The 41,102-nt window shown below is 72.7% G+C and carries 22 protein-coding genes and 2 pseudogenes; 9 read left to right on the plus strand and 15 right to left on the minus strand.

Annotated elements, in window-relative coordinates:
* Positions 1 to 112 (minus strand): annotated as a pseudogene (locus ACWGIS_RS32975) (cytochrome c biogenesis protein ResB); the annotation flags it as partial.
* A gap of 292 nt (positions 113 to 404) precedes the next feature.
* Here ACWGIS_RS32975 and ACWGIS_RS32980 point away from each other — a divergent pair.
* Positions 405 to 1,190, plus strand: coding sequence for an AfsR/SARP family transcriptional regulator (locus ACWGIS_RS32980; protein WP_453366173.1), 786 nt, complete (start codon positions 405 to 407; stop codon positions 1,188 to 1,190).
* A gap of 155 nt (positions 1,191 to 1,345) precedes the next feature.
* Here the strand turns inward: ACWGIS_RS32980 and ACWGIS_RS32985 are convergent.
* The 6 genes and pseudogenes from ACWGIS_RS32985 to ACWGIS_RS33010 form a co-directional block, all read right to left on the minus strand.
* A pseudogene (locus tag ACWGIS_RS32985) lies at positions 1,346 to 1,756 on the minus strand (hypothetical protein); the annotation flags it as partial.
* A gap of 172 nt (positions 1,757 to 1,928) precedes the next feature.
* A complete protein-coding gene (locus tag ACWGIS_RS32990) occupies positions 1,929 to 2,963 on the minus strand; it encodes a histidinol-phosphate transaminase (protein ID WP_453366174.1) in 1,035 nt (344 codons plus the stop codon).
* A 3-nt stretch (positions 2,964 to 2,966) separates the two neighbouring features.
* Positions 2,967 to 3,986 carry a 3-oxoacyl-ACP synthase III family protein gene (locus ACWGIS_RS32995; RefSeq protein WP_453366175.1) on the minus strand — a complete coding sequence of 340 codons (1,020 nt, stop codon included), beginning with the start codon at positions 3,984 to 3,986 and terminating at the stop codon, positions 2,967 to 2,969.
* Entirely contained in the window at positions 3,983 to 4,636 is a 654-nt protein-coding gene (locus tag ACWGIS_RS33000; protein WP_453366176.1) for an SRPBCC family protein, read from the minus strand. Before ACWGIS_RS33000 ends, ACWGIS_RS32995 begins: the two co-directional genes overlap by 4 nt.
* Positions 4,608 to 6,407 (minus strand): thiamine pyrophosphate-binding protein, encoded by a 1,800-nt coding sequence (locus tag ACWGIS_RS33005; protein WP_453366177.1) that lies wholly within the window; start codon positions 6,405 to 6,407, stop codon positions 4,608 to 4,610. Before ACWGIS_RS33005 ends, ACWGIS_RS33000 begins: the two co-directional genes overlap by 29 nt.
* Complete coding sequence (locus ACWGIS_RS33010; RefSeq protein ID WP_453366193.1) at positions 6,404 to 7,447, minus strand: GlxA family transcriptional regulator; 1,044 nt, start codon at positions 7,445 to 7,447, stop codon at positions 6,404 to 6,406. Before ACWGIS_RS33010 ends, ACWGIS_RS33005 begins: the two co-directional genes overlap by 4 nt.
* A gap of 529 nt (positions 7,448 to 7,976) precedes the next feature.
* Between ACWGIS_RS33010 and ribB the strand changes: the two genes are divergently transcribed.
* From ribB to ACWGIS_RS33025, 3 genes are all read left to right on the plus strand, one after another.
* Positions 7,977 to 8,627 carry a 3,4-dihydroxy-2-butanone-4-phosphate synthase gene (gene ribB, locus ACWGIS_RS33015; RefSeq protein ID WP_453366178.1) on the plus strand — a complete coding sequence of 217 codons (651 nt, stop codon included), beginning with the start codon at positions 7,977 to 7,979 and terminating at the stop codon, positions 8,625 to 8,627.
* Positions 8,624 to 9,328, plus strand: coding sequence for an HAD family hydrolase (locus tag ACWGIS_RS33020; protein WP_453366179.1), 705 nt, complete (start codon positions 8,624 to 8,626; stop codon positions 9,326 to 9,328). The genes ribB and ACWGIS_RS33020 overlap by 4 nt, the downstream gene beginning before the upstream one ends.
* A gap of 585 nt (positions 9,329 to 9,913) precedes the next feature.
* Positions 9,914 to 10,255 (plus strand): hypothetical protein, encoded by a 342-nt coding sequence (locus ACWGIS_RS33025; RefSeq protein ID WP_453366180.1) that lies wholly within the window; start codon positions 9,914 to 9,916, stop codon positions 10,253 to 10,255.
* Positions 10,256 to 10,434: 179 nt separating this feature from the next.
* On the opposite strand, the gene ACWGIS_RS33030 is transcribed toward ACWGIS_RS33025, so the two are convergent.
* The 5 genes from ACWGIS_RS33030 to ACWGIS_RS33050 all read right to left on the minus strand — a co-directional run bounded on the left by ACWGIS_RS33030 (position 10,435) and on the right by ACWGIS_RS33050 (position 16,854).
* Positions 10,435 to 11,928 (minus strand): alpha/beta hydrolase family protein, encoded by a 1,494-nt coding sequence (locus tag ACWGIS_RS33030; protein ID WP_453366194.1) that lies wholly within the window; start codon positions 11,926 to 11,928, stop codon positions 10,435 to 10,437.
* A gap of 356 nt (positions 11,929 to 12,284) precedes the next feature.
* Entirely contained in the window at positions 12,285 to 13,460 is a 1,176-nt protein-coding gene (locus ACWGIS_RS33035) for a glutathione-independent formaldehyde dehydrogenase (RefSeq protein ID WP_453366181.1), read from the minus strand.
* 303 nt (positions 13,461 to 13,763) lie between these two features.
* Positions 13,764 to 14,852: a hypothetical protein gene (locus ACWGIS_RS33040; protein WP_453366182.1), complete on the minus strand. Its 1,089-nt coding sequence runs from the start codon at positions 14,850 to 14,852 to the stop codon at positions 13,764 to 13,766.
* Between the two features lie 481 nt (positions 14,853 to 15,333).
* On the minus strand, positions 15,334 to 15,981 hold the full coding sequence (locus ACWGIS_RS33045; protein WP_453366183.1) for an FMN-binding negative transcriptional regulator: 648 nt from the start codon (positions 15,979 to 15,981) through the stop codon (positions 15,334 to 15,336).
* Positions 15,982 to 16,017: 36 nt separating this feature from the next.
* Positions 16,018 to 16,854 (minus strand): EamA family transporter, encoded by an 837-nt coding sequence (locus ACWGIS_RS33050; RefSeq protein WP_453366184.1) that lies wholly within the window; start codon positions 16,852 to 16,854, stop codon positions 16,018 to 16,020.
* 117 nt (positions 16,855 to 16,971) lie between these two features.
* Here ACWGIS_RS33050 and ACWGIS_RS33055 point away from each other — a divergent pair, with 117 nt between their 5' ends.
* The 5 genes from ACWGIS_RS33055 to ACWGIS_RS33075 all read left to right on the plus strand — a co-directional run bounded on the left by ACWGIS_RS33055 (position 16,972) and on the right by ACWGIS_RS33075 (position 34,290).
* Positions 16,972 to 17,556 carry a helix-turn-helix domain-containing protein gene (locus ACWGIS_RS33055; protein ID WP_453366185.1) on the plus strand — a complete coding sequence of 195 codons (585 nt, stop codon included), beginning with the start codon at positions 16,972 to 16,974 and terminating at the stop codon, positions 17,554 to 17,556.
* A gap of 498 nt (positions 17,557 to 18,054) precedes the next feature.
* Entirely contained in the window at positions 18,055 to 24,342 is a 6,288-nt protein-coding gene (locus ACWGIS_RS33060; protein ID WP_453366186.1) for an amino acid adenylation domain-containing protein, read from the plus strand.
* Between the two features lie 166 nt (positions 24,343 to 24,508).
* The gene (locus ACWGIS_RS33065) at positions 24,509 to 31,774 is read left to right on the plus strand and encodes an amino acid adenylation domain-containing protein (protein WP_453366187.1); all 7,266 of its coding nucleotides are present in this window, start codon (positions 24,509 to 24,511) and stop codon (positions 31,772 to 31,774) included.
* Entirely contained in the window at positions 31,771 to 33,000 is a 1,230-nt protein-coding gene (locus tag ACWGIS_RS33070) for a cytochrome P450 (RefSeq protein ID WP_453366188.1), read from the plus strand. The genes ACWGIS_RS33065 and ACWGIS_RS33070 overlap by 4 nt, the downstream gene beginning before the upstream one ends.
* Before the next feature lie 39 nt (positions 33,001 to 33,039).
* Complete coding sequence (locus ACWGIS_RS33075; RefSeq protein ID WP_453366189.1) at positions 33,040 to 34,290, plus strand: MFS transporter; 1,251 nt, start codon at positions 33,040 to 33,042, stop codon at positions 34,288 to 34,290.
* A gap of 58 nt (positions 34,291 to 34,348) precedes the next feature.
* Here ACWGIS_RS33075 and ACWGIS_RS33080 read toward each other — a convergent pair whose 3' ends face one another.
* The 3 genes from ACWGIS_RS33080 to ACWGIS_RS33090 form a co-directional block, all read right to left on the minus strand.
* Positions 34,349 to 37,264, minus strand: a complete 2,916-nt coding sequence (locus ACWGIS_RS33080; RefSeq protein WP_453366190.1) for an AAA family ATPase — start codon at positions 37,262 to 37,264, stop codon at positions 34,349 to 34,351.
* A 155-nt stretch (positions 37,265 to 37,419) separates the two neighbouring features.
* A complete protein-coding gene (locus tag ACWGIS_RS33085; protein WP_453366191.1) occupies positions 37,420 to 37,617 on the minus strand; it encodes a hypothetical protein in 198 nt (65 codons plus the stop codon).
* A 91-nt stretch (positions 37,618 to 37,708) separates the two neighbouring features.
* Entirely contained in the window at positions 37,709 to 41,011 is a 3,303-nt protein-coding gene (locus ACWGIS_RS33090) for a type 2 lanthipeptide synthetase LanM family protein (protein WP_453366192.1), read from the minus strand.
* Positions 41,012 to 41,102: the final 91 nt, after the last annotated feature.

Here is a 41,102-nt window from a genome sequence, read left to right on the forward strand (position 1 = left end):
CCCGCACCCAGACCCTGCGGCGCCGGATGAACAGGCAACCGGCGAGGCCGAGGATGGCGATGCCGGCACCGCCGAGCGCCCAGCCGCTGCCGGGCTGCTGCGTGACCTGGAAGCGGCCCGGTCCGCCCCGGCGGACGGGCCGTCCAGGCCGAATGGCATTCATGGCCCGATTCAAGGCGGCTTAATTGCCGCACCCGGGACCGGCTATTATTCTCTTAATGACCGCGTAACGGAACGGACTGCTATCGTGCAACGACCTCGCATAAGCTGCACTTCATAGCAGTGAACTGCTGTCCTTATGGGACCTCAATCCTGGGGTCGGATGGGGGAACCAGAATTTAGTTGAATGCACTCGTTGCATTCGGGGGGTTGTTGTGTCCCTGTCCCATGTAGAGCCAGACCACATGCTCCGCTATGAACTACTGGGTCGGCTGCGGGTGGCACGCGACGGCGTCGACCTGACACCCGACCAGCCCAAACTGGCCAAACTGCTCGCCCTGTTGCTGATCAGGGCGGGTGAGACCGTACCGGGGGAAAAGCTGGTCGCCGAACTCTGGGAACACGGTCCGCCGCGTTGCGCCTTCGCCAGTCTGCGCGTGTACGTGTCGCAGTTGCGGAAAGGTCTGAACGGTTCCGGAGGAGCCTCTCCGATCATCACGAGCTCGCCCGGGTACATCCTGGACTTGCGTGGCGGAACCACCGATGTCCAGGATTTCGAGGCCTGCTACAACCGTGGCCGAGAACGATTCGGCGCGGCCGATTTCCAGCGTGCGTCCGCATTGCTCCGCCAGGCGCTTTCACTGTGGCGAGGCCATGTCCTGGACGGAATCCCGCGGTCCCTCGAAATCGAGTCCTTCCTCGCGGTGCAGGAGGAGAAGCGGCTGAACTGCACGGAGCTGAGCATCGACTCCGCCCTGGCGCTCGGTCGTCACCACGAGGTGATCGAAGACCTCAAAGGTCTCCTCGTCCGGCACCCCCTGCGGGAGACGTTCCACCGCCAGTTGATGGTCGCCCTCTACCGGGCGGGCCGCCAGGGGGACGCGCTGGGCAGCTACCGCAACGCCCGCCGGATCATCAGAGAGGAACTGGGGGTCGAGCCGGGCCCGACCCTGCGCCTGGCCCACGAGGCAATCCTCCGGGCCGACCCGGCCCGCCTGGAGGCCGCCGGCGTCGTCCCCGCAGTCCGCTGACAGCATCAGGCGAATATCCCCGCACGGTCTATCGGAAGACTGCCGGCGTACTGCCGCTGGACCCGACCGTGCGGGTGTCCTTCAGCCCATGCCGCAGCGAACGCCTCCCGCCAGCGGCCGGATCCAGGCTGTGACCTGCGGCCACCGTCTCCTCGTCAGTCCACACGACTCACGGTGAGCAACGGTGGCCGCACCCGTCTCTGCACCGGCCCCGCCCAGCAGGATCGGACCCAGCCGGTGGCGGCCACCACATCGCGCGCGATGTCCACGACAGGCCGCCCGTCAGTCACCACTCGCACAGTGCCCGCAGGGATCCGCCGGTCCTGGAGCCGTGCCTTGCGGACACTGCCCTCCCACTCCCGCTCCAGCTCCGAGCCGAGTTCCCGGCCCGTCAGACGCTCGCGGGCGGTGGCGTCAGAGGCGGTGAGCAAGACCCGCACGATTCGTACGCCGGTCCCGATGGCACGCTCGAACATGCCCGTCGCCTCGGGCAGCACGCTCACGGTGTTCGTATAGATCAGACGGCAGTAACCGCGCTGGGCGAAGTTCGCCCACACCGCTGTCAGGAATCGTGCCTACGCGCGCGGCCGCCACCCGGTTCCGGCGGATACCGGTCACCGGGTGGCGGCCACATGTCCTGTGCTGGGCCGGGTCAGGTCCGAACGGCCTGTCGGACCAGGGCCGCGCGTGAGGCCAACGGAGGCCGGAGGAAGGGGAGATGGGCGCAGCCGTGTTCGGTCAGGCAGCGCTCACCTCGTCGTCGGCCCGCAGCCCTTGTCGGCCCAGCGCCGCCAGAGCCGAGCGCACGGCGTCATTGGCTTCCCGGCTGCCGACGGTCAGCCGGATGCCCTCGTCGGGGTAGTGACGTGCCTGGATCCCGGCGGCGGCAAGCGCGGCGGCGCCGTCGTCCACGGGGTCGGGCGCGGCCAGCCAGAGCGAGTTGGTGTGGCTCGGCGGCAGATGCCAGCCCAGGTCGGCGAGGTGGCGCCGTAGCCGTTCGCGTTCCGCCACCACGCTCTCCACCCGCTGCTGAAGTTCGTCGCCGGCCTGCAAGGACGCCTTCACCGCGGCGCTCGCCACCGCGTTGATGCCGAAGGGGAGTTGCTGATGGCGGACGCGCGCCACCAGGGCAGGTGAGCCGAGGCCGTACCCGACCCGCAGGGCCGCGAGGCCGTAGGCCTTGGAGAAGGTGCGCAGGACCAGCAGGCCGGGATGTGCGTCCAGGAGCGCGATCGAGTCCGGCAGGCGGGGGTCGCGGGCGAACTCCACGTATGCCTCGTCGAGGAGCACGGTCACGTGCTCGGGGACGCGACGCAGGAATGCGAGCAGGTCGACCGAAGTGATCAGGCTTCCGGTGGGGTTGTGGGGATTGCAGAGCACCACGACGCGTGTGCGGTGGTCGATCGCCGTGAGCAGGGCGCGCACATCCTGGTGTCCGTCCGGGGTGAGGGGCACCGCGACGGGCCGGGCGCCGGCCATCGAGGCCAGCAAGGGATACGCGTCGAAGGTGCGCCAGGCGTAGACCATGGAGTCTCCGCGCTCGACGACCGCGTGGAGCAACTGCAGTGCCACGCCCACCGATCCGCTGCCGACCGCGACGTGGGCCGCCGGCACCCCGCACCAGGCGGCGATGCGCTCGGTGAGGTCGTCGGGATGGAACTGCGGGTACCGGTGGGCGTCGGCGACGGCTTCCCGCATCGCCTCGCGCACCGAGGGCAGCGGGGGGTGGGGGCTCTCGTTGAGGGACAGCCGGTGCAGTACGGGGATGTCCATCGGTCAGCCCCGCCCGCCGCGCCAGCGGATCGCGGCCGCGCCGGCGAAGTCGCCCGCGTGGGCGAAGCCCCCGAGCACCACCAGGTCACCGTCCTCGACCTGTCCTGAGCGGACCGCGCGGTCCAGGGTGACCGGGATCGCCGCGCCGAACAGGTTCCCGCAGTCGTCGAAGGTGTTCAGATGCCGTTCGGCGGGGAGTCGCAGTGCCTCGCGCCAGTTGCGCAGGAACGTCCGGTTGGGCTGGTTGGTGATGAGGGCGCCGATGTCGGTGGTGGCGACGCCAAGGCGCCGGCACAGGTCCGTGACGACTTCGGGCACCAGGCGGTTCCCACGGGCCAGCACCTTGGCGACACTCGCGTCGGTGAAGCCGATCCGGAGCTGGGACTCGCCCGGCTCCCAGTACTTGCGGCCGTCGTCGACCGCCACCGTCATGTCCCCGGCGTACGCGGCGATGTGCTGTGTCTCCACGTCGAGGATCGGGCTGGCCGCGGACGTCGTCACGTACCCCACCCCGCAGCCGTCGCCCGGTATCGCGGCCTGGGCGAGCTTGCGCACCTGTGACTGCGTGAAGCACTGGCCCGCCGCGCTCTGCGCGTTGCAGACGAGAGCGGTCTTCGCGTCGGTGGTGGCGAGGATCTGCCGGGCCAGCTTCAGCATGTACACGAACGAGGCGCAGCCCGCGTTGGCCACGTCGACCAACCACTCCGGATTCAGGCCCAGTCGGCGCGCGACCTCCGTGCCGGAGCCCACGAACGGCAGGTCCGGCAACTGGCTGTGGACCAGCAGCACGTCGACCCCGCGGATCTCGTCTCCGCCCTGCCGGTCGATCAGGGGCTGTACGGCCCGCTCGACCATGTCCGCGTTGGTCTCGTCGGCGGCGACGTGGTGCCGGGCCGGCGGCACCTTGAACATGGGGTGGTCGCGGAGCTTGTCCTCTGCTCCGGGGTAGTCGGTGTAGTACGTGGCGGGGACCGGCTCGCCGGGCAGGTAGCTCGCGACGTCGGTGAGGCTGACCGTCGTCACCGGGCCACCGCCTTCGCCGGTGCCGCGCTGACGGGCAGACCGTTGCGGTGGCGGTACTCCAGGATCGCCTTGAGGTTGTTCATCTCCACGGTGTGTCCCGCGTAGAAGAGGCCCCAGAAGTCGCCGACCCAGGCGCGGTCCGGGCGCGGAGCCTTCTCGGGGTGCGGGTTGTCGTCGTAGTAGGGGTGGCGGCAGTTGGTCCAGGTGATCACCGATCCCGGTTTGCCCAGGACCAGGGCGGCCGGCACGACCCGCATGAGGTAGATCATCCAGAGCTTGTCGCCCTGGTCCCACGAGCAGTGGTAGTCCACGGTCAGAGCTTCCGGGTTGGCGACAACTCGGCAGTAGATCTCCGTGTCGTCCTCGAGCCGGTCGCGGCCCACCCACAGGCCGGGCGTGCCGGAGGGCGCGAAGTCGCGCAGGCTGCAGGTCCATTCCTCCAGGTGGTGCCCCTGGCGCAGGTAGTCGTAGACCTGGTCCGGTGGGCAGTCGACATGGGCGTGGATCGTGCAGTACTGCCCGTAGACCTGGTCATGCGGGTAGACGGCGTGGGTGAGCTCCACGCAGTGGGCGGTCAGCTCGTCCTTGCCGGGGTTCTCGATCCGCATCAGGCCGGGGATGTCAGCCAACGTGGATGACGCCTCGCTCATGGGGGCACTCCTTGCTCTCGGTCGTGGGTACGGGAGTGTCGGCGGTAGGCCGCAGCGGGGGTGCCGCCCGGGCCGGGGTGCGTGGCCGGAACGACTGGAAGGGGAGGAACGGCGGTATCTCGTGGGGGTCGCAGTCCACGACGACGAACGCCGGCCCCGTGCCCGCGTTGCCGCGCAGCAGTGCCTCGCGCAGGTGGGCGGCGTCCGTGGCGCCGGTGACCGCCAGGGACGGGAAGGCGGCGGCGACCGCGGCGGCGATGTCGGTGGGGGCGAACAGGTCGTCGTCGCGGCCGCCGCCCTGGAGGAACTCCTCACGCACCGCGCACATGGCGTGCGCGTTGTTGTTGAAGATCACGAAGGTGACGGGTGCGGAGTGCTCGACGGCGGTGTGCACCTCCATGCCGTGCATGAAGAAGGCTCCGTCGCCGGCAAGGACGTAGGTGCGCCGGCCGGTGGCGAGCGCGGCGCCGATGCCGGCGCCGAAGGTGTATCCCATGCCTCCCATGCCGAGCGCCACCACGAAGCGGCCGTCGCGCGGTGCGGGCAGGAGATGGACCGCGCTGGCCCCCGTGTTGCCGGCGTCGACGAAGACGTGTGCGCTGTGGGGGAGGGCGGCCTCCACCGCGGCGACCACCTCGGCGTAGGGGAGAGTACGTCCGGCACTTGCCGACGCCGGGCCCGGTGTGGACGAGGGCAGCGGGCCGGCGTGCGGCGGGCAGCGCCGGGGAAGCGGTGAGAGCCGTTCCTTCACCGCGCTCAGTGCCTCGCGCAGGTCACCGGTCAGTGTGAGGGCCTCCACGAACGGCGGCTCGGGTCCCAGGGATACGACGTCGGTGCCTGCCAGCGCCTGTTCCAGTCCGCCGCTGGCCAGCAGTGGCAGCCGGGTGCCGGCCAGTACGCACACGTCGGCCCGGCGCAGGCACTCCTCGACGTTGGCGTGACCCATCACTCCCGAGACGCCGGCGAACCGGGGATCGCGGTTGTCGAAGACGTCCTTCGCGTCGGGGGTCACCGCCACCCACGCTCCGAGCCGCCGGGCGATCTCGGCCAGTTCGGCGCGCGCGTCGGCGGCGGCGACGTCCTCACCGGCGATGACCAGGACCCGTCCGGATGCGTTCAGGGTGTTCGCCACGGCGGTGAGGGCTGCGCGGTCAAGTCCTGCCGTCGACGCCTGTGTGTCCCGTACCGGTACCCGGGGGCCGGGCTGGTGGAGTGGCGCCTGCTGTACGTCCTTGGGCAGCAGCAGCACGGCGGGCCCGCGGGGGTGCGCCTGGGCGGCCTCCAGAGCGCGGGACAACAGCTCCGGTAACGCGTCCGCGCTGTCCACGCGGGCGCAGAACCGGGAGACCGAGGCGAAGACATCCCTGGCGTCCAGGGAGCCCGCCCTGCCGCTGGAGTCCTGGAACGCCCCGTGTCCCTCCTGGTCTGTCGGCGGCTGTCCGACCAGGGCCAGCAGGGGTATCCGCGAGGCATGGGCTTCGGCCAGGCCCGGGACGAGATTCATGGCGCCGCCGCCCGAGGTGGCGGCGACCACACCCGGTCGCCTGGTGGTGCGGGCGTAGCCGTCGGCCATCGTGACGGCGGCGAACTCGTGCTTGGCGACGACTCCGCGGACGTCGCCATGGCGGTGGACGGCGTCGTACAGGTCCTCGATGTTCGCGCCGCCGACGCCGAACATGTGGGTGACACCCCGCTGAGCGAGTTCCCTCACCAGGTAGTCGACCGTGCGTGGCGCCCCGGACTTGGGGACGTCGGAGATCGTAGGGCTCATGAGAAGCTCCTGTCCGTCTCGTGGTGCCGGTCAGTGAGGCCGGACGGTGAGGAGAGCTGGAAGCGGTGCCGGTACTGCTTCGGGGTGAGGCCCAGAGTCCGGCCGAAGGAGCGGAAGAAGGTCTCGGGGGCCGCGAACCCGCAGCGGCGCGCGACCTGACTGATGGTGAGGTCTGTCGTCTCCAGCAGTTCACGGGCGCGGGCGATGCGCTCGCGTTCGATGTACTGCCCCGGGGTCGCGCCCACCTCGCGCCGGAACACCCGGGCGAAGTTGCGCAGACTCATGTTCGCGCGCCGGGCGATGTCGGCCACCGGCAGTGGGCTGTGCAGGTTGTTGAGGATCCACTCCTGGGCGGCCCGGATCGGCGGATGGTCGGCCAGCTGCGCGTCGAGGGAGGCACTCAACTGTGTATGGGTAGCAGGCCGTTTGAGGGCGAGTACCAAGAAGCGTGCCGCCTCCAGCGCGAGCGGGGCACCGTGGTCCGCTTCCACCAGGGCAAGCGCCATGTCGATTCCGGTGGACACGCCCGCCGAGGTGACGTAGGGGCCGTCCCAGACGAAGATCGGTTCCGCGTCCACCGTGACGTCGGGATAGCGGCAGGCCATCGCTTCCGCGTAGGCCCAGTGAGTCGTCGCGTGTCTACCATCGAGCAGACCGGCCTCGGCCAGCAGGAAGGACCCGCCGCACACGGAGGTGACCCGGCGCGAGCGGGCCGCCGCCCGGCGGATCCAGGACAACAACGCCCGGTCCTGGAGGGCACTGTTGAGGCTCCATCCGCCCGGCACCAGGAGCGTGTCGATCGGTCCGTCGGCCGCTGCCAGCGGGAGGGCTTCCACGACGACACGGGAACTCGTGCGCACCTGGGGGCCATCGGCGGACACGAGGTCTATTCGGTAGGGCACGGCCGGGGAGGCGAGGAGCCGGTTGGCGGTATCGAACACTTCGATCGGTCCGGTGATGTCCAGGGCCATTGCGCCCGTGTACACCACCACAACAACGCGTCGCTCAAACACGATCACAGCCTGTATCGAAGGCGGCACCGGCTGCAATGCCAGATCATTGACGCATCCGGCCAACGGCAGGACGACACCTTCCCCAGATCGAACTGACCAGGGAGTTCAACTCCCGTACGGCGGAGGCCGGGTGAGGCGGCTCACAAGAGGCTGGCCGGTATTCCCGGTCGGCCTGTGGCCTGATCCGGAGAAAGCAGAGGCCCGTCCGGCACGGTGCGAGGTGGCCCGCGCTGCGAAGTGACCCGCTGAAGGATGGTGGGCGTCGGATCTGGGGGGTTTTCGGCTTGCGATCAGCCTTGCCGCGTCAGAGTCTCCACACGGCTCCTGGGAGGCGCCGTGCCACTGCGCCTCGCCGGGCTTGCAGGGTCCTGTCTCGCTGTGGTGGGCAGTCGGCCGTCGGCCGGGCAGCGATGGCGGTGTGCACGGCGGCGGTGGCGATCACTGTCCAGCCGACCACGCTTGCTCCGTCGGAGTGCAGGGGGCTCAAGTCCTCCCGCTTCGCGACCGATGTCCTCCCGGGAAGATCGTTTGCAGCAGTAAGGAAAGGCTGGAAACTATGACGTCAGCATCGGTGCGGCGGAAGCTCGACTTGCTCGCACTCGCCGTCGACGATCTGCGGGCCGGGCGGCCGGTCATCGTGGTCGACGACGAGGAGCGGGAGAACGAAGGGGACCTGGTCATGGCGGCCGAGTTCGCGACGGCTGAGGCGATGGGCTTCTTCGTGCGCTGGACCGGCGGTCTGATCTGCGCACCCCTGGCGCCGGAGGTGGCCGACCGGCTCGAGCTGCCACTGATGGTTCCGCCCCTTGCGGGCGCCGACCCTGTCGAGGCGACAGCGTTCACCCTGTCCGTGGACGCGGCCGGCGCCGGCTCGGGAATCTCCGCCGCCGACCGGGCGCGCACTGTACGGGCGCTGGCCGACCCGCACACCCTTCCCGATCAACTGGTGCGGCCCGGGCACGTGTTCCCTCTACGGGCCCGTCCGGGCGGGATCGCCGAACGGCGCGGGCACACCGAGGCCACCGTCGACCTGCTGCGGCTGGCCGGACTCGCACCGGTCGGGGTGATCAGCGAGGTGTGCCAGGACGATGGCTCGGTCGCCCGATTCGAGCAGTTGCGTGTCTTCGCCGATACCCACAGCCTCGCACTCGTCTCCATCGAGCAGATCGCCGACCGGCTGCACCATCCGCAGACGGTGGTCTCGTGACGACGACTCGGGCCACGATCTTCGATCTCGACGACACTCTCCTCGACACTCGGCACCTGTGGCCACAGGTCTGCGCCGCCTTCACCGCCCGCCACGGACACCGCTGGCGCGCTGAAGACACCCTCGCGCTGCACGGAAACGGGGCTTGGGCCTCCTACGTGGCTGACTTGTGCGCCGAGGGGGCGGGGCCCGGCGAGGTGATCGAGACGTGCGCCGGCGCGATGATCGAGGAAGTCGACGCCGGACACGTGCGCGCGCTTCCCGGAGCGGTGGACCTGCTCCTTGAGGCTGCACGGCACGGGCTGATCGGCATCGCCACAGCCAGCCCCCGCCGCTTCGTCCACGCGGCGCTCGACCGGCTCGGGCTGGCAGCATGCCTGCACACCGTCGTGTGTGGCGAGGATGTCAACCGGGCCAAACCCGCGCCGGACGCGTATGTGCGGGCGGCAAGCGAGCTCGGCGTCCCGCCTTCCGATTGCCTGGCAGTGGAGGACTCCCCGAGTGGCATCCGCTCGGCCGTCACCGCGGGCATGCGTGTCCTCGCCATTCCGCGCAGCGGCACAAAGCTGCCGGCAGACGTCGCGCAGCTGACCACGGCACACGCCCGCAGCGCTGTCGAGGCTCTTCCCTTCCTGACCCGCATGCTCACACCTGACACCACAGCGCGGGCCCCTCAAGGAGCCATCGGTCGCGTGCCGTGATCAGGCGGCAACGCCGGGTCCCACGCCGCCCCGCTCCCGGGAAGGCCTGGATGCACGCCTCGGCTTCGGGCGGGTCGAACTCACTGCGGATCCCTTCTCCCACGTGCGGGCTGCGGTCCGACTCTCCCGGCACCCGGGTGAGGCGGCCGCTGATGTGCCCCGGCGCGGTGCGCGAACCAGACACCTGCAGATTCCGAAGGTCGTCGCGTCACGTGATTTCTGACGCGTTTCACAGATGAGTTGAGCAGTCGCTCGGTCGTGAAGACGCGGCCGGGCCGCTGCGTTCACGCAGGGGCCGGACTGGTGGCCTCAAGCCTGCGTAGGCTCGCTCGCCTCAACGTTGCTTCAGAGAGGCTGAGAGGGGTGGCGTGTGCTGAGACTGCTCGGCTTCTTCGATGACTTCGGTTATTCAGGCGAGTTGGCTGCGGGACCACTGGGGGCTCAGGTGCGAGCGTCCGGCGAACCGGACGAAGCTGAGATCGTCGAGTATCTCGACGTAGGCCATGGCCTCACGTACTTCATGGAGGCGGGGGTCGATCTCGTAACGGAGAGGCTCACCGGCACACGTCCGGCTGCTCTTCGCTGGTGACCGATGGCATGTGGGTGTGGCGCGCGGACTTCGCGCACTACCTGGAGGCGTATCACGTGCCGTTGTCCGCAAGCTTCCTTGCCCGGGTTCGAGGGCTGCGCTACCAGATGCCGGACCTGGTCGGTGCGGACTTCGCACCGGTCTTTGACGAGATCGTCCGCGGGTTCGGATGGACGCATGTCGAGCCGTGGGACGCAGAGTCAGTCCTGCACCCGCAGCCGCGAACCGTTTCGACCCGCGCCGAGTTTGTGGCCAGAGCTCGGCAGGAACGGCCTGCCGGACCCTGGGGCAAGTCGCCACGTAAGCCGCGCAGGGGCAAAGAGCGCGGTGTTCAGTGATTGAAGCTGTACGTGACGGGTCTGATCAGGTGGCGAGTATGTTGCGCGGGCCATCGGCTGTGCGAATCCGGTGCGCGGGCGGCTTCTGTCCCGGCCACCGCTCCAGCCCTTGAAGCAGCGCGCAGGCCGGGCGGTTGCTCCCCGCACCGTAGTCCCCGCCACCCCGACGCGCGAGGTGCTCAGTCGCCGTCGCTGCCCGGCTGATGGGCCGTCAGGTCGCCGTAGGCCGACAGAACGCCGGGCAGATCGCCCGGTGCGTCCCGCAGGGTGGCGTCCAGGAAGGCGCGAGTGGTCGCGGCGACGATCCGCGGGCTCTGGGTGCGCCCCAGGGACCCGACCAGCGAGGGCATCGGCGGCAGGTACAGGGGGGCGTCCATGAAGGTGAGGTGGGCGGCGCCGGGGACGGTGAGCCGGTAGCTCGTCGCGGTGCTGCGCTTGAGGGCCTTGGTGAGGCGGGGCAGGTAGCGCGGGTCGGTGTCCGCGGTGACGGCCTGGGTGAGAGCGAGCGTCGGCTGGTGGAGGGAGGGGGAGAGGGGGCCGTGCGGGTAGCCGTCCAGATCGACGACGGCGTCGAACCGGCGGTCCTGGCGGGCGGCCTGCAGGGCGGCAGCACCACCCATGGAGTGTCCGGTCACCGCGACCCGGCCGGTGTCCAGACGTCCGGTGAGCGGTCCGTTGGGCTCGCCCCGGTCCATCCGGTCCAGTTGGCTGAGGGCGAAGCGGAGGTCGGCGGCCCGGACAGCCGTCCAACCGGCCCCCAGCCGGGCGTCCTTGTCCCGGTCGCCGGTGGAGGTGAGCGTGGTGGTGATCGTCCGGCCGTCGGCCAGGACGACGGCGGCCGAGTCGTAGGGATGGTCCAGGGCGGCAACCACATAGCCGTGGCTGGCCAGTTCCTCCGCCCAGGCAGTGTTCTGGGTGCGCACGCCGCCAGCCCCGGGAGAAAACAGCACGACGGGGAACCGTCCGCCCCGGCCGGCCACCGGGGCGTTGAAGACCGCCTGGGTGCGGGCCCGCGGGACGCCGTCGAGGAGGAAGCCGGGCAGCCCTGCATAGCGGGCGAGGGCGTCGGAGACGATGCGCGCCTCGCGCGGCGTGCGTCCCAGGTACGGGGCCCGCTGCGATCCTGCGGGACTTGGCTGCGCGGGATACCAGAGCTGGACCACGACCGTACGCCGGTCGTGCGGGTCGGCGGTGAAGCGCTCGGGACGGTGCGGGTCGGTCCACTGCATCACGCGGGTGCCGACCGCGAAGGTGCCCGACGGCTCGGGGAACACAGGCACAGGAAAGGCCCAGGCGCTCGCCGGGCCCGCAGCGATCAGGGCGACGCAGGCAGCCGATCCCGGCAACGCCAGCCACCATCGGGCCCGCCGGGCCGGCCGGCCGCCACGGACACGCAGCACCGCGGATATCGCGAAAGGCAGCGCAAGCACAGCACCGCCCAGTACCGGCAGCATCTGCCAGCGCAACCCCGCCACTGCCAGCGCGATCGCGGACAGCACGAAAGCCGTTCCGGCCGCGACAGTGACGCGCGGGCGGGCGACGGCGGGAAGCCAGCGCGCCACCACCAGCACGACAGCACTCAGTACGGCACACAATTCCAGGGGGGACAGGTACAGCCCCATGATGATCTCGGTCACCCGGCCATCCTCGGCTCCGGGCACGCGCCGCCACATCGCCCTGCGGTCGCCTACGGTGTCCACCCGAAGTCGCATCCGGGCATGCGCCCGGTACGGCTGCGGTCGCACCTGGGCGGGTTGCCGGTGCGGCCGCAGTCACCGTCGAGGGCGACTGCGGCCCGCGGTTGCGGTTGTGACCGCGGTGGCGGCAGGACTCATCCTGCGGTCGTATCTCCCCTCTCCGTCCTCAGACGGTGGACTCTGTGTGCCTCTGGACCGTTGCCTGCGGTGGCAGGACCGCTGTACGAACGCGGCACACGCACGCGGGACTTGTCACTCACATACCCGACCCGGCTCCGGCTCCGGCCGCGACGGTGGTGGCGCCCGCCGCCGGGCCTGGCCTGGCGGGTTCGCTATCGCTTGTGGCCGTTGCCGTGTCCGTTGGGATGCAGGACCACCTTCGTCCAGCCATCGTCGCGGGCGTCGAAGTGCTCGTAGGCGACGGGTGCTTCGTCCAGGCTCAGTTCGTGGGAGACGACGAAGCCGGGCTTTGCCTTCTCGCCTGCGATCAGGTCACGCAGCGCGCGGTTGTACCGCTTCACCGGCGCCTGCCCGGTGCCCATGTGCTGGCCCTTGAACCACATCATGCCGAAGTCGATCGGGACCTTGCCCTGCGCCTCCAGCTTGCCCTGGGCCTCCGTGCCGCCGGGGTCCTCGGGCAGGAACACGCCCACCACACCGAGGTGGCCCGTGAACCTGACCGAGTCGATCAGGCCGTTGAGGGTGAGGCTGGCGTCCTCGCGTCCCTCGGCATCGTGTGCCTGGTAGCCGACGCATTCACAGCCGTTGTCGGCGCCCAGGCCCAGGGTGGCCTCCTTGACGACCTCCGCCGGGTTCTGTTCGGCGGTGTTGATCGGGATGGCACCGATCTCCTCCGCCTTGCGCAGGCGGTCGGGCTGGTGGTCGGCGACCCAGACGCGTCCGGCGCCCTTGAGGAGGGCTGAGTATGCCGCCATCAGCCCGACGGGACCGGCGCCGAACACGATGGTCTGGTCGCCTGGTTTGACGTGGGCCATCTCTGTGGCGTGATAGCCGGTGGGGAAGATGTCGGCGAGCATCACGTAGTCGGTCTGCCGCTCGGCGGCGTCCTCGCCCAGACGCAGCGCGTTGAAGTCGCCATAGGGTACGCGCAGGAGTTCCGCCTGGCCGCCCTGGTAGGGGCCCATGTCGGCGAAGCCGTAGGCGGCTCCGGCGAGGGCCGGTTCCGGCTGCATGGTCAGGCAGTAGTTGGTCAGGCCCTGCTCACACTGCTTGCAGAAGCCACAGGCGATGTTGAAGGGCAGGACCACGTACTCGCCGACCTGGACCTTGCGGACCGCCGAGCCGACCTCGACAACCTGGCCCATGTTCTCGTGTCCGAGCGTACGGCCGGACTCGAACGAGGTGCGGCCCTCGTACATGTGCAGGTCCGAGCCGCAGATGTTGGTGGTGGTGATCTTGACGATGATGTCGCAGGGGTGTTCGATCTTCGCGTCCGGTACGTCCTTCACCGTGACCGCACGCGGGCCTTCGTATACCGCTGCTTTCATGATCGCTTCTTTCGGTGCCGCGGCTCTACCGCAGCACGTCTGCTATGGAGGCGGAGCACGCAGCCTGACTCACCACGTTGCTGCAACGGGGTCCGCGGCTCCGGCACGCCTCGGCGGGCCGTTCACCCGGTTCAGGCGGACGGTGACGCTGTCGCCGACTCGCCAGCGGCTTTCAGCGCTGCGGCGGCGTCCCTTTCGAGTCCCCGCCGACTATTGACGCGAAACGCCCCACGGGGACCGATGTGTGAAATTCTCAGACCAAGTCGGTCACCGTCAGTGGCGCGTCTTGTCGAAACGGATGAGTCAGTCGCCGTCGCCCTGCAGCGTGCTGCGGCGTTCCTGTTCGCGTTTGGAGTAGGCGGCTGCGCGGATCGCCTCGTCGCTCTCCAAGCCTGATCCCAGCGCGCCGCCCGCCGTGGCGACCGAGGCGACGAACCAGGACAATGTCCAGTACTCCGTGCCATGCAGCGGCATCCGTGTCATGGAGGAGAACACCTGCTCGTTCAGGATGAACAGGGCCCACACCAGGTTGACGACCATCAACCCCACGTAGCAGGTAAGCACTCCGATTCCCACGGTCAACACCGTCGAGGCGTTGTAGAGAGCCGTTCTCTTCCGTGCTTCCGGCGAGTCCGCTGTCCCTCGATGCCAGAGGTTCGCGTCCACGATCAGCCAGCCGATCATGAGCACGACGGACCCGACCATGGCGATCACGAGACGCGGCGCGCTCAGGGACGCGGCCAGGCTCCACACGGTGGAATTCACCGTGGCGACCGCTCCCGTGGCGAGCGCGGCCGCCAGAGCTTTCGACAGGCCCGGCACCAACCGCCACGGCCGATTGGCGCGGACCATACCGAGGAGCACCCGAAGGTAACCGCGTGGCCCGCTGACGACGTACCGAACGTCAGGGGTCTCCTCCTCGGCGATCTCCCCTGGGTGCACAGGCGCGAAACGACTGGCGAAGGACCTTCGCAGCGGCTGGTTCTGCCGAGGTTCCTCAGCGTCGGCAGTCCTTGTGCTCGCCAAGCTGAGGACAGCTTCCTCCATGGCTTGCCCGGTCCTCGCGTGCAGGCGAAAACCACCCAGTGAAGGAAGGGAAAGCAGCGCCACGCCGTGTTCGTGACTGAGATCCATTGCGAGCTTGCGCCCGTGAGAATGCAGCGGAAGGTCGGTGAGGGCCACGGTGATTGCCCAGTTCTCCTCACTTCCGCGGTCCACGATTCGGCGCATCAAGGTGGACGGATCCTCGGTTCCTGCGGTGAAGGGCTCACTGATCACTTCGACTTCGAACCGCCGCCCCTGACCTCCTTTGTCCGCGAGCCGGGCGGGAAGCTCCCGGGCCACGCGCCGGGCGATGTCCGTCGGCGCATCCGGATCCGCCAGGAGAGCCACGACCGTAACTCCCTCATGTGCCGTCTGCATGACTGCGCCTCTTCTTGTCGACTAACCCCGCGATCGCACGTGCCAACAGGATGTCCCTGATGTGAGGCCGACGCTGGGCGACACGCTGGCCCCCGCGGGCAGGCAGGCGGCACGGAGACCTCCTCGCTCTTGCCTTGCGGACTGCTCTCAGTGGCGGGCGACTGTTGCGTGCGCCTCGGCGACGCCGACCACCTCGTGCTGGGCCGGGTCGAAGGTGATGTCGGTCTCCGGATGCCGCGGCAGGCCGAGCGGTTTGAGGGCGTTCACCGTCCTGGTCGCGGACTGCCCGGGACACCCTCCACGATTCCGCCATTCCGGATCAGGCAGGGGCAGGGGGAGTTCGGGCTGTCCAGGACGGAAAGGAACGCGGCCGCCGTACGAGAAGTTCGACCGTGAACTCTCGCATTCGGGCCAACTCGCGGAGGTTTGGGTGAGCACGGTGGCGGCCCGGTCAAACCTTCCAGGTGCCCACGCGGTCCAGACGGCGGCGCTGCTGTGCCGCGGTGGACGCGTCCAGGCCGGTGCCGCGTTCGGTGAGCCGGCGGGCGGTGTCGGTGCGCTGGTCGAGGGGTTTGTGGTCGTCGTACTTGAACTTCGCCCGTACGTCGGTGACGGTCAGGCGCAGGCCGCGGATGCCGGGCAGCATCCGCCCGTAGGGCGGCTGGTCGACGGAGATGGAGGCGTGGTCGCCGTCGGGCTGGAAGTGGGCCATCTGGTGACGCAGCAGTTCGGCCTTGGCTTCGGGTTCGTCGATGATCGTGGCGTGGCCCGTGAACTGGACGGCCGCGTAGTAGCTGGTGGGGACGCCGTCGGTGGGCGGGCCGTCGGGCTTGGCGCGCCACGGGCCGGGGATGAAGGCGTAGTCGCCGGTGACGGTGAAGGTGACGTTGCGGTCGGCCTCGATCGCTTTCCAGATGGGGTTGGGGCGGGCGAGGTGGATGAGCAGGGTGCTGCCGTCGACCGTGAAGTGGGTGGGTACGACGACCGGTGCCCGGCCGGGCAGGCCGTTGGCGGCGAGGATGCCGAAGTCGTGGCCCTCGGCGATCCAGGTCTGCCATTCGGCGTCGTCCAGGGCGGCGTCCCAGGGCTGGATGAACATCGTGCAAGTCCCTTCCGGGTCGTGTCGTGCAGGGGGTCAGGCGAGGGCGAGGAGGCTCACGGCGACGGCCGCGGTGCCCAGGCCGATCAGCTGGCCACGGTGGATGCGTTCGGCCAGGACGCTGCGGGCGAGCAGGACGGTGCCGGCCGGGTACAGAGCGGTGATCACGGCGACAACCGCCAGGTCGCCGTCGCGGGCGGCGAGCAGGAACAGCAGGTTGGCCACCGAGTCCAGCACACCGGCCGTCGCCGCCATCGCGTACGCGGGCTTCTGTGAACCCAGTCGCCGGTACATCACGCCGGCTGCCGCCATGGTGACCGCGGAAGAGACGGCTCGGCCGATGATGAGCGGACCGACGCCGCTGTCGGCCGGTGCCTGGTGCAAGAAGATCAGCTGCAGGGCGATGGCGGCCCCGGCACCGAAGGCCAGGAGGAGGGCCGTGCGCGAGGGGCGGGCCGACTTCGCGCCGTGTCCGGCACTGACCAGCACCACCGCCGCCAACGCCAGCGGCAGGCCGATCAGTCCGGCCGGGCCCAGCCGCTCGCCCTGCGACAGGCCGACGCCGACCGGCAGCATCGCCGAGATCAGCGCGGTGACGGGCGAGAGCACGTTCATCGGGCCGATCGCGAGCGTGCGGTAGAGCAGCGCGAACGCTGCGGCCGAGGCCACGCCGGACGCCGCACCCCAGCCGAGGGTGGCGGGAGCGAAGGAAGCGCCGAGGAAGGGCCACAGCAGCAGCTCGACGACGAGTGAAGCCGGCGCGGCGATCATCACGGTCCGCAGGACGTGGGCCTTGCGGGAGCCGAGGCCGCCGAGGAAGTCGGCGCAGCCGTAGGCCAGGGAGCTGCCCAGGGCCAGCAGCAGAGCGATCACGGGTACATCCCTTACTATCGATGGAACGACCACACCGTACAACGCACCGACCGGAACGAGTCAACCGAACGACCATGCGGTGCGCTGGACTGACCGCTTGCTGGAGACTGAGAGGCCATGACCGAGACCGAGGCGGCACTGCGGACGCTCGCGCACAACGTCCGGGCGGCTCGTACCCGCGCCGGGCTGTCCCTGGATGAACTCGGCCGCCGGGCCAAGGTCAGCAAAGGCGCCCTGGTCGCCCTGGAGAAAGCCCAGGGCAACCCCAACTTCGCCACCCTCGTCCGCCTGGCCGACACCCTCGGCATCTCGGTGTCCGCGCTGATGGAAGGGCCGGCGGAAGGTCGCGTGAGGGTTGTGTCCGCGGATTCCGTCATGCCCCTGTGGACGGGAGAGAAGGGCGGCGAAGCCCGGCTCATGCTCACCACGGGCGGGGCGGCCCCGGTCGAGGTCTGGCGCTGGACACTCGAACCGGGGGAGGAGTACCCCAGCCACCCGCACCAGGCCGGCGTCGTGGAGACCGTCAGCGTCACAGCCGGCCGGATGACGCTCGTCGTCGACGGCACCGAGCATCGCGTGGAGGCAGGGCAGACCGCCACGTTCGACGGCGACGCCCCTCACACCTACCGCGGCGCGGGCACCGCGGCCTGCCACCTGATCATGACTGTTCACCTCCCGCCCGGCCCGGGCTCCGGGGTCTGAATTCGAGCCGTGTCACCGCCGACGCGTGAGAGGTGTCCGGGCGGTGTGCGCGATGGCAGGGTGCTGCGAAAACGTACCCCCGTCGCCGGCCACCACAGGCCTGAGCACGGGCCGCGCGACCAGCGTTCCAGGCTGCTTGGCCGCGGCGGCGAGGGCACTTCCGGAAACGTCACGCCGCCCGGCGCTCACGCCGCTCCGGCTCCTGACATAGCCGTCGGCGCAATCGTTCCCCGTGGGCCGAGGGCTCCTCCCCGGCAGGACCGGCGTCATGCGAGGGCGGCTCGGCCGCCGCTGTGCGAGGGCGGCGTGGCCGCGAAGGGGTCGGACCGGCGCCGAAACAGGGCCACTTGCTGCGACGTCATGAACCGGACGGCGGGCGACTCCCGCGCCGTACCACCGACACGGCAGCGCGGTCTGCTCGCGGGACTGCGTCTTCTTCCCTATGGGCGTCCTCCGACCGGCGGCAGTCTGCTGGAAAACACGGCTTGGAGGCTCACAGTGACAGCAGGCCCGGCCCCCGAAGGGGCACCGTACGACGTCGACACCCGCACGGCATCCTTCGCGCAGCGCCGGCTGTGGTTCCTGGACCAGCTGGCCGGATCCTCCGTCGGTTCGATGCTCCCGCTGGTCCTGCGGCTGCGGGGCGCCCTCGACGCGGGCCGGCTCGAACGGTCGCTGGCGGGGATCGTGACCCGGCACGAGGTGCTGCGCACCCGCTTCACCGCCGTCGACGGGGAACCGGTGCCGGTCGTGGACGCCCCCGCTCGCTTCGTCCTGGAACGCACCGAGGCGGCCGGTCCGGACGAGCTGTTCGCCCGGTGCCTCGGCCGCCCCGTCGACCTGTCAGCCCAGCACCCGGTCCGTGCCACGCTCGCCCGGGTGGCGCCCGCTGAGCACCTGCTTCTGGTCGAGGTGCACCACATCGCCGTCGACGGCTGGTCGTGGGGCGTGCTGCTGGACGAACTGGCCGCCGGCTACCGCGGTGAGACGGTCACCGAGCCCGCCGTGCGGTACGCCGACCTCGCCCGCGCCCAGCGGGAACGCCTCACCGGCGAACGGCTGGAACGCCTGCTCGGCCACTGGCGTGAGCGGCTCACCGGCCTCACCCCGCTCGACCTGCCCACCGACCGGCCGCGCCCCCACGTCTGGGACGGGTCCGGAGACGTCGTGCGCTTCGACCTGCCAGCCGATCTCGTCGCCTCGGTCGACGCCCTCGCCCGGTCCCGGCGCGCCACCCGCTACATGCTCCTGCTCACCGCCTACCAGGCACTCCTCGGTCACTGGTCGGGCCGTACCGACGTCGCCGTGTGCAGCACCCTCGCCGACCGCGCCCAGCGCGGCGCCGGAGCGCTGATCGGCCCGCTGGTCAACACGGTCGTCCTGCGTACGGACCTGGCCGGCCGGCCCGGCTTCGGCGAACTGCTGGACCGGGTGCGGGACCGGGCGCTGGCCGACCTCTCCCACGCGGAGGCGCCCTTCGACCTGGTCGTCGGCGCGCTCGGCGGCACCCGGGACCTGTCCCGGCACCCGCTGGCCCAGGCGTCGTTCACGCTCCTCAACGCACCGATCCGGCCGGTGGAGATGCCCGGCCTGGACGTGTCGCTCGTCGAACCGCCGCTCACCGGCACGCCGCTCGACGTCTTCCTCGACCTCACCCTGCGCACCGACGGCAGCATCGCGGCCATCCTCCAGTACGCCACCGCGCTGTTCGACCCCGCCACCATGCGCGCCTTCGCCCGGGCGTATGTCGCGCTGCTGCGTGCCGTCCTGGCGGACCCCGTCACCCCGGTGCAGGACCTGGCCCGTGCCCTGCCCGCCGGACCGCGCGTGCCCGCCCGTCCTCGCCCCGAGTGGCATCACGCTCCCGACCGCCCGGCCCTGCCGGTGCCGCCGCTCGCCTTCGCCGGGGACCCGGACGCCACCGCGCTGCTGTGCGGCGAGGACAGCGTCACCTACGCGGAACTGGACGCCATGACCGGCTCCCTCGCCGCCGCGCTGCGGGCCGCCGGGGTGGACTCCGGCAGCCCGGTGGGAGTCCTGCTGCGCCGCGGCCTGTGGTCGGTCGCCGCCATCGAGGGGATCTGGCGGGCAGGAGGCGTCTACGTACCCCTGGACCCCGAACTCCCCGAGGAGCGACTGCGGTTCATGGCCGAGGAGGCCGGCCTCACATGCGTGGTCACCGCCCCGGCGACGGCGGACACCGCCACCGCACTCGCGCCGGTCACGGTCGACGTCACCACCCTCGTCCCAGTCACCGACGGCCCCCGCCACCAGCCGCACCCGCGCGAACTGGCCCACGTCATCTTCACCTCGGGATCCACCGGCCGCCCCAAGGCCGTGGGCGTCGAACACGCGGCGCTGGCCTCGCACGTGGCCGCCGCCCGCGAGCGGCTCGGCATCGATGCCGACGACCGCGTCCTGGCCTTCGCGTCCTTCTCCTTCGACGCCTCGCTCGACCAGGTGCTGCCCGCCCTCACCTCGGGTGCCACCGTCGTCATGCGTCCCGACGAGCCGTGGCTGCCCACCCAGGTGCCGGAGATCGTCCAGCGGCACGCCCTGACGGTCGTCAACGTTCCTCCGACGTACTGGTCGGAGCTGGCGCTCTCCCTCGACCGGCGGATGGCCGGGGCCCTGCGCTCCCTGCGGCTGCTCGTCCTCGGCGGCGAGGCCGTCCCGCCCGACACCCTCGCGGTCTGGCGCGCCGCCGTGCCGTGGGTGCGCGTGTGCAACGCCTACGGGCCCACCGAGACGACGGTCACCGCCACCACCTACGACGCCGACGACCCGCCCGCCGACACGGTGCCCATCGGCCGTCCCCTCGGCGGCCGGCGGGTGTACGTGGTCGACACGGACGACGAGCCGGTGCCCGTCGGCGTCTCCGGCGAACTCCTCATCGGCGGCCCGGAGTTGGCCCGCGGCTACCTGGGACGGCAGGCCCACACCGCCGACCGTTTCGTACCCGACCCGTACGGGCCGCCCGGCGCACGCCTCTACCGCACGGGCGACCTCGTCCGCTGGACGCAGGGCGGAGAGCTGGAGTTCGTCGGCCGCCGCGACGACCAGGTCAAGATCCGCGGCTTCCGGATCGAACTCGGCGAGGTGGAGGCGGTGTTGCGGGCCTGCCCACTGGTCGCCGCGGCAGCCGCCCGCCCCGACCGCGCCACCGGACGCAGCCTCACCGGGTACGTCGTACCGGTTCCGGACGCGCCCCGCCCGCCGGACCGGGCGGACCTGCGTGAATGGTGCGCGCGGTTCCTGCCGCAGCATGCCGTCCCCTCCGAGTTCGTGGTCCTGGACGCCCTTCCGGTCGGGGTCTCCGGCAAACTCGACCGCTCGGCACTGCCCGACCCGGCCCGCCCGGCCGCCGGCCCGGCCACGGTCGAGCCACGCGACGAGACGGAGCGCATCGTCGCCGAGGTGTGGGCCGACGTCCTCGGGCTGGACCGGATCGGCATCGACGACAGCTTCTTCGACCTCGGCGGCCACTCCTTGCTCGCCACCATGGCGGTCTCACGGATCGCCCAGCGCCTGGGCCGCGACATCGAGTTGCGCACCGTCTTCGAGAACCCGACCGTGCGGACCTTCGCGCCCCGCGTGGCCGCCGCCCGCGCGTCCGGCGCGAGCGAGGTGGTGCCGGTGGACCGGGGCCGGCCGCTGCCGCTGTCGTTCGCCCAGGAGCGACTGTGGTTCCTGGACCGCACCTCCGAGCGCGGCGACTCCTACCTGCTGTGGTACTGCTGGCGAGCCCGCGGCGGCCTGGACCGCACGGCCTGGCAGCAGGCCCTGGACGACCTGGTGGAACGGCACGAGGTGCTCCGCACCGCACTCGTCGAGTCCGACGGCCGCCCCGTGCAGCGGATCGGCGGCCCGGTGACGGTACCGGTGCGGTGGGAGCGGGCGCCCGGGGCCGCGGACGAGGAGACCCGGCTGGCCGCGGTGCGGGAGCGGGCCGTGGCCCTCGCCACGCACCCCTTCGACCTCACCCGGCCGCCTCTGCTGCGGGCCGGAGTGTGGGAGCTGGCCGATGACGACCACGTCGTGCTCCTCGCGCTGCACCACGCCGTCACCGACGGCTGGTCCAAGGGTGTCCTCCTGGATGAACTGGCCCGGCACTACGAGGCCCGGTGCGCGGGCCGCCGCGCCCAGCTGCCGCCGCTCACCGTGCAGTACGGCGACTTCGCCGTCTGGCAGCGCGACCGCGCCGACAGCGGCGCTCTGGAACCGCAACTCGCTTTCTGGGAGAGCGCCTTGGAGGACGCGCCCGCGCTGGAGCTGCCCACCGACCGGCCCCGGCCGGCCGCGTTCACCGGCCGGGGCGGCGCCGTCGAGGTCGACCTGCCGGCCGAGCTCGTCGACCACGTGGACGCCTGCGCCCGCGAGCACGGCGCCACCCGGTTCATGGTGCTGCTGGCCGCCGCCCAGGCCGTCCTGGCCCGCTGGGCGGGGCAGACCGACGTGTCGGTGGGCACGCCCGTCGCCGGACGCGGACGGCTCGAACTGGAGCCGCTCGTCGGCTTCTTCGTGAACACCGTCGTGCTGCGCACCGACCTGTCCGGGCAGCCGACCTTCACCCGGCTCGTGGAGCGCGTGCGGGACGTCGTCCTGGGCGCCTTCGACCACCAGGAGGTGCCGTTCGAGCGGGTCGTCGAGCGGCTGCGCCCGGAACGCGACCTGTCCCGCAACCCCCTGTTCCAGGTCATGGTGGACGTCCAGGACGCCTCCACCGGCGGCGCGGACCTCCCCGGGCCCGCCGCCACCGACTTCCCGCTGCCCTGGGGCTCGGCCAAGTTCGACCTGACCGCCACCTTCGTGGTCCGGCCGGACCGGTTCGCCCTCAACGTGGAGTACGCCGCCGACCTGTTCGAGCCGGCCACCGCCACCCGGTTCGCCCGGCACGTCGGGCGGCTGCTGGAGACCCTCGTCGCCGACCCGGCGGCCCGCGTCGACGAGGCCCCGCTGCTCACCCCGGAGGAGCGGGAACACCTGGTGGCGAGTGCCGGGCGCGACGCGGCCCCCGCGCCGAGGTTCCGGGTGCGGGGCCGCGCCGACGCCCCGGCCGTCGTCTGCGAGGGCACGACCCTCGACCACGCCGCGCTGGACGCTCTGACCGGCGGCCTGGCCGCCGCCCTGGCCGGCGCGGGCGTGGTCCCGGGCGACGCCGTGGGCGTGTGCGTGGGCCGGGGCGTGTGGCCGGTCGCCGCGATGCTCGCCGTCTGGCGGGCCGGCGGCGTGTACGTCCCCCTCGACACCCGCATCCCCGAGGAGCGGCTGCGGTACATGCTGCGCGAGGCGGGCGTACGGCACGTGATGTGCGACGCGGGCACCCGGGAGAAGGTCACCCTGCTCGGCGCGACCGCGGTCGACGTCGAGCACGTCCGCCCGCACCAGGACGGTCCCCGGCACACCCCGGACCCCGACGACCTCGCCTACGTCATCTTCACCTCCGGCTCCACCGGCCGCCCCAAAGCCGTCGGCGTCGAACACCACGCCCTGGACGCCCATGTGGCCACCGCACGCGAGATGTTCGCGCTGACCGAGGACGACCGGGTGCTCACCTTCGCGTCCACCTCGTTCGACGCGTCCCTGGAACAGATCCTGCCCGCGCTGAGCACCGGAGCGACAGTGGTCGTACGCCCGGACGAGATCTGGGCGCCGGAGGAACTCGCCGCCCGGGTGGCCGCCGAGCAGGTGACCGTCATGGAACTCACCCCGTCGTACTGGGCGGAACTGGTCGCCCGCCTGGACACGCTGGCACCCCGGCTGGCCTCGCTGCGCCTGCTGGTGACCGGCGGGGAGGCGCTGCCCGCCGACCCGCTGCGGCGCTGGTTCGCGCACCTGCCCGGGGTCCCCGTCATCAACACCTACGGCCCCACCGAGGCGGTGATCTCCGCCACCGCGCACGCCGTCGGGGCCGCCCCTGCCGGCCGGGTACCCATCGGCCGTGCCCTGGGCAGCCGCCGTACCTACGTCGTCGACGCCCTGGGCGAACTCGTCCCGGAAGGCGTCCCGGGCGAACTGGTCGTCGGGGGAGCGGAGTTGGCGCGGGGCTACCTGGGCCGTCCCGCACTGACCGCCGAGCGCTTCGTGCCCGACCCGTTCGGCGGACGCGGCGGCCGGCTCTACCGCACCGGTGACGTCGTACGCCGACTGCCCTCCGGGGAACTGGAGTTCCTCGGCCGCAACGACGACCAGGTCAAGATCCGCGGCTTCCGCGTGGAACCGGGCGAGGCGGAGGCGGTGCTCCGCGGCCATCCCGGAGTGCGGGGCGCGGCCGTCGTCGTCCGCACCCTGCACGGCGAGGCCGCCCTCGTCGGCTACGTCGCCGGCCCCCGGCTGTCGCAGGAGTCCCTGGAGAAGCACTGCCGCGATCACCTGCCGCACTACCTGGTCCCGTCCGCGTTCGTCGTCCTGGACACTCTGCCGCTGACCGTGCAGGGAAAGCTGGACACCGCCGCCCTGCCCGAGCCCGTGGCACGCGCCCCGCACGCCTTCGTGCCACCGCGCACCCCGGCCGAGACGGTCGTCGCGCAGATCTGGTGCGAGGTCCTCGACCTGCCCCGGGTCGGCGTCCACGACGACTTCTTCGCCCTGGGCGGCCACTCCCTGCGCGCGGTGTCCGTCGCCTCCCGCCTGCGGACCGCCTTCGACTGCCCGATGCAGGTCCGCGACCTGTTCGAGCACCCCACCGTCGAACGGCTCGCCGCCGAGGTGGAGCGCCGGCTGCTGGAGCTCATCTCGCAGCTCAGCGACGACGAGATCGACCTGTCCCTCACCGCCGACTTCTGAGGCCGCGCCCGCGCCCCGGGCCGACGCCGGCCCGACCGGCACCGGTGCCCGGGTACGGCGTCCGACCGGCGACCGGCCGGCGGCGCCGCCGGGCACCTGGTCCCGGAGCCGGCGCGCCCGCCCCTCACCGACTTCCTTGCCAAAGATCCTGGATCGGAGTGCCCTCATGACCACATCCGACGTGCGTCCCGGCCCCGCCGCCGCGGACGGCGGCCTGTCCCCGGCCGCCCGGCGCCTGCTGGAGCAGCGGCTGCGCGGCCGGGCCACCGCACGGGACGACGGACCGGCCCGGGTCGAGCCCCGCCCGGACCGCATCCCGCTGTCCGCGGCACAGCAGCGCCTCTACTTCCTCGACCGGCTCGATCCGGGCGCGGCGACCTATCTGCTGCCCGCGGCATGGAGGTTCACCGGAGCGCTGGACCTGCCGGCCCTGCGCGCGGCCCTGGCGGACCTCGTCGCCCGGCACGAACAGCTGCGCGTGGTCTTCCCGGAGCACGAGGGCGTACCCCATCAGCGCGTCCTTCCCCCGGACGGCACCGTCCTGCACGAGACGGAGGTGAGCGGCGAGAGCGGCGAGGACCGCGAACGGCGCCTGTCGGCCGCCGTGCACAGCGCCGCCCTCCGCCCCTTCGACCTCGCCCACGAGCCGGCCTTCCGGGCCACCCTGGTCCGCGCCGCCGCCGACGACCACGTGCTGGTCCTCGCCATGCACCACATCGTCTCCGACGGCTGGTCGCTGGGGCTCCTCGTCCGTGACCTGACCGAGCTGTACCTCGCCCGCCGCGAGGGACGCACCGCCCACCTGCCCGAACTGCCCCTCGACTACAGCGACTACGCGATCTGGCAGCGCCGCGGCGACCAGTCCGCCGCCCTCGACCACTGGCGCACCCGGCTGGCCGGCCTCACACCGTTGGACCTCCCCACGGACCACCCCCGACCGGACACCCCCGGCCACCGCGGCGCCGTCCACCGGGTGAGCCTCCCGGCCGCGCTGACCGACGCGCTCGCCACGCTGGGCCGCCGCGCCGGCACGACCCCGTACATGACCGTGCTGGCCGCCTTCCAGGCCGCCCTGGCCTTCCACAGCGGACAGCGCGACATCGCCGTCGGCACGGTCGTCGCCAACCGGGAGCGGGCCGAGACCGAGCAGCTCGTCGGCTTCTTCGTCAACACCCTCGTCCTGCGCGGCGACCTCTCCGACGATCCGACCCCGGCCGCCCTGCTCGCCCGCACGCGGGAGCGGGTCCTGGAGGCGTTCTCCCACCAGTCGCTGCCCTTCGAGCAGGTCGTCGACGCGCTCAGCCCCGAACGCGACCTCGCCCGCAACCCGCTCGTCCAGGTGCTCTACACGCACACCGACACCACACCGTCCGGCTTCGGCCTGGGGGAGACGAACGGGACGCCGTACCGGATCGACCTCACCACCGCCAAGTTCGACCTCACCCTCGACCTGCGGGACGGCGACGGGCGCACCGACCTGGCGTTCGTCTACCGGCCCGACCTGTTCGAGGAGACCTCGGTCGCCGCCCTCGCCCGGCACACCGTGACGCTGCTGGAGGCGTTCTGTGCCGCCCCCGACGCCCCGCTCAGCACCGTCGACCCGCTCAGCCCGGGCGAGCGGGCCCACCTGCTCGGCCCCGAAGGCCCGGCCAACGCCGGCAACGACCCCGCGCGGCCCCCGCGCACCGCCCCCGAGCGCCTGGCCGAGCACATCTCCCGCACGCCTCACGCCGTCGCGGTGAGCGGATCGGGCCGCTCCCTCACCTACGCCCAGCTCGACGCCCGCGCCTCGGCCCTGGCCAGCCGGCTGCGCGCCGCCGGTGTCACCCGCGGCTCCCTCGTCGGGGTCTGCCTCGACCGCACCCCCGACCTGGCCGCCGCGCTGCTGGCCGTCTGGCGGGCCGGCGGCGCCTACCTTCCGCTCGACCCCTCCCACCCCCGGGCGCGACGCGAGTTCACCGTCACCGACTCCGGGGTCGAGTGGGTCGTCACCGACACCGCCACCCGCGCCGCCGTCGAGGGGCTGCCCGCCCAGGTCGTCCTGGTCGACGCGGACGCCCCGCACACCCCGGCCGGGAGCGACGACCTCGTGCCGGCGTCCGAGGACCTCGCCTACGTCATCTACACCTCCGGCTCCACCGGCCGGCCCAAGGGCGTCGAGATCACCCACGGCAACCTGGCATGGCTGCTGGGCGCCGCCGACCAGCACTTCGACTTCGGCCCCGCCGACGTGTGGACCCTGATGCACTCGCCGGCCTTCGACTTCTCCGTGTGGGAGCTGTGGGGACCGCTCACCAGCGGCGGGCGCGTCGTCGTGCTCGGCGCCGACGAGGTGCGCGACCCGGCGGCCGTGCACCGGGTGCTGCGCGAGGAACGCGTCACCGTCCTGAACCAGACCCCGGCCGCCTTCAAGGGGCTGCGGGCGCATCTGGAGGACGCCGGCGCGGGCTTCCGCGATCTCGCCCTGCGCACCGTCGTCTTCGGGGGCGACGCCTTCGACGTACGGGACTACCGCGACTGGTTCACGTCCGACGGGCACCGCCCTGAGCTGGTGAACATGTACGGCATCACCGAGACCACCGTGCACGTCACGATCCGCACGATCACCGAGGCGGACGTCCACGGCGGTGTCCGTTCGCCGATCGGCCGCCCCCTCGCCGGCCAGCACGGCTACGTCCTCGACGCCTGGGGCCGGCTCGTGCCGCCCGGCAGCGTCGGCGAGCTGTACATCTCCGGCGGCGGTGTGGCCCGCGGCTACCTGAACCGGCCCGAGCTGACCGCCGAACGCTTCCTCGACGACCCCTTCGGGGCACCCGGCGCCCGCATGTACCGCACCGGCGACCTGGTGCGGGTCCAGCGCGACGGCGAGCTGGGCTACGTCGGCCGCGCCGACCACCAGGTGAAGATCCGCGGGTACCGCATCGAGCCCGGCGAGATCGAGACCGCCCTGCGCGCCCTGCCCGGCGTCGCCGACGCCGCCGTGGTGGCCCGCCGCGACGAGGGAACGGCACGCCTGGTCGCGCACGTCGTCACCCCCGAGGGGCGCCCCCTGGACCCGCCCGCGCTGCGGGAGGGGCTGCGGCTGACGCTGCCCGACCACATGGTCCCGGCGCTGTTCGTCCGCCACGAGCGGCTGCCGCTGACCGCGAACGGCAAGGTGGACCGGGCCGCGCTGACGGCGGTCCGGCCCGTCTCGGACGGGCCCCGGGCACACGTGGCGCCCGTGGGGCCCCGGGAGCAGGTGCTGGCCGGTGTGTGGAGCCAGGTACTGGGCGTCGAGCACGTCGGCCGCGGCGACAACTTCTTCGACCTGGGCGGCGATTCCATCCTGGCCCTGCGTCTGGTGGGTCTCGGGCGCCTCGCCGGGCTGGAGTTCACCGTCGCCGACGTCTTCCGGGCCCGCACCCTGGCCGACCTGGCCGCGCTCGTCACCGACGCAGGCGACAGCCCCGACCCGGTCGCCCCCTTCTCCCAGCTCGACCCGGCCGACGCCGGCCGCCTGCCCGACGGACTCGCCGACGCCTACCCGCTCACCATGCTCCAGGCGGGCATGCTGCACGAGATGCTCGCCGACCCGCGGCGCGGCGCCTACCACAACGTCACCGACCTGAAGATCACCGTCCCGGAGGGCTTCGACCTCGACGCGTTCCAGGCGGCCGTGGACGCGGTGGTCGCCGGCCACCCGATCCTGCGCACGTCCGTCGACCTGGTCTCCTACCGAGAGCCCCTGCAGCTCGTCCACCGCGCGGCCCGTCTGCCCGTCGGCTACACCGACCTGCGCGGACTGCCGCGCGAGGAACAGCGGGCGCGGCTGAAGGCGTTCGTGGACCAGGAGTTCGAGCGCCGCTTCGACCTCGCCGCCGCGCCTCTGGTCCGCATCCACCTGCACCACGTCACCGACCACGACCTGCGACTGGTCCTCACCGACTGCCATGTCGTCCTGGACGGCTGGAGCCTGACCTCGCTCATCGCCGACCTGCTGGCCCTGCACCGGCAGGCCGTCGCCCACGGCACCGCGCCCGAGCCGCCGACGGCGCCGCCCTTCGCCGAGTACGTCGCCCTGGAGCGGGCCGCGCTCACCAGCGAGGAGTCCCTCACCTACTGGCGCGAGCGGCTCGCCGACCTGCGGCCGGTCACCTTCCACAAGCGTGCCGCGGTCGACGCGGACGGCGGGGCGCCGGTGCACGAGGTCCGCCGCTCCTACGCCCACCTCGCCGAAGGCATCGGCAGACTGGCCAAGGAGGCGGGAGTGCCCCGCCGCACCGTGCTGATCACGGCCTTCCACCACACGATGAGCCTGTTCGCCGACCGCGACGGCGGCGCCGACGGCACCCTCGGCCACAGCATCGGCCTGGTCACCAACGGGCGGCCCGAGGTGCCCGGCGCGGACCGGATGCGCGGACTGTTCCTGAACACCGTGCCGTTCGGCGTGGCCCGCCCGCGGAGCGACTGGCTGACGTACCTGCGGGACGTGTTCACCGCCGAGCAGGAGATGCTGCCGCACCGCAGGGTCCCCCTGGTCGGCATCGCCCGACTGCGGCCCACCGAGCCGAACCTGACCGACGCCGTCTTCAACTACGTGAACTTCCACCGGCTTTCGCACGACTCCTGGGACGACTCACTGGAGATCGCCCGGACCATGTTCCCGCTCCTCATCAACGCGAGCGTCAACGCCTTCACCCTCGACGCGGACCCGGCGTTCGTCGCTCCCGCCACCGCCGAGCAACTCGCCGACGTGTACTGCGCCGAGCTAGAGGCCATGGTCGCCCGCCCGCACGACCGGGTGACCCGGCCCGCGCTGAGGGGCGCGGCCCGTGCCACCGTCCTCGACGTCTGGGGCCGCGGCCCGCGGATTCCCTCCTCGCCGCTGCTGTTCCACGAGCACATCGCCGCCCACGCCGCCCGTACCCCGCACGCGGTCGCGGTCGAGCACCGCGGGGAGCGGCTGACGTACGCCGAACTGCACGAGCAGGCCGAAGAACTGGCAGGGCGGCTGCGGCGCCTCGGGGTGGGGCCGGAGACCGTCGTGGGCATCTGCGCCGAGCGCGGCTTCGACCTGGTGCGCGCGGCCGTCGGCGTCTTGCGCTCCGGCGGCGCCTTCCTGCCGCTCGACCCACAACACCCCACCGACAGGCTCGCGTTCATGGCCGAGGACAGCGGGATGCGGGTGCTGCTGACCCAGCGGGCGCTCACCGGGACGGTGCCCTTCGACGGGCCCGTGATCCACCTGGACGCGCCGGCCGGCCCCGTGGACCGCGCCCGGGCCGTAGCGGACGGGGAGCCCGACGCCGACACCCTCGCCTACATCATCTACACGTCCGGCTCCACCGGCACCCCCAAGGGCGTGGCGATCCCGCACCGCGGCCTGTCCAACATGCTCGAAGGGCAGCGCGACCTGGTGCGCCCCACCCCCGAGGACCGGGTGCTGCAGTTCGCCTCCTTCGGCTTCGACGCCTCAATCCTCGAACTCACCTGGTCCCTCGCCAACGGCGGCCGGCTCGTCACCGCCCCCAAGGAGGACCTGCGTCCCGGCCCCGACCTCGCGCGCACCCTGCGCGAGGCCCACGTCACCGGCGCCATGCTGCCGCCCAGCGCACTGGCGGTGCTCGGCCGGGACGACTTCCCCGGGCTGAAGGTGCTCCAGGTGGCCGGCGAGGCCTGCCCGGCCGAACTCGCCGACGTCTGGTCGCGCGGCCGGCGCTTCCACAACGTCTACGGCCTCACGGAGACCTCCGTGTGGTCGGTCGCCGCGGAGCTGACCCCCGGCCGGGGCACCCCGCCCATCGGCACCCCGATCCGCAACACCCGCATCCACGTCCTGGACGACGACCTCCAGCCCGTCCCGGTCGGCGTACCCGGCGAGATCTTCCTCGGCGGGCAGGCCGTCGGCCGCGGCTACCTGGGCCGGCCCGCGCTGACCGCCGCCACCTACGTGCCGGACCCGTACGGCGCGCCGGGCGAACGGCTCTGCCGCACCGGCGACCTCGGGGCCCACCGGCCCGACGGGTCGGTGGAGTGGCTGGGCCGCCGCGACGCGCAGGTCAAACTGCGCGGCTTCCGCATCGAACTCGGCGAGATCGAGCACGCGCTCAGGCGCCTGCCCGAGGTCCGCCAGGCCGTGGTCCTGCACCGCACCGACCTGCCCGGCGAACCGGCCCTCGTCGCCTACCTCGTCGTCCACGGGCCGCAGGCGCCCGCACCCGAGGAACTGCGCCGCGCGCTGCGGGCCTCGCTGCCCGCGTACATGCTGCCCGCCCGGTTCGTCTTCCTGGACGAGATGCCCGTCAACCGCAGCGGCAAGATCGACAAGCGGGCGCTGCCCCTGCCCGCCGCCGAACTCGACCGTGACGAGAGCCAGTACGTCGCTCCGTCCACCGCCGCGGAGCGGATCCTCGCCGAGATCTGGCGCGAGGTCCTGGGACTGTCCCGCATCGGCGTCCACGACGACTTCTTCCGCATCGGCGGCAGCTCCCTGTCCACCGTGCGGGTCTCCCTGATGGCGGGCGGACGCGGCCTGACGGTGTCGGTCGGCGACCTGATCGAGCACCCGACGATCGCCGAGCTCGCCGAGCACGCCGTCCGGACGGCCGGTGACGGGCTGCCCGCCGCCGTCACCTCGGAGGTACGGCTGCGGGAAGGCACGGGGGAGCCGCTGTGGTGCGTGCACCCCACCGGCGGCAGCGCCACCTGGTTCGTGCCGCTCGCCCGCGCCCTGCCGCCGGGCAGGCCCGTGCACGCCTTCCAGGCACGCGGTCTGCTCGGCGGCGTCGACCCGAGCACCGTGCCCGGCATCGCCGCCAACTACGTCGGCGAGATCACCGACCGGGACGGCGCCGGCCCGCACGCCCTGCTCGGCTGGTCCATGGGCGCCAACATCGCCCTGGAGATGGCCACCCAGCTGCAAGCGGCTGGCCACGACGTCGCACCGCTCGTACTGATCGAGCCGTACCTGCCCAACCCGGCCGCCCGGGCCCGGCTGGACGGCGTCACCAAGGACCTCAGGGAAGCCCTGCGCATGCGGGACCGGCTGCGCGAACTGCCGCCCTCCCCGCAGCGCGACGGGGCCACCGCCGAACTCACCGCCACCCTGCTGGGCGCCGGGATGAGTCCCGCCGAGGCGGCCCTGGTCGAGAACGCGCCGATCGAAGTGTGGCACTCGCTGCTCGCCGCGCTGGCCGCCTACGAGGTCCGCCCCTACCCGGGCCACGTCCACCTCGTGGTCGGCAGCGAGGCCGCCGGCCTGCCCCGGGGACGCACCATGCCGGGCCTGGACGTCGACTACGACACCTACGTCACCCGCTGGCGCGAGGTGGCCGGAGGCGGGCTCACCTTGCACATCAGCGACGGCGACCACATGTCGATGATGGCCGAGCCTCGGGTGGCCGGCATCGCCGAACTGCTCGCCGCCATCGAGACGGGAGAGACCCGATGACCACCGCCGCCCCCGTCTTCACCGAGCGCTACCTGCTCTCCGCCGACATGGTCGCCGACCCCTACGACCACCTCGACACCCTGCGCGCGCACGCCCCGGTGCACTGGAGCCCGATGCACCACGCCTGGCTCGTGACCGGCTACGACCAGGTGATGCGCTGCCTGCGCGAGCCCGCGGTCTCCGCCGACCGGGTGCGCCCTCTCATGGACGCCGTACCGCAGGGCGCCCGGGAGGACGCCGAGCGGGCCTTCGGGATCCTGTCCCGCTGGATGGTCTTCAACGACCCTCCCCAGCACCGCAGACTGCGCCAGGTGTTCCAGGAGGCGTTCGCCGCCCGCGCGGTGACCCGCTACCGCGTCTTCACCGAGAAGGCCACCCGCGCCGTCCTCGCCCGCAAGGCCGTGCCCGGCCGCACCGGGGACCTCATGGCCGATGTGGCCAAGCCGCTGCCCGCGCTGGTCTTCGCCCGCTGGCTCGGCATCCCGCGCACCGACTCGCCGTCCTTCTGGTACTGGAACGCCCGCGTCGCCGACCTCGTCCTCGGCACCGCCCAGGAGGAGAGCGAGTACCGGGCCTCGCTGCAGGCGCTGGTGAGCCTGGAGGACTACCTCGCGGAGCTGGTCGCCAGGCGCCGGGCCGAACCGGGCGACGACCTGATCAGCCAGGTGCTGCGCGAGGGCCGGGTGGGCGACTCCGTCAGCGAGGAGGAGTTCGTCGGGATGCTCACGCAGATGGCGTTCGCCGGCGGGGAGACCACCAGCAACCTCATCGCGAACACCGTCCTCGCCCTGCACACGCGACCCGACCAGCTCGCCGCCGTCCGCGCGGACCCCGAACTGGCGCAGGGGGCCGTGGAGGAGACCCTGCGCCTGGACGGACCGTCCAAGATGTCGATCCGCACGGCCGCCCGGGACTTCGACCTCGACGGCAGCACCCTGCGCTCCGGCGACCGGATCTTCCTCGTCACCGCCGCCGCCAACCGGGACCCGGCCCGCTTCCCCGATCCCGGCCGGTTCGACGTGCGCCGCACCGGCGCCACCCACCTGGGTTTCGGTTTCGGCGCCCACTTCTGCATCGGCGCCGCCCTGGCCCGGTTGGTCGCCGTGTCGGCGGTCCGGACGCTGATCACGGACCACCCGGGCCTGGCCCTGGCGGACCCCGGCGGGGAGATCTGGCAGCCCTCGCTGCTCAACCGCAGCCTCACCGCCCTGCCCGTCCGCTACTGACCGGACCGCCGAGAGCGTCCGTACGACGAAAGGCACATCATGGCAACCACTCTCGCCGGCGCCGGTCCCCGGCTGTGGGCACCCGCCCGCCTGCGGTCCTTCCGGCTCCTGTGGCTCGGGCAGTCCCTGTCCCTGCTCGGTGACGGTTTCAGCGTCGTCGCCTTCTCCTGGATCACCCTCGAACTGACCGGCTCCACCCTCGCCCTCGGCTACGTCCTGGCCTTCCAGGCGGTACCCCGCGCGCTGCTCACCCTGGTGGGCGGCTCACTGGGCGACTCCTGGTCCACCCGCACCCTCATGGTCGCCTCCAGCTGGACCCGGGCCGGGCTGATGGCGGGAGTCGGACTGGCCGGTCTGCACGGGCAGTTGACGCTGTGGATGCTGTGCGCGGCAGCCGCGGCCTTCGGTGCCGTCGACGCCTTCTTCCAGCCCGCCCGCGTCTCGATCCTGCCCTCCGTGGTGGACGACGAGGAGCTGCTCGCACCGGCCAACGCGCTGCTGGGCACGGGCGCCAGGACGGCCGCGGTCGTCGGTCCGGCCGTCGGCGGTGTCGTCATCGCCGTCACCCGGGCCCCGGTCGCCTTCCTCGTCGACGCCGTCTGCTTCGCCCTGTGCGGCTGGTGCGTGGCGAGCATCCGCACCCGGCGTCGGGCCACCGGCCCCGAGACCGGTGCCGGAAAGGAGCGGACATCGCTCGCCGCCCGCATCCGCGAGGGCGTCACGTACACCTTCCGCGACCCCCGTCTGCGGACGATCGTCGCGCTCGACACGGCCGTCAACTTCTGTTACGCGGGGCCGTTCACGGTCGGTTTCGCCACGCTCGCCGACCAGGTGCTGCGCGGCGGACCGGCGACGCTCGGCGTGCTCAACGGATCCCTCGCCGGGGGCGCGATCCTCGGGACGCTCGTCGGCGGGGCGCTCGGCGGCCGGCCCCGGGTGGGCCTGCTGGTGGCCGCTCTCGCGGGCTGGCTGGGCGCCGGGATGGCCGTGCTGGGCCTGGTGCACAGCACCCCGGCCGTCGTGGCGACGGTGCTCGCCATGGGCTTCGCCATCGGTTTCCAGGGCGTGTTCGGGCTCAGCTGGATCCAGCGGAACATCCCGCAGGACGTGCTCACCCGGGTCGTGTCCGTCGACATGGTCCTCGGCTACGCGGTCGCTCCGCTGTCGCTCATCGCGTGCGGAGCGCTGGCCCGGATCGACACGCTCGCCCTGTTCGCTGCGGTGGCCGTCGTCCTCGCCGGAACCGGTCTGGCGGTGCTCGGATCACGGGCGGTGCGGGACATGCGCTAGGCACGGCACAGGGAGCCCCGCCGCCCGTGCCGCGGGCGGGCGGGACTTCTCCGCGGACTCAGGAGGACCGCAGGGCCGCCGAACGCGCGCACAGATCGGCCCGGTTGGCCGCCCCGGTCTTGGTGATCAGGCTCGCGATGTGCTTCTCGGCCGTACGCGGGGAGATGAACAGCCGGTCGGCGATGTCCTTGTTGCCCAGCCGGTCGGCGAGCAGCCGGAACACGTCGAACTCCCGGACGGTCACTCCCTGGGCGCGCAGCTGGTCGGGGATACCGCTGGTGCCGGTGCGGTGCTGGTGCACGGGAGCGCCGAGCCGGCGCAGCGCGGCCCGGCAGGCACCCGCCACGGCCCCGGTGTCCCGCTCGTGGAAGTGGTGTTCGGCGCGCCGCAGCCAGCTCACCGGGTCGCCCCAGCCGTCCTGGTGCGCCGCGTCGGCGATCAGCCGCAGGCCGAGGTGCTGGGCCAGCGGGTACGGCTCGGCGGCCGCCAGCGCCGACTCCACCGCGGCCGCCGCCCGCGTGCCGGCGCCCTCCCGGCCGAGCAGCACGGCGTCGGCGAGCAGCACGAACTGCCGGTTCCAGCGCATCCGGGCGACGGCGGTGGCGGTGATCTCCTCGTGCCGGGCCCGGTCGGCGTCCCCTGCGAGCACGTCCAGCAGCAGGACCAGGCCGTGGGTGCCGCTGAGATGGTAGGTGGACGGGTTGTCCGCCTCCAGGGCGAGGACCGCCCGCAGCTCGGCGCGGGCCAGTTCGCGGTCCTCCTCCAGCAGAGCGCAGAAAGCGCGGGCCAGACCGAGGCTCAGCGGTTCCTCCTGCGAGCCGGCACCGTCCCACTCGGTGAACGCGGCGAGCGCTGCCTCCATGGCCGTACGGTCCCCGCGGTGTGCCTCCAGAGCGGCCTGCGCCATGAGGACGTAGCGCACGGCGGGCGCCAGGCGCAGGCGGCGTACCACGGCCAGGCACTCGGCGGCGGCCGACCGGGCCGCCTCGTAGTCGCCGCGCAGCACCGCGTCCAGGACGAGGATGCCGTCCACGGTGTGCACGATGTTCACGGAGCCGAGGCGCAGCGCCTCCTCGCGGGCCGCCAGCAGGCCCGCGGTGTCTGCGTCGGCGAGCCACGCGTTGCCGCCCATGCGGGTGGCCGCGTACATGCGCTGCAACGGCAGGCGGTGGCGTTCCGCGGTGGCGAGGGCCTGTTCGAGCATCGCCCGCGATTCCTGCGGGTCCCGTTCGCGGGCCACGGTGGCGAGCAGCTCGCTGGCCTGGCAGGCGACGACGGGCAGTCCGTACCGTTCCGCGGCGTCGGCGGCCGAGCGGGCCAGTTTCTCCGCGTGCCGGGTGCGGTCCGGCCCCGGGGTGTCGAGGGCCAGATAAGCGGCCGTGACGTCGACGGCGGCGGCCGCGGCCTCGTCCGGCGCGCTCGCCAGCACTTCGCGGGCGCGGACGATCTGGCGGTTGCCGTCGCTCCAACGGCCCGCCGTGTGGGCCACCTTGGCCAGCCGGGTGTGCAGGGTGGCCAGCCGGGCGAGGCTCAGCCCGGAGCCGCTGAGCGCGTGCAGGTCCTCGGCCAGGTCGAAGGCGCGGGCGAAGTCGCCCGCCTCCGCGAGGGCCGGCAGCAGGTTCTCCAGCACCGCGGCCCGCGCCTGCGGATCGCCGCCGTCGGCCAGCAGGCTCTCCGCGCGGCTGAGCAGGGTCACGGCGGAGCCGAGCGCGCCCGCCGCCAGGGCCCGGCCGCCGGCGTTCGCGAACAGCAGCCCGGCCTCGACGCGGTCCCCGGCCTCGCACCGCAGCCCGGCCGCGAGTGCGCACCAGTCGCTGTCGAGGCCGGGGTGCAGTTCCTCCACGGCCTCCGCGCCCCGGCGGGCCAGATCCGCGCGCTGGCCCGGCGTCATCTGCGTGAACAGCGCCTCCACGGTGAGGGAGTGCCGGAAGGAGTACCAGTCCGGAGCCGGCTCGTCCGGGATGACCAGCCGCGCGGCCACGCCCGCGTGCAGATGGCTGAGCAGGGCGCGGTCCTCGACGCCGGTCATGCGCTGGAGCACGGTGAGGGAGAAACGCCGGCCGAGGACGGCGGCGGCGGACAGCAGAGTCAGGCCCTGCGCGCCGAGCCGGTCGATGCGGCGCAGGATGCCGCGCGCCAGTGTCGAGGAAACGTCACTTCGCAGGTCGCCGACCGCGCGCCAGCCGTCCGGGCCCTGCACCAGGGTCCCGGCCCCGATCATGGACTGCAGCAGTTCCTCGATCAGGTATGGGCTGCCCGCGCTGTCCTCCCACAGCCGCTGCAGGACCGCTTCGGGCACGTCGTCCGGGCGCTCCGCGCCGAGCTGGGCGGCGATCATGCCGTGCACCTGGGGCCGGGTCAGCGGGGGCAGATCGACGAGCGCCGCGGCGCCGCGGCGGCGGGCGGACTGGGCGAGGTCCAGCGCCTCACTGAAGTCCGTGCGGACGGTGGCCAGCAGGAGTACGGGGGAGTACTCCAGGTTGTCCACCAGGTACTCCAGGACTCCGAGCGTCTCGGGGTCGGCGTCGTGCAGGTCCTCAAGGAGCAGGAGCTGACCCTCTCCGCGCCCGGCGGCGATGAGCAGGCGCAGCACGGCCTCGCCCAGGATGACCATGGAGCTGCTCTCGCGTTCCCCGGTGTCCCAGTCGGGGATCAGCCGCCCGAGGACGGGCCGGTAGGGGCCGAGGGGCAGGTCGTCCAGCGGTTCGCCACCGCGGAACAGCGTCATCAGCGCCTCGGTCAGGGGGCGGAACGGCACGGCCGGGCCCGTGGTGCTGCTGCGCCCGCGCAGTACACGCATACCGGAGTCCAGTGCCCGGCCCACGGCCTCCGCCGCGAGGCGTGACTTGCCGACGCCGGCCTCGCCGACCAGGAAGACGACACCGCCGCGTCCCTGCCTCGCCTCGGTCAAGGCACGTTCGAGCAGGGCGATTTGGGGGTCCCGACCGACCAGGGATGGCGCATGGGAACGCATGGACGGAGATGATAATCGGAATATTGGGATCTGGGGCAGGTCGCCCTCTCCGGACCGCTTGTGCCCTGCCCGCGCCACCGGGCGGGGAAACCCGAGGGCGCGGGCCCGGTCGACGGGCCCGCGCCCTCGCGCGGTGTACCAGAACTGGCGGACGCTTAGTTCGGGGCGGAGACCGAGGTGTCCAGGGTGCTCAGCGTGATGACGACGCCGCTGGTCAGTACCATCCCGGCCAGCACGCGGGCACGGGCGCAGGCACGGTTGCGGCCCCTGAGCGTGATGCCGCCCGCCGCGTCCTGCTCGTCGGCGGCGGTCTCGGTGACGTCGGCGGCGGTGGTGGCGAGGTGCTTGTCCATGACGGTGATCCCCTTTGGAGTCCGCGTGCGGTGCGCACGCTGTGAAGGTGGAGCCGGGTCGTGGTGCGGTCGGGCGGGAGAGCGTGGTCGGTCAGTGGCCGGGATGTCCCAGGAGCAGGACGGACGGCACGGTTTCGGGGTGGGCCAGGCGGAGCAGTCCGTAGCCGATGCCGGACAGTCCGGTCAGCAGCCCGGGGGAGGGAACGTGGTCGGGGGTGGCGCATCGGTGGCTCTGCGCCTCGACGAGGGCGAGCACCTGGCCGGTGCGCCGGCTCAGTGCCGCGGCGGCCATCGCGTCGCCGAGTCCGGCGAGGACGGTCAGCGCCTCCAGCGTGCCGAGGGTGCCCTGCCCGAGGCTCAGGTCCGGGCGTACCTCGGCGTCCGCCAGCCGGCCGGCCGGCCGGGGCAGGCCCGCCGGCGGGGGGAGGTGGGCGGCGGCGGCCGCCGCCCCGGCGAGACCACCGGCCCACGAGGTGTCGGCCTCGGCGGCTCCCGTGTCCCGGAGCGCGGCGTGCAGCAGGGCGTGCGCGGCCGCCGTGTGCCGGGCGGCGCGTGCGGGCCGGACGGCGGCGTACCGCAGCAGCGCCCACCCGATCCCCGCGGCGCCGTCCGCGAATCCGGCGTGGCCGCCGAGCGCCGCGGTGTCGTACGCGGAGCCCTCCGGCAGGCCGAACTCCGTCGTGTGGTCCGTGCGTTCGGCGCCTCCGGTCCTCGCGGCGGTGTCCGGGCCGATGCCGCCGGTGCCGACCGCGGTCTCCGGGCCGGGCCACGTGCCCGCCCGGACCGCGTCCGCCCCGGTGGTGGCCTCTGCCGACAGGGCGGTTCCGGCTGCGTGGACCGTCGTCAGCAGCCGGTCCGCGGCGGTGTCCGCCAGTCGCAGCGCCGCCGCATCGCCGGTCGCCTCGTGCACCGCGACGGCGGCGGCCAGTGCCCCGGCCGTGCCGCCGGCCAGCCCCGGGACGTCGCAGGCCGCGATGGCGTGGCCGAGCGCGGTGAGCGCGTCCGGCAGGCAGTCCGCAAGGTTCTCGCCGAGCAGCGCCGACAGCCGGACCAGGGCGTACGTGATGCCGCCGAGTCCGTCGTAGGCGCCGGGTCCGGCGGCCGCGCTCAGCTCGGGGTCGCCGGCCAGGGCCTTCAGCAGGGCCGGCAGCGGCCGGACCGCCTCGCGGGCGAGCGCGGCGTAGCGTCCTGCTCCGGTCAGCGCGTCCGTGTGCGCCAGGAACAACGCGACCCCGCAGTACCCCTGCGCGAGTCCGGCGCCCATCGGCAGCACCGCCCAGTGCGGGCCGGACACCCGTTCCAGACCGAGCCAGTTGGTCCGGTCGCCGTCCCGCACCGCCCGGGCCGCGATCTCGTCGGCGACACCGCACGCGGCGGACAGCAGCCGCCCCGCGTCGGGCACGACGGCCGGTACCGGCGCCACCGTCAGCTCGGACCGGGGGCCGTCCAGGGGGGAACCGGTGCCGCGTGCCGCCAGCGTGGCCGAGATGATCCACTCCTGGTCGCGGCAGTCGACCTCGTCCATGCGCGCGATCTTCCCGCGCACCGCCTCCAGACTCGCCACCGGCAGCACGTCCGCCAGCCACGTTCCGTCGGCCGCCCGGACCCCCGTACCGGACGGCCGGTGCACGAACAGGGGCACGTCGCCGCGCCACAGGTCCGCCGTCTCGTGCTCGATGAGCCGACCGCGTACCTCGTCGTGCTCGGACTCGGTCCACAGCACCGCGAACACGCTCTCCCGCGCGAGCGCGTCGCCGAGCAGGGAGGGGTGCGCGGACTCCTCCAGCAGGGTCGCGTACAGGCGGGTGGAGCGAGCGATGAGGCGGGCCGCGCTGCCGGCGCCGGAGGCCAGCGGGCCCTCGTCGCCGAGCAGTTCACCGCCGTGGGCGGCGATGGCCGCGTACGCAGTACGGAAACCCTCCAGCAGGGCGGCCCGGTGGTCGGCGTCCTTCAGGGGGCGGCCGGCGGGCAGCGGCTGGTTCTGGGCGGCCGGGCTCGGCAGGGGGGCGCGCACGGCCCGCATGGTGTCCCGACCGCTGTTCTCCCAGCGCAGGCCCTCGCTGGGGAAGGTGCCGTCGGTGGACCGGCCGAGCGCGGAGATGTCGAGCGCCCCGTGTTCGCCGATGAGCAGGTGCGGCAGCAGGCAGGTGCGGTGCACGGAGGCGTGCAGGGCGTCGGCGGCCGGGTCGGCGCCGGCCGTCATGGGCTGCGGAAGCCCGGTGTGGAGCAGGGTCTCGGCGTCCACCAGGACCGGCTGGTCGCCGCAGGCGATGACGTTCTCGTAGTGCATGTCGGCGCCGTCCACCGCGTAGAGCAGGGCCAGCAGGGCTCCCTGGCGCCGGTAGAACGCGTCGGTCTCGGTGACCGACCGGCACCAGCGGTGCTCCACGAACTCCAGCCATCCGTACGTCGTCCGGCGCAGACTCCGCGGGGTGCGCAGGGCGAGTCCGGGCACCTTGGCGTTGAGCCACGTCACCAGGTCGTCGAGCAGGGCGTGCTGGCCGAGCGGCCGGGGCTTGTAGACCAGGCGGTCGCCGCTCTCGAAGCGCAGGACGGCCACGGACCGGTTGCCCTGGTGGGCGTCGCCGCGGCCCAGGTCGACGCGGGTGAGTGTCCCCGGGGACCGGCTGCCGAGGAGCGCGGTGGCCAGGGCGGCCCGGTCGGTCTCGAAGCGCGTCACGAGTTCGGTCATCGCCTCCGTGGCGTCCAGCGCGGTCTGCGCGAGCATCCGGGCGAGCACCGGGTAGGCGGCGAACAGCTCGCCCAGACCGCGGCGGGTGCCGGTGGCGGCGACGAAGGAGGCGAACCGCTCGCGGGGGCCCGCCCCGGTGAGGTGTCCGGCGCGCCGGGCCGCACCGAGTTCGTGGACCAGGGTGCGGGCGGCCTGCCGGACGAGCTGGTGGGTCAGCCGCCGCTCGAACGCCCCCCTCCAGACGGCTCGTTCGGCCGCCGGGCCGGCGGGCCGCAGCTCGGCGAACCGGGCGGAGGCGGCGGCGACGACCGGACGTACGACCGGTGCGAAGGCGTCGGGTCCCTCACCCGCCTCCGGCGCTTCCGCCGGGTCCGTGAAATCCGCAAGCTCGTCGGCGTGTGCGTCCAGGACCGCTTCCGCGTAGGCGGCCCAGCGGGGCTTCACCGCTCGGGCGGCCAGCCGCTCGGCGGGCTCCGCCGCCAGAGCCGCCGCCGTGGCGCCGTCCACTCCGAGGTGGGCCAGCCGCAGCGCGAAGCCCTCCGCGTCACCGGCGGCCCAGGGGGCGCGCTCGGCCGGGGAGGCGGCGGGCGCCGCCGGGAGTCCGGGGGCGGCGAGCCGTTCCGCGAGGGACAGCGCCGGAGCCCACCAGGCGAGTGGCAGGCCGGCGCTCCGGGGAGTCGGGAGGCTGGCGGTCTCAGTCACAGGAAGAAGGTCGCAGACCCCCCGCGACCCCCACATGGGGAAGTGGCCCCCATATTCTGCGCGGGCCTTCCCCCATCGGTGGGGGAAGGCC

It is taken from the genome of Streptomyces sp. NPDC054842, from assembly GCF_053611025.1.

Excerpts from the sequence above, each read along its gene's own strand:
- ribB (WP_453366178.1), top strand. The coding sequence starts at position 7,977 with ATGACGTCAGCATCGGTGCGGCGGAAGCTCGACTTGCTCGCACTCGCC.
- ACWGIS_RS33045 (WP_453366183.1), bottom strand. The coding sequence starts at position 15,981 with ATGTTCATCCAGCCCTGGGACGCCGCCCTGGACGACGCCGAATGGCAG.
- ACWGIS_RS33070 (WP_453366188.1), top strand. The coding sequence starts at position 31,771 with ATGACCACCGCCGCCCCCGTCTTCACCGAGCGCTACCTGCTCTCCGCC.
- ACWGIS_RS33080 (WP_453366190.1), bottom strand. The coding sequence starts at position 37,264 with ATGCGTTCCCATGCGCCATCCCTGGTCGGTCGGGACCCCCAAATCGCC.
- ACWGIS_RS32980 (WP_453366173.1), top strand. The coding sequence starts at position 405 with ATGCTCCGCTATGAACTACTGGGTCGGCTGCGGGTGGCACGCGACGGC.
- ACWGIS_RS33030 (WP_453366194.1), bottom strand. The coding sequence starts at position 11,928 with ATGTGGCGGCGCGTGCCCGGAGCCGAGGATGGCCGGGTGACCGAGATC.
- ACWGIS_RS32990 (WP_453366174.1), bottom strand. The coding sequence starts at position 2,963 with ATGGACATCCCCGTACTGCACCGGCTGTCCCTCAACGAGAGCCCCCAC.
- ACWGIS_RS33065 (WP_453366187.1), top strand. The coding sequence starts at position 24,509 with ATGACCACATCCGACGTGCGTCCCGGCCCCGCCGCCGCGGACGGCGGC.
- ACWGIS_RS33005 (WP_453366177.1), bottom strand. The coding sequence starts at position 6,407 with ATGAGCCCTACGATCTCCGACGTCCCCAAGTCCGGGGCGCCACGCACG.
- ACWGIS_RS33085 (WP_453366191.1), bottom strand. The coding sequence starts at position 37,617 with ATGGACAAGCACCTCGCCACCACCGCCGCCGACGTCACCGAGACCGCC.
- ACWGIS_RS33055 (WP_453366185.1), top strand. The coding sequence starts at position 16,972 with ATGACCGAGACCGAGGCGGCACTGCGGACGCTCGCGCACAACGTCCGG.
- ACWGIS_RS33000 (WP_453366176.1), bottom strand. The coding sequence starts at position 4,636 with ATGAGCGAGGCGTCATCCACGTTGGCTGACATCCCCGGCCTGATGCGG.
- ACWGIS_RS33075 (WP_453366189.1), top strand. The coding sequence starts at position 33,040 with ATGGCAACCACTCTCGCCGGCGCCGGTCCCCGGCTGTGGGCACCCGCC.
- ACWGIS_RS33035 (WP_453366181.1), bottom strand. The coding sequence starts at position 13,460 with ATGAAAGCAGCGGTATACGAAGGCCCGCGTGCGGTCACGGTGAAGGAC.